The sequence below is a fragment of the Streptococcus suis YS56 genome, from assembly GCF_000440115.1.
In the GTDB taxonomy this organism is placed as follows: domain Bacteria; phylum Bacillota; class Bacilli; order Lactobacillales; family Streptococcaceae; genus Streptococcus; species Streptococcus suis_L.
In genome coordinates this window covers 1-57671 of record NZ_ALMY01000070.1, presented here as the reverse complement: position 1 = coordinate 57671, position 57671 = coordinate 1, and the positions used below count along the sequence as shown (strand labels likewise).

At 42.6% G+C, this 57671-nt stretch carries 58 protein-coding genes and 1 pseudogene (1 of these 59 running past the window's edge); 13 read left to right on the top strand and 46 right to left on the bottom strand.

What is annotated here, in order from left to right; genetic code table 11:
• The 8 genes from SST62_RS0108795 to truA form a co-directional block, all read right to left on the bottom strand.
• On the bottom strand, positions 1-410 hold the 5' end (the start) of the coding sequence (locus tag SST62_RS0108795) for an NADP-dependent oxidoreductase (protein WP_029187048.1). The gene continues 595 nt to the left of window position 1, outside the view; only the first 410 of its 1005 coding nucleotides appear in the window; its start codon is at positions 408-410; its stop codon lies off the left edge, out of view.
• 76 nt (positions 411-486) lie between these two features.
• Positions 487-915, bottom strand: coding sequence for an Rrf2 family transcriptional regulator (locus SST62_RS0108790; RefSeq protein WP_029187047.1), 429 nt, complete (start codon positions 913-915; stop codon positions 487-489).
• A 112-nt stretch (positions 916-1027) separates the two neighbouring features.
• Positions 1028-1966, bottom strand: coding sequence for an alpha/beta fold hydrolase (locus SST62_RS0108785; RefSeq protein WP_029187046.1), 939 nt, complete (start codon positions 1964-1966; stop codon positions 1028-1030).
• 176 nt (positions 1967-2142) lie between these two features.
• Positions 2143-2445 carry an ArsR/SmtB family transcription factor gene (locus SST62_RS0108780; RefSeq protein ID WP_029187045.1) on the bottom strand — a complete coding sequence of 101 codons (303 nt, stop codon included), beginning with the start codon at positions 2443-2445 and terminating at the stop codon, positions 2143-2145.
• A 98-nt stretch (positions 2446-2543) separates the two neighbouring features.
• Positions 2544-3107: a TIGR01440 family protein gene (locus tag SST62_RS0108775; protein WP_029171966.1), complete on the bottom strand. Its 564-nt coding sequence runs from the start codon at positions 3105-3107 to the stop codon at positions 2544-2546.
• Positions 3088-3573 (bottom strand): ECF transporter S component, encoded by a 486-nt coding sequence (locus SST62_RS0108770; protein WP_029187044.1) that lies wholly within the window; start codon positions 3571-3573, stop codon positions 3088-3090. The genes SST62_RS0108775 and SST62_RS0108770 overlap by 20 nt, the downstream gene beginning before the upstream one ends.
• Complete coding sequence (locus SST62_RS0108765; RefSeq protein WP_029187043.1) at positions 3563-4324, bottom strand: bifunctional hydroxymethylpyrimidine kinase/phosphomethylpyrimidine kinase; 762 nt, start codon at positions 4322-4324, stop codon at positions 3563-3565. Before SST62_RS0108765 ends, SST62_RS0108770 begins: the two co-directional genes overlap by 11 nt.
• Positions 4314-5063, bottom strand: coding sequence for a tRNA pseudouridine(38-40) synthase TruA (gene truA / locus SST62_RS0108760; RefSeq protein WP_029187042.1), 750 nt, complete (start codon positions 5061-5063; stop codon positions 4314-4316). The genes SST62_RS0108765 and truA overlap by 11 nt, the downstream gene beginning before the upstream one ends.
• 166 nt (positions 5064-5229) lie before the next feature.
• Here truA and SST62_RS0108755 point away from each other — a divergent pair, with 166 nt between their 5' ends.
• The 6 genes from SST62_RS0108755 to SST62_RS0108730 all read left to right on the top strand — a co-directional run bounded on the left by SST62_RS0108755 (position 5230) and on the right by SST62_RS0108730 (position 9579).
• Positions 5230-5685, top strand: coding sequence for a Fur family transcriptional regulator (locus SST62_RS0108755; RefSeq protein WP_014636557.1), 456 nt, complete (start codon positions 5230-5232; stop codon positions 5683-5685).
• A gap of 162 nt (positions 5686-5847) precedes the next feature.
• Complete coding sequence (locus SST62_RS0108750; protein ID WP_029187041.1) at positions 5848-7716, top strand: heavy metal translocating P-type ATPase; 1869 nt, start codon at positions 5848-5850, stop codon at positions 7714-7716.
• A gap of 131 nt (positions 7717-7847) precedes the next feature.
• Positions 7848-8372, top strand: a complete 525-nt coding sequence (locus SST62_RS0108745) for a hypothetical protein (RefSeq protein ID WP_029187040.1) — start codon at positions 7848-7850, stop codon at positions 8370-8372.
• A 1-nt stretch (position 8373) separates the two neighbouring features.
• Positions 8374-8589, top strand: coding sequence for a helix-turn-helix domain-containing protein (locus tag SST62_RS0108740; protein ID WP_015646430.1), 216 nt, complete (start codon positions 8374-8376; stop codon positions 8587-8589).
• A gap of 1 nt (position 8590) precedes the next feature.
• The gene (locus tag SST62_RS0108735; protein WP_029187039.1) at positions 8591-9097 is read left to right on the top strand and encodes a DUF2975 domain-containing protein; all 507 of its coding nucleotides are present in this window, start codon (positions 8591-8593) and stop codon (positions 9095-9097) included.
• An 11-nt stretch (positions 9098-9108) separates the two neighbouring features.
• Positions 9109-9579: a hypothetical protein gene (locus SST62_RS0108730; protein WP_029187038.1), complete on the top strand. Its 471-nt coding sequence runs from the start codon at positions 9109-9111 to the stop codon at positions 9577-9579.
• Positions 9580-9615: 36 nt separating this feature from the next.
• On the opposite strand, the gene SST62_RS0108725 is transcribed toward SST62_RS0108730, so the two are convergent.
• The 12 genes from SST62_RS0108725 to SST62_RS0108665 form a co-directional block, all read right to left on the bottom strand.
• On the bottom strand, positions 9616-10287 hold the full coding sequence (locus SST62_RS0108725; protein WP_029171960.1) for an amino acid ABC transporter permease: 672 nt from the start codon (positions 10285-10287) through the stop codon (positions 9616-9618).
• A 292-nt stretch (positions 10288-10579) separates the two neighbouring features.
• A complete protein-coding gene (locus tag SST62_RS0108720; protein ID WP_029187037.1) occupies positions 10580-11455 on the bottom strand; it encodes a transporter substrate-binding domain-containing protein in 876 nt (291 codons plus the stop codon).
• A gap of 123 nt (positions 11456-11578) precedes the next feature.
• Positions 11579-13027 (bottom strand): amidase, encoded by a 1449-nt coding sequence (locus tag SST62_RS0108715; protein ID WP_029187036.1) that lies wholly within the window; start codon positions 13025-13027, stop codon positions 11579-11581.
• 10 nt (positions 13028-13037) lie between these two features.
• Positions 13038-13865 (bottom strand): lipoate--protein ligase family protein, encoded by an 828-nt coding sequence (locus tag SST62_RS0108710; RefSeq protein ID WP_029187035.1) that lies wholly within the window; start codon positions 13863-13865, stop codon positions 13038-13040.
• Positions 13866-13993: 128 nt separating this feature from the next.
• A complete protein-coding gene (gene dnaJ, locus SST62_RS0108705; protein WP_029187034.1) occupies positions 13994-15130 on the bottom strand; it encodes a molecular chaperone DnaJ in 1137 nt (378 codons plus the stop codon).
• A 197-nt stretch (positions 15131-15327) separates the two neighbouring features.
• Entirely contained in the window at positions 15328-15960 is a 633-nt protein-coding gene (locus tag SST62_RS0108700; RefSeq protein WP_029187033.1) for a DJ-1/PfpI family protein, read from the bottom strand.
• Positions 15961-16171: 211 nt separating this feature from the next.
• Positions 16172-17995 carry a molecular chaperone DnaK gene (gene dnaK / locus SST62_RS0108690; protein WP_002943084.1) on the bottom strand — a complete coding sequence of 608 codons (1824 nt, stop codon included), beginning with the start codon at positions 17993-17995 and terminating at the stop codon, positions 16172-16174.
• A gap of 340 nt (positions 17996-18335) precedes the next feature.
• Positions 18336-18848, bottom strand: a complete 513-nt coding sequence (gene grpE, locus SST62_RS0108685; protein WP_029187032.1) for a nucleotide exchange factor GrpE — start codon at positions 18846-18848, stop codon at positions 18336-18338.
• 12 nt (positions 18849-18860) lie between these two features.
• Complete coding sequence (gene hrcA, locus SST62_RS0108680) at positions 18861-19895, bottom strand: heat-inducible transcriptional repressor HrcA (RefSeq protein WP_029187031.1); 1035 nt, start codon at positions 19893-19895, stop codon at positions 18861-18863.
• Positions 19896-20061: 166 nt separating this feature from the next.
• Positions 20062-20565 carry a DUF2812 domain-containing protein gene (locus SST62_RS0108675; protein ID WP_029187030.1) on the bottom strand — a complete coding sequence of 168 codons (504 nt, stop codon included), beginning with the start codon at positions 20563-20565 and terminating at the stop codon, positions 20062-20064.
• Entirely contained in the window at positions 20555-20878 is a 324-nt protein-coding gene (locus SST62_RS0108670) for a PadR family transcriptional regulator (RefSeq protein WP_029187029.1), read from the bottom strand. The genes SST62_RS0108675 and SST62_RS0108670 overlap by 11 nt, the downstream gene beginning before the upstream one ends.
• Before the next feature lie 107 nt (positions 20879-20985).
• Positions 20986-21681 carry a histidine phosphatase family protein gene (locus tag SST62_RS0108665; protein ID WP_029187028.1) on the bottom strand — a complete coding sequence of 232 codons (696 nt, stop codon included), beginning with the start codon at positions 21679-21681 and terminating at the stop codon, positions 20986-20988.
• 347 nt (positions 21682-22028) lie between these two features.
• Here SST62_RS0108665 and SST62_RS0108660 point away from each other — a divergent pair, with 347 nt between their 5' ends.
• The 4 genes from SST62_RS0108660 to SST62_RS0108645 all read left to right on the top strand — a co-directional run bounded on the left by SST62_RS0108660 (position 22029) and on the right by SST62_RS0108645 (position 25409).
• Complete coding sequence (locus SST62_RS0108660) at positions 22029-22643, top strand: TetR/AcrR family transcriptional regulator (protein WP_228376857.1); 615 nt, start codon at positions 22029-22031, stop codon at positions 22641-22643.
• Between the two features lie 114 nt (positions 22644-22757).
• Positions 22758-23699 carry an ABC transporter ATP-binding protein gene (locus SST62_RS0108655; protein WP_029187026.1) on the top strand — a complete coding sequence of 314 codons (942 nt, stop codon included), beginning with the start codon at positions 22758-22760 and terminating at the stop codon, positions 23697-23699.
• 14 nt (positions 23700-23713) lie between these two features.
• Positions 23714-24454 carry an ABC transporter permease gene (locus tag SST62_RS0108650; RefSeq protein WP_029187025.1) on the top strand — a complete coding sequence of 247 codons (741 nt, stop codon included), beginning with the start codon at positions 23714-23716 and terminating at the stop codon, positions 24452-24454.
• A gap of 1 nt (position 24455) precedes the next feature.
• Positions 24456-25409, top strand: coding sequence for an ABC transporter permease (locus SST62_RS0108645; RefSeq protein WP_029187024.1), 954 nt, complete (start codon positions 24456-24458; stop codon positions 25407-25409).
• Between the two features lie 523 nt (positions 25410-25932).
• On the opposite strand, the gene SST62_RS0108640 is transcribed toward SST62_RS0108645, so the two are convergent.
• The 14 genes from SST62_RS0108640 to adhE form a co-directional block, all read right to left on the bottom strand.
• On the bottom strand, positions 25933-27270 hold the full coding sequence (locus tag SST62_RS0108640) for a PFL family protein (RefSeq protein WP_029187023.1): 1338 nt from the start codon (positions 27268-27270) through the stop codon (positions 25933-25935).
• A gap of 11 nt (positions 27271-27281) precedes the next feature.
• The gene (locus SST62_RS0108635) at positions 27282-27548 is read right to left on the bottom strand and encodes an ACT domain-containing protein (RefSeq protein ID WP_024384707.1); all 267 of its coding nucleotides are present in this window, start codon (positions 27546-27548) and stop codon (positions 27282-27284) included.
• Positions 27549-27638: 90 nt separating this feature from the next.
• Positions 27639-28736 carry a type 2 isopentenyl-diphosphate Delta-isomerase gene (fni, locus tag SST62_RS0108630; RefSeq protein WP_029187022.1) on the bottom strand — a complete coding sequence of 366 codons (1098 nt, stop codon included), beginning with the start codon at positions 28734-28736 and terminating at the stop codon, positions 27639-27641.
• A gap of 10 nt (positions 28737-28746) precedes the next feature.
• Positions 28747-29826 (bottom strand): phosphomevalonate kinase, encoded by a 1080-nt coding sequence (locus SST62_RS0108625; RefSeq protein ID WP_029187021.1) that lies wholly within the window; start codon positions 29824-29826, stop codon positions 28747-28749.
• Position 29827: 1 nt separating this feature from the next.
• Positions 29828-30853: a diphosphomevalonate decarboxylase gene (gene mvaD / locus SST62_RS0108620; protein ID WP_029187020.1), complete on the bottom strand. Its 1026-nt coding sequence runs from the start codon at positions 30851-30853 to the stop codon at positions 29828-29830.
• A complete protein-coding gene (gene mvk, locus SST62_RS0108615) occupies positions 30846-31781 on the bottom strand; it encodes a mevalonate kinase (protein ID WP_029187019.1) in 936 nt (311 codons plus the stop codon). Before mvk ends, mvaD begins: the two co-directional genes overlap by 8 nt.
• Positions 31782-32028: 247 nt before the next feature.
• On the bottom strand, positions 32029-33306 hold the full coding sequence (locus SST62_RS0108610; protein WP_029187018.1) for an MATE family efflux transporter: 1278 nt from the start codon (positions 33304-33306) through the stop codon (positions 32029-32031).
• 5 nt (positions 33307-33311) lie between these two features.
• The gene (locus SST62_RS0108605; protein ID WP_029187017.1) at positions 33312-34739 is read right to left on the bottom strand and encodes an ABC transporter ATP-binding protein; all 1428 of its coding nucleotides are present in this window, start codon (positions 34737-34739) and stop codon (positions 33312-33314) included.
• A complete protein-coding gene (locus tag SST62_RS0108600; protein WP_029187016.1) occupies positions 34703-35362 on the bottom strand; it encodes an energy-coupling factor transporter transmembrane component T in 660 nt (219 codons plus the stop codon). Before SST62_RS0108600 ends, SST62_RS0108605 begins: the two co-directional genes overlap by 37 nt.
• Positions 35362-35952 carry an MptD family putative ECF transporter S component gene (locus SST62_RS0108595; RefSeq protein ID WP_029187015.1) on the bottom strand — a complete coding sequence of 197 codons (591 nt, stop codon included), beginning with the start codon at positions 35950-35952 and terminating at the stop codon, positions 35362-35364. The genes SST62_RS0108600 and SST62_RS0108595 overlap by 1 nt, the downstream gene beginning before the upstream one ends.
• Positions 35953-37614 carry an ABC transporter ATP-binding protein gene (locus SST62_RS0108590; RefSeq protein WP_029187014.1) on the bottom strand — a complete coding sequence of 554 codons (1662 nt, stop codon included), beginning with the start codon at positions 37612-37614 and terminating at the stop codon, positions 35953-35955.
• The gene (locus SST62_RS0108585) at positions 37607-39364 is read right to left on the bottom strand and encodes an ABC transporter ATP-binding protein/permease (protein WP_029187013.1); all 1758 of its coding nucleotides are present in this window, start codon (positions 39362-39364) and stop codon (positions 37607-37609) included. The genes SST62_RS0108590 and SST62_RS0108585 overlap by 8 nt, the downstream gene beginning before the upstream one ends.
• A gap of 126 nt (positions 39365-39490) precedes the next feature.
• Positions 39491-40975: a threonine synthase gene (gene thrC / locus SST62_RS0108580; protein WP_029187012.1), complete on the bottom strand. Its 1485-nt coding sequence runs from the start codon at positions 40973-40975 to the stop codon at positions 39491-39493.
• 418 nt (positions 40976-41393) lie between these two features.
• Positions 41394-44045, bottom strand: a complete 2652-nt coding sequence (adhE, locus tag SST62_RS0108575) for a bifunctional acetaldehyde-CoA/alcohol dehydrogenase (RefSeq protein WP_029187011.1) — start codon at positions 44043-44045, stop codon at positions 41394-41396.
• 437 nt (positions 44046-44482) lie between these two features.
• On the opposite strand from adhE, the gene adhP reads away from it, so the two are divergent.
• On the top strand, positions 44483-45508 hold the full coding sequence (adhP, locus tag SST62_RS0108570; RefSeq protein WP_029187010.1) for an alcohol dehydrogenase AdhP: 1026 nt from the start codon (positions 44483-44485) through the stop codon (positions 45506-45508).
• A gap of 81 nt (positions 45509-45589) precedes the next feature.
• On the opposite strand, the gene hisS is transcribed toward adhP, so the two are convergent.
• The gene (hisS, locus tag SST62_RS0108565) at positions 45590-46873 is read right to left on the bottom strand and encodes a histidine--tRNA ligase (protein WP_029187009.1); all 1284 of its coding nucleotides are present in this window, start codon (positions 46871-46873) and stop codon (positions 45590-45592) included.
• A gap of 273 nt (positions 46874-47146) precedes the next feature.
• Here hisS and rpmF point away from each other — a divergent pair, with 273 nt between their 5' ends.
• Positions 47147-47329 carry a 50S ribosomal protein L32 gene (gene rpmF, locus SST62_RS0108560; RefSeq protein ID WP_002937589.1) on the top strand — a complete coding sequence of 61 codons (183 nt, stop codon included), beginning with the start codon at positions 47147-47149 and terminating at the stop codon, positions 47327-47329.
• A 15-nt stretch (positions 47330-47344) separates the two neighbouring features.
• Positions 47345-47494 (top strand): 50S ribosomal protein L33, encoded by a 150-nt coding sequence (rpmG, locus tag SST62_RS0108555; protein ID WP_002262412.1) that lies wholly within the window; start codon positions 47345-47347, stop codon positions 47492-47494.
• 195 nt (positions 47495-47689) lie between these two features.
• Here the strand turns inward: rpmG and SST62_RS0108550 are convergent, their stop codons facing one another.
• The 11 genes and pseudogenes from SST62_RS0108550 to SST62_RS0108495 all read right to left on the bottom strand — a co-directional run.
• Positions 47690-48529 carry a metallophosphoesterase gene (locus SST62_RS0108550; protein WP_029187008.1) on the bottom strand — a complete coding sequence of 280 codons (840 nt, stop codon included), beginning with the start codon at positions 48527-48529 and terminating at the stop codon, positions 47690-47692.
• Positions 48530-48580: 51 nt separating this feature from the next.
• The gene (locus SST62_RS0108545; protein ID WP_029187007.1) at positions 48581-49474 is read right to left on the bottom strand and encodes an aldose 1-epimerase family protein; all 894 of its coding nucleotides are present in this window, start codon (positions 49472-49474) and stop codon (positions 48581-48583) included.
• A 64-nt stretch (positions 49475-49538) separates the two neighbouring features.
• Positions 49539-50945 (bottom strand): 6-phospho-beta-galactosidase, encoded by a 1407-nt coding sequence (gene lacG, locus SST62_RS0108540; protein WP_029187006.1) that lies wholly within the window; start codon positions 50943-50945, stop codon positions 49539-49541.
• A gap of 235 nt (positions 50946-51180) precedes the next feature.
• Positions 51181-52860 carry a lactose-specific PTS transporter subunit EIIC gene (locus SST62_RS0108535; RefSeq protein WP_029187005.1) on the bottom strand — a complete coding sequence of 560 codons (1680 nt, stop codon included), beginning with the start codon at positions 52858-52860 and terminating at the stop codon, positions 51181-51183.
• Entirely contained in the window at positions 52860-53177 is a 318-nt protein-coding gene (locus tag SST62_RS0108530; protein ID WP_003048451.1) for a PTS lactose/cellobiose transporter subunit IIA, read from the bottom strand. Before SST62_RS0108530 ends, SST62_RS0108535 begins: the two co-directional genes overlap by 1 nt.
• 130 nt (positions 53178-53307) lie before the next feature.
• The gene (locus tag SST62_RS0108525; protein WP_029187004.1) at positions 53308-54141 is read right to left on the bottom strand and encodes a PRD domain-containing protein; all 834 of its coding nucleotides are present in this window, start codon (positions 54139-54141) and stop codon (positions 53308-53310) included.
• A gap of 176 nt (positions 54142-54317) precedes the next feature.
• Positions 54318-55307, bottom strand: a complete 990-nt coding sequence (gene lacD / locus SST62_RS0108520) for a tagatose-bisphosphate aldolase (protein WP_029187003.1) — start codon at positions 55305-55307, stop codon at positions 54318-54320.
• A gap of 1 nt (position 55308) precedes the next feature.
• Positions 55309-56265, bottom strand: a complete 957-nt coding sequence (locus tag SST62_RS0108515) for a tagatose-6-phosphate kinase (protein WP_029187002.1) — start codon at positions 56263-56265, stop codon at positions 55309-55311.
• A 9-nt stretch (positions 56266-56274) separates the two neighbouring features.
• Positions 56275-56790 (bottom strand): galactose-6-phosphate isomerase subunit LacB, encoded by a 516-nt coding sequence (gene lacB, locus SST62_RS0108510; RefSeq protein WP_029172311.1) that lies wholly within the window; start codon positions 56788-56790, stop codon positions 56275-56277.
• Positions 56791-56816: 26 nt separating this feature from the next.
• The gene (gene lacA, locus SST62_RS0108505) at positions 56817-57239 is read right to left on the bottom strand and encodes a galactose-6-phosphate isomerase subunit LacA (protein ID WP_029180425.1); all 423 of its coding nucleotides are present in this window, start codon (positions 57237-57239) and stop codon (positions 56817-56819) included.
• 205 nt (positions 57240-57444) lie between these two features.
• A pseudogene (locus SST62_RS0108495) lies at positions 57445-57671 on the bottom strand (DeoR family transcriptional regulator); the annotation flags it as partial.

Genomic DNA, 57671 nt, shown 5'->3' with positions numbered 1-57671 from the left:
AGAGCTTGCATAATAGTCAAGGCCGTCAGAGGAACAGCTGCCGCTTCCACATCTGTCAGATAGGCAGGAACTTTGGCAAGAGCTGTAGCCTCAACCGCCACATACTCTGCAAAGGCACCGATGTTGTCGAGAGGAAGACGACCAAAGACACGGTCCCCAGCCTCAAACTTGGTCACACTTGAGCCGACCTCCTCAACCAAGCCAACGACCTCATTGCCCGCTGTTTGTGGTAATTTGTAAGGGACAATCATCTTGACATCTCCACGAGAAATCATGTTGTCTAGAGGATTGACACCTGCTGCGGTCACTTTGACAAGGACTTGATTGGGTTTGATTTGAGGTTTAGCAATGTCAGTTAGGTTAAGTACGATATTGTTTTTGTTATAAGATGTGTGTTGTGCTGCTTTCATGGTTTACTCCTTTTATTTTAAGACTTGTATCTGATACAAGTCTAAGTTGTGCTAAATAGAAACTGACTTGTGAAAGTCAGTTGGATTTTTTGGCCTCTTGATACAAGTTAGCAATGACCTGGACCAAGCTTTCTTGGGATAATCTATCCTGCAAATCCTGCTCAATGGTCGCAAAGATTGGCTGGACAGCTCCTGCAATGTGCCGACCAACTGGGCAGGATTGATTGGCGTGTTGGTGCTGTTGAAAGAGCTGGATATGCGTGACTTCCTGGGTGGCATAGTAGATGTCCAGGAGACTGATGTCCGCCGGATCCTTGCTCAACTCATAGCCAGCCTTGCCCTGCTGGGACTGGATGATGCCTGCATTCTTCAAGAGAGCGATGACCTTGCGGATATAACTGGCATTGGTACCGACGCTGGTTGCCAAGACCTGCGACGTCATGACATCACTACTCTCGCTAATCATGGTCAAAATATGCAGAGCTACTGAAAATTTGGTATCCATGGAAATCCTCCTTTTGAACTTGTATCAACCTCGAGAACAAGTTTGACATAAAGAAATCTACTTGGCAAGGATTTTGTTCAAAAAAATCACAACCGATTGGCTGTGATAGATTTTATAAATTCCGTTTGATAAAGCGATTGTTACTATCATTCATCACGCGAAGGGCTTTGTGTTCCACGGGATAGTGTCCACCGTTTGGCAACTGAACAACCTCCACTGGTACTTTTGAAATTTGATCCAAGACAGGACGACTCAACTCATACGGTGTCCATTTATCCGCATCTGGTTGCGTTAGTAAAATAGGAGAAACTGCGAAATCCTTAGGAGCAATCTCTGGAACGTAGTTCATGTACGATTGCAAGAAATTGATAGAAGCAAGATTGCCAGCAGATGTCTTATCTTTCATAAAGACTTTGAGCAAGTCCTTGTCATTGACAAGAGCTGACATTTTGGAAGCAAACCACATAGGTAGCTGAAGACGACCCAAGCCCAAAGCTTTTCCAAGTGTCAACATAGGAACACCAATTCGCCCCATGAGAATATGGCTGGTCGTTTGATCTCGGACAATTTGAGCTTTTTGATCCAAGAAGGTCATGCCAATAATCCCTTTTACCTTTGGATTGCGGGCAGCAACGTGATAGGTTTCCATTCCGCCAGCACTCAAGCCATACAAGAAAATCGGACGGTCATCTCGTGCCAACTCTCTGTCAATCAAGGCCGCTCCAATCTCTACCCAGTCATCATACGTGACACTCTTACGATCACGAACTTGGGAAACGCCATAAGTTGGCATATCAATCATAATGGTTTCATAGCCATTTTTTGATTGTGGACCACCGAGAATCATAGAAATTTGTCGGCCGTTTGTCCCCACACCATGAAAGGCAATGATTTTAGCTGGTGCAGCTGGATTCCTAAAAGTATCCAAGTGCAAGCGGTGACCTTTGTAGTTCCACCATTCTTCCTTAGGTTGGTAAGAAGCTGTAAACTGATAATCAGCTGGTAAAGTTTTCATAATTTCTTTCCAAGTTGTTTGTGTTGTATAGGTCATTTTTTTATCCTCTTTTTCGTTTCTATATTTTTAAACCTTTCGACATATGGGAGATAAGAAAATTTAATACTCAATGAAAATCAAAATTAGCCTAGGAAACGAAGCTGAAGATAGAACTGGAGTTCATCAAAGCAAGTTAACAACGGATAATTTTGATTTTCGAAGAGTATAAAGTCTTACTTTAAATCCTCCTCTATAGACCGCACCAGGTCATTCAAGATAACCAGTGCCTCTTCTAAGCACACACTGTAATAGCGTTCCTTCCCATCTTTTCGATAGGTGACAAGATCTGCTGAGTAGAGCAATTTCAGATGATGCGAGACTGTTGGACGAGAAAGTGACATATGGTCTGTCAACTGATTAACCGTCATCTCTCCCTTATCAAACAAGAGCATCAACATATCTTGCCGACTCTCATCTTGTAACATGGTAAAAGCTGGAATAGCCTTCCGCAAATACTGCATTGTTTTTTGACTCATTTTCCACCTCGTATTGAAATGTTTAAACGTATTATATTTTAAAGTTTTGTATTTGTCAACTACTTTGTTCAAAAAAAATCACAACCTTCTGGCTGTGACTAATTTTTCCGTATCTGATCTTCCTGATAGGCCGCACGAGCACCACCGATCAATTTTGGACGGCTGGCAAGGGCGGTGACATGGGCCTGGCCGATCTCACGCAAGCTTGGTCTAATTGGCACTTGGACGTGCTTGATATGCATACCAATCGCCGTATCACCGATGTCCACACCCGCCTGAGCCGTAATAAACTCCACTTCGACTGGATCCTTCATATACTTGAAGGCAGCCAACTGTCCAGAGCCTCCTGCATGAAGGGTGGGGAGGACATTGACTATTTCCAAATCTTTCTGGATAGCCAATTCCCGCTCCACTACCAAGGCACGATTGAGGTGCTCACAACCTTGGACAGCTAGGTAAATGCCCTTGGGAGTCAAAATATCCAGAATGGTTTCGACAACGGCTTCGCCAACCTCCAGACTGGAATTTTTGCCAATATGCCCTCCAATGACCTCACTAGAAGACAAACCCAGTACAAAAATCTGACCCTTTTGAAGATTGCTGAGTTCTAAAATCTCTTCGACAACTTGCTTAGTTTGGTCTTTAATTTCCTTTAATGACATGATTTACTGCACCAATTCTTTCTATTGCCTGAGCCAAGATATAACCTAGTACCAAACCAACTGTGTTTTGCAGGGTATTGCTCATCAGACTTGTAACAGCGTCAGCTACATTATACATGAAACTAGATGCCACAAAATAGCCACCAATCATGGAAAGACTGGCGAAAATGATGCCCAGAAAACGTTTCTTACCCGTCCATCCTGCAAAATAACCCTGAGCACCGTGGAAAAGCAAGCTAAAGAAAGCCCACTGGGGATAACCCAACAAGAAATCAATCAGAAGCCCTGACAGTCCGCCGACAATGGCTCCTTCTTTCTTGCCCAAGTAAAAGGCAGTAAAGAAAACTCCAACATCCAGCAAAGATGTAAAGCCATTTGGAGTTGGTACATGGATAAATGCTAGAACCAAGGTCAAAGCCGTTAGAATGGCCAGCAATACAAGTTCTTGCGTCTTTTTATTTCTCATACTGAATTACCCCGTATTGATCTGATTTTAAGATGGCTGCATGGACAAAGTCCTTGGATAATTTGACTGCCTCCAAAGAGTTCTGACCTAGCAAGAGCTGACTGGCAATGCTGGACGCAAAGGTACAGCCTGCCCCCACATTGTTTTCTGAAAGTAGGGGAGACTTGAGCACCACCACTTCCTTCCCGTCATAGTAAACATCGACAGCCTGTGAACCTCCCAAGCGATTGCCCCCCTTGATGACCACCGACTTGGCACCCAAATTATAAAGCGCCACCGCAGCCTGCTCCATCTCTTCCACCGTTTGGATGTCTTTTTGGAGCAATAGCTGAGCTTCTGCCAGATTTGGCGTGATGATGCTGACATAGGGAAGGAATTTCAAGAGTTCATCCCTCAGCTGGCTGACCTCGGTATCATGCGTTTCCTTGCAGACCAAGACCGGATCCAAAACCACTGGAATATCCTGATGGGCCTTGATAAATTCCAAGGCCTGCTCTGCTATTTCCACCGTCGGAAGCAAGCCAATCTTGATGGCTGAAAAGGGCACATCCTTCAAACTAGCCAGTTGCTGGGCAAACACCGCTCCATCTGTCGGAATGACCTCGAACCCTTTTTCCGTCATAGCCGTCAAGCAGGTCACCGCCACAAAACCATGCAGTCCATGGACTGTGTAGGTGGTCAGGTCTGCATGGAGGCCGCCACCGCTGAAAATATCATTGCCCGAAAGCGCCAAAATATACTTAGTCTTCATAGATAATCTCCTTTAGATAGAGCCCATTTCCTGCCGCAGTCGGACCTGCCAAACCACGATCTTTTTCTGCCAAAATCCGCTTAATCTGCCCCACAGGCATGCGACCATTACCAATTTTCAAGAGGGTACCGACCATATTCCGCACCTGCTTGTACAAAAAGCCATTGCCTGAAAAGGTAAAAATCAAGAACTGGCGTCGCTGGTCATACTCCATTGTCGCCGCCGTGATGGTCCGCACCTTGTCCTCGACTGAAGTCCCCGATGCTGTAAAGCCTGTGAAATCATGAGTCCCCACCAGATCCTGAATGGCTTCTTCTATCAAGCCCAAGTCCAAATCATAGGGATAGAAAGTCGCATAGTGCCGCATCATGGGATTCTTTGGCCGGCCAATGTCCACCAGAAATTCATAGGTCTTGCTGTGCTTGGCATAGCGGCAATGAAAATCACCCGCCACTTGCTCCACCTGGACCACATCAATATCTTCAGGGGTCTGGGTATCCAGGGCAAAGCGGAGCTTCTCAGTATCTCGACTGCCAGCCAAGTCAAAGTGTATAACCTGACCGTAGGCATGTACTCCTGCATCTGTCCGACCTGCACCATGAACGGTCACTGGCCGGCCACTATTCAATCTTACTAACGTTTTTTCGATTTCTTCCTGAACCGTACGAGCATGGGGCTGGCGCTGAAAACCAGAAAAATCATGTCCATCGTAGGAAATAATTGCCTTATATCTTGTCATGTTTTGATTGTAGCACAGGAAAAGTATGTAAACAAGTCACGAGACACCAAACTGTCCTATGACAGATTTCCTGTCTCAAAATTGACACAACCTCCCAAATACACTATAATGAAACTGAATATTGTATCTTAGAATTTTTATAAAATAATAACGAAAGGAGGAAACTATGGAACTCCATTCTCACCTCAATGCAGAAAACCAAACTGCTTTTGAACACGTCATCCAACATCTAAAAGAAAAGGGTGTACGCATTACCGAAACTAGAAAAGCAGTCGTTGCCTATATTATCGAAAGCGATGACCATCCTAGTGCTGAGATGATTTATCAAGATCTACTACCTAACTACCCCAACATGAGCCTGGCGACTGTTTACAACAACCTCAAACTTCTATTGGAAGAAGGGTTTGTGACTGAATTGAAACGGACCAATGATAATACAACTTATTACGACTTTATGGGGCACGAGCACCTCAATGTTATTTGTGAAGTCTGTGGAAAAATCACTGATTTCATGGATGTAGAAATCCCGAGCTTGAAGAAGGAAGCTCATACCCAAACTGGTTACAAAATTACAAAAGAGGTACTATCCATCTACGGCATTTGTCCTGATTGCCAGGGCTAAAAGACGAATATCAAAGCGGCTTTCTGTCGCTTTTTTATTTTTCCTTTGAATTATCAGAATAATCTTATTTAGAATTATTATAAATAACTTGACTTTCTTTTTATAATTGTTATAATTAACTTAGTTAAATGATAATAATTCTAAATAAGGAAACAACAAACTATGACACTCGTAACCAACCTTAAACAACACAGCCACATCATCACAACCGCTCTCTGCCTAGTATTTATACTAGTAGGAATTCTCCTGCTACAGACTGGACAGGGATGGGCACCCATCCTCTTCATTTCAGCCTTTGTTATCGGGGGCTACCAGTCTGCTAAAGAGGGGCTTGCCGAGCTCATTTTCGACAAACATCTGTCAGTTGATGTCTTGATGATTTTAGCTGCTATCGGTTCTGGAATTATCGGCTACTGGATGGAAGGGGCTCTACTCATCTTCATCTTCTCCCTTTCTTCTACTTTGGAAGAATTAGCCATGGAAAAAAGCAAGAATGCCATCGCAGCTTTGATGAACATGACCCCTCCAACTGCCCGTAAAGTCGAGGAAAATGGTGATATTACTGTCTTAGACACCGCAGCCATTCGCATCGGTGACCTCCTGCAAGTCCGCAAGGGCGATACGGTCCCACTGGATGCAACCCTCATCAGCCCACAATCGATTTTTGACGAATCCATGATTACAGGCGAGCCGCTTCCTGCGGAAAAAGCAGCTGGTGCGGCTGTTATCGGCGGTACTATCAACCAAGGACCAACGGTGACCGTTCAAGTTACAGCTGAAAAAGGCGATGCCCTCTTCGATAAAATCGTCCAAATGGTTGAAAATGCCCAAGAATCCAAATCAAAAACGGCGACTTTCATTGAAAATATGGAAGATACCTACGTCAAGGTTGTTTTGGTGGTGGTGCCGCTCTTCATTCTCTTTGCTCATTTTGCTCTGGGTTGGGACTGGTTGACTGCCTTCTACCGTGGCATGATTCTCTTGACCATTGCTTCTCCATGTGCGCTTGTGGCTTCTTCTTCACCGGCGACACTTTCTGCCATCAGCCGTGCGGCACGTAAGGGCATGATTATCAAGGGCGGTGACATTGCGGATAACATCGCCAATTTAGAGGCCATCGTCTTTGACAAGACAGGTACCCTGACCATTGGTAAACCTGAAGTTGTAGGAGCAACCTATCTTGGCGATGAAAAATTCATCAAGCAGGTTGTTCAGGCAGTTGAAAAACAATCAAGTCACCCAATCGCTCAAGCTCTCATGACCTATACGGCTGACAGCTCTGCTATTGCCCTCCAAAGCCTAGAAGACGTGACCGGTAAAGGCTTAGTGGCGAGCTATCAAGGCGACAGCTGGAAGATCGGTAAGGCGGGCTTTGTGGTGGATAGCTTGGTGAGTCCCTTGTCTGCTGACTTGCTAGCACAGATCGATGAGGCGGAGAGCACTGGGAAAACCCTGGTCTATGTCAGCCAAAATAATGTGCTGGCGGCGATCTTCATGGTGGAGGATAGTTTGAAGCCAGAGAGCAAGCAACTGATTGCCCAGTTGAAAGAGATGGGCGTGACGCCAATTCTCCTGACGGGCGACCAAGAAAAGACGGCTCGTTACGTGGCGAGTCAGGTCGGCATTGACCGTGTGATTGCCAACTGTCTGCCAACGGAAAAGGCTTCTGTTATCCAAGAACTGCAAACCGAGTTTACGTCTGTCGGTATGGTGGGCGACGGTATCAACGATGCTCCTGCCCTGGCTCAAGCCAATGTCAGCTATGCCATGGGAAGCGGAACGGATATCGCTATGGAGTCTGCCGACATCGTGCTCATGGAAGACCTGACACGGATTCCTTACTCCATTCGCCTCTCTAAGAAAATGCGGGGTATCATCAAGCAGAACATCATTTTTGCCCTGTCTGTCATTGCCCTTCTTATCATCTCTAACCTCTTCCAGTCTATCAACCTCCCGCTCGGTGTGGTTGGTCACGAAGGATCAACGATTTTGGTGATTTTGAATGGGTTGAGACTCTTGTATTTTAAATAACATCAAACCGCCAGCTACTTGGCGGTTTTCTTATTATTTTTTTAAAAAAACGCTTGCATTCCAAAAATTATTGTTTTATAATAATTTTGAAGATAATATTATCATAAAACAATAATAATCGGAGGTTTGCTATGAAAACGAATCTACTCAAAACAGCAGGATTGGTTGCTGCATGTGTTCGCTATTTCTTCTATTTTTTGATTGCTCTCTATGCCTTCTCTACATTGGCAGGTTTTAGCGGGGATTCTTTTGTAACACGTTCTTGGGAATACACCTTTAACAAACCCATTGACCAGATTGGTGTCTGGCTCATCCTTTTAACAAGTGGATTAATCTTAATTGTCTTAGCGGCTCTCAGTCACATTGCCCACTTGCTTCAAAAGTTATGTAAATTTCTTCTGGAAGAAGATTACTTCGCTTCAGCTAGCCTTGCCCTTTATCAGAAACTCTTCATCAGTTTGCTGGTCTTAACTGCTGGTCAATTTTGCCTAACCAGCTTGTTCGTCCTGATAAATGCTGCTGGACCAAACAACTTCCTCAATCTGCGTTGGTCAGATTTTATCCTCAATGCTCTCTTTATCTTCCTGACTTATTTTGTCTGGACCTTAGTACAAAAGGGGCAACAACTTGAAACCGAGAACAGCGAGTTTATCTGATATGGAAATGATTCGCGTAAACTTAGACAAGGTCCTCAAAGACCGACAAATGACTTCCAAGGACTTGGCGGAGCAAGTCGGCATTACCGAAGCCAACCTATCCATTCTCAAGACAGGCAAGGCAAAAGGCATTCGTTTCAATACCCTGATGAGCATCTGCCGAATCCTAGACTGCCAACCAGGGGATATTTTGGAATATGTGAGTGAGGGGAAATAGCATGAACAAAAAGATATTTTTCAACATCGTCATACAGTTGCTAACGTTTATTCGTTATGGATTGATTGCCTTAACAGGACTGATAATTTTGGCACTTCTTATTCTACTTATAGGTGGGAAACCTATTCAAAATAGTCTACAACTAACTGTCCCCTTGCCTATCATTGTTATTATTCTAATCATAAGTATCCTATTGGTAGCCTGCTTCATCTACCTAGCTACCATACTCAAAAAATTGATTATCAACTTTCAGAAAGGAATTATTTTCTCAACTGAAAATGTAGTCTATACAAAGATAATTTTAGGAACTCTGATCGCATGGACTAGCATACAATTTGCAAGTGCTTTTTTCCTATCTTACCTAGACTTAAAGAATGTAAGTGATTTATACGATTTTTCACTCAGTGATTACTTCATAAATGGTGTACTGATTATTATTGCATTACTAGCAAAAATGGTATTGGAAAAAGGTGTACTTTTACAAGCTGAAAACGATGAAATTATATAAAGGAGCCCATGATGAAAAAGTATATTTCCCTCATTGTACTCTGCATGATGATACCTTGCTTAAATGCTTGTCACTCTGTCACTTCAGAAGTTAATAAAGAAATGCAAAACGAGCTAACAGCAGCTTCCATCGAAACAGAAAAAGCTCTAAAAACAAACGAAAGTCTGGCTAAGATTGAGAACTTTCAGCAAATTGTCGAAATCGCGGCATCCAAAGGAGACTTCTCTCTTGAATCGCCTTTCTCTGGCAAAATCTATTTAATGGCAACAAAAGAAAATCTCGCGAAACTCTCAAAAGAAGAGTTTACTCTAAATGAACTTAGTTTCTCAACTATCGATACTGGTAGTAGCAATGATTTTAATATTCGCTATAAAAAACAGACTTACTTCACTGTTCAAAGCTTATCCGTGCAAGATCTGGAGGATTTCGAATACACCAAATCCTCTCCCACTTCCGCTATTCTTGTGTTCTATCCAAACTAGCAAAAATTCCTCGATTCAACTGAACCGAGGAATTTTTTAATAAGTCGCCAAGCGTTTTTCTAGTTGTAACTGACCAAATGCATAAAGGGTACAGATGACCCAATAAATAAGGGCAACACAGATATAAACTGTCATGTAGTCAGACTTGGCTCCGCCGACTATCTTGGCCTTATTGAAAATCTCTGGCACCGTAATCATAGCTGTCAGAGAGGTACTTTTGACCATGTCTAAGAGGACGTTGCTAAGGGGTGGAAGGGCAATGCGAAAGGCTTGAGGAATGATGATTTTTCGATAAATCACATTGGTCCGCAAACCCAGGGAACGTGCCGCTTCCCATTGCCCCTTATCAATGGCTGAAAGAGATGCACGAATAATTTCAGAAATGTAGGCACTGGACATGGAAGTAAAGGCGATGATAGAGGCTGTTATGGCATCTAACTGCAATCCCATAAAGGGCAGACCAAAATAGATGAAGAAAAGAAGAACCATGAGGGGAATACCACGCATGAGAGAAATATGGGCCATAGCCAACCAACGCAAGGGTCCAAACTTAGACATCCGCATGAGGGCTACAAAAAATCCACAGAAAGTCCCCAAGGCAAAACCAATTAGGGATAGGGATAGAGTGTAGGGAAGTCCCTCCAAAATCTGTGGAATAGCCTCTCTTGCAATATCTGCATTAAAAACTGCCTGCCAGTTAATATCCATATTTTCTCCTCTTTCCTAAAAACCAGATAGACCTTGCCAGTCTGTGACTGACAAAGTCTATACAAGATGCATTTATCGTCATTTAGTTTTTCTTTTATTACTTCGACGTAAGAGGAAACTCCGTTTCCTTATTTCCAACTTCAAACACTCCACTGGACTGTTTGAACTCGCCTTGCCTGATTTTGTAAAAGTGACTTGCTTTGCAAGTATTATCTCCAACCTCCGAAGGTTCCCCGAACCTTTGGAGCGAGTACTAAAAGTAAACTAAAAGACTATAATTTTATATTAATTCTTATTCAACTTCGATAACTGGCAATTTATCAGCATTTTCAACAGGGATTGTCAAATCTTGTCCTGCATAGTATTTCTCAGAAATTGCCTTCAAAGTTCCGTCAGCTTTCATTGCTTCAAGAGCTTGGTCAATTTTTTCTTTCAAGCTTGTGTCAGCCTTGCTCATGACAATACCTTGTTCAGTTGGATTGTATTTTGCATCACCCATCTTCACTTTGATGTCTGGGAAGTTAGCATTTGCCCATTTGATGGCCATGACTTGTGTGTAGTAGTCGTTTGGAATGAAGTCTGTACGACCTGTTGATACATCACGCAAATAGACATCGTTGGTCACATTGTCATAAATAACTGGCTCTGCACCTTGCTTCTCAGCAATTTTCATATACTGAGTACCAGCTCCACCACCTGCTTTTTTACCAGCCCAGTCACTTAAGTCTGCAGCTTCAATACCAGAAGATCCATCTTCACGAACGATGTAGCCGCCAACTGAATACTTGTAAGGGATAGAGAAGTTATACTTTTCCTTACGAGCTTCTGTCATGTCAAAGTTGTTCACAGAAATATCGACTTTCCCACTGTCAACAGCTGTAAAGGCTTCTGCCACACCGATTTCTTGGTATTCGATTTCCAATTTCAAACGTTTACCAATTTCATTGATCATGTCAATTTCATAACCGACCAATTCTTTAGCATCGTTGTAGTAAGAAGTTGGGAAGAGGGTACCTGGTGTTGCAACCTTCAAGACACCTGCTTCTTGTACTTTTTCCCATTGAGTTTGTTCAGCAGAAGAACTGCTAGTATTAGAACTTGAGCTAGAACATGCTGCCAAGGTCAAGGTAGAAACCAAGAGAGCTGAGGCCAAAACTTTTTTCAACATAAAACAATCTCCTTTGGAAGCGATGGCTTCCTTTTTACTTTTTCGGTGTTAACCCACCAACTTTTACAGGTTAACATTTTGGAAACGTTTTGGCAAATAATTGAACTGAAAAAATGAATTCCCTTACAAGTTGAGTAAATCTGCTGCCTCCATTTGGTCTGCCAACTGCAAGAGTAAATCCTCTCGTCCCTTGGCTGCTGTCAATTGGATGCCGATTGGCAAGCCGTCAGCCCGCACATAAGTTGGCAGACTAATCGAAGGTTGTCCTGTGATATTTGCTTGCTGGGTAAAGGGTGTCCAGGCCAGACTTTCTGCAAACATCTCCCAAATCAAACTCTGCTGCTCTGCCATTGCCAACTCCTGAATATACAACAAGCGGTCCAGCATCTCTTGCGAGTGAGTGAACTGGTCTAGCTTAGGAGCCACATCTGCCACGGTCGGCGTCAGAAAGAGGTCGTAGTGCTGGTGAAAGTCCGCCATACTGGCACTGTAGCGGTCCCAATCCTGCAGAACCTTGGAGTAGAGCTTGGCTGGAATGGTTTGTCCACTCTGGTAAATGGCCCAGGTCATGACTTCCATGTCATCAGGTGTCATGGGCCGACCCAACCCTACCTCTATCTCTTCAAACATCTGGGCTGTCTCGACGCTGTTCATCAGATAATAGGCCTGCATGACTTCGATACCGTCCAGGATAGGACTTGATAGCTCTGTGACTTGGTGTCCCAAGGCTTCCAGCTGAGGCAGAAGGGACAAGACAGCTTGTTTGGCATCAGCAGAAACCGAACTGCCAATTGGCGATTCTAGACCGTAGGCAATTTTCAGGGGCTTGTTCCTGGATGAAAAGAGAGACTGCTCAGGCAGAAGAGCCAAAGGAAAGGGAGCCTCGACTTGATAGGTCTGCAAGTGATAGAGGAGGCGTTTGGTATCGCGAACCGACTTGGTCAGAGCAAAGTTGCTGGAAGCTCCCTGCCAGCCACGATAGGAATGTGGTCCGACCGGAATACGGCCCCGACTGGGCTTTAGACCAATCAAACCGTTGAAAGAGGCGGGAATGCGAATAGACCCTCCACCATCCGAAGCAGCTGCCAAGGGAACCATGCTCGAAGCCACCGCTGCTGCTGCACCACCACTGGATCCACCTGCATTGCGACTCAGATTTAGGGGGAGCTTGACCGGCCCATGAAGGTTGGAGTCTGATATATTCTTAAAACCAAACTCTGGCGTATTGGTCCGCCCCAAGATGATAAAACCGAGATTCTTGAAAGCCTGCACCAGTCTGTCTGTGTGACCTGCACGGTAATCCTGAAATAGACGTGAGCCTGCTGTTGACAATTGCCCCGCTTCATTTTGCCCCAGATCCTTGAGCAAGAAAGGAACTCCAGCAAATGGCTTGCCCAGATAGTCTTCTTTCTCCGCTTCTTTCAAGGCTTCTTCATATTGCTTGCTGACAACCGCATTGAGGTCGGGATTGAGTTTTTCAATCCTGTCAATGGATTCTTGCACCAACTCCTTGGCAGAAACCTGTTTTTGATTGACAGCCTGGGCCATAGCTGTCGCATCTTTCCATTTCATAGATTTTCTCCTAAATTCCATATTTTTCCATAGACTGCTTGATGGTCTTTCCGAGCGCCATAAAATCAGCCATGTTGTCCGACGAGGGATAAAAGGTGGTCAGAAAAGATCCGTTTTCAATCAAGACACGCTCAATTCGTGTTTTCATATCCTCCACCGTCACATCCTGACCGACCAAGTCTGACAGATTGGCCATCGAATCCGGATTTACTTGCGGAAATCTGTCCGATACTTCTTGCGGAGCAAAACTGGCTGCATAAAAATCAGCCACCACTTGCCCTCGTTTGACTTGATTGCCTGACACACTGATATAGGCAGAAATAGCAATGGCCTCTTGGTAAATCCGCTGGGCCAATCCAGCAAACTTCTGCCCCTTGATGCTAAGGTCGTAGGTCCCAGGACAGTAGGAAGTTGCCACCTCACCACTGACCACCTCGAAGGGAAAATCCGAAAGCGCCTGAGCAATCAAATCCACCATGACCTGATAAGACTCCCGCAAATCAACCTTATGACCAGCAGGATTGGGCAAAATCAGAGTGACATTCAAAATCCCTTCATCCGCAACGACTGCCAAACCGCCCAAACTCCGAATGATAGGACTGTAGCCTGCCTGACCAATACTGGCTAAGCCCTTGTCCAGCTGGGCAACCTGACTGTCCATCATCCCCAGAATAACCGTTTGGTCCATGGGCCAAAAATGTAAAATCCCTGTATTGGACTGACGATTGACCTCGCGCAAAAAGACCTCGGTCCACACCAGTGGCCCCTGTTTCAAACCCGTCAAGCCAGACCGATCTTCGTATTTTTTTATGGTCTTATTCTCAACCCAAGATTTCATTCGTAAGCGTTCTCTTTCCTTTATTAAACTTATTTTATCACAAACTATTTGTATAGGAGAGTGAAAATGCTTCTGCGTTTTTTCTGAAAAAAGAAAAAGACTAGAAATTATCCAGTCTTCATCTCGATTTATAAATCCTCAAAGGCATCTTTTACCTTGTCAAAAAATCCTTTTTTATGGGGTTTGACATCAATATTTCCTGCTGCCGCGAATTCTTTAAGAGCTGCTTTTTGGCGATCATTCAAACCTGTCGGAGTGACGATATTGACCGTCACATATTGGTCACCGATGGCACCACCGCGGACACTTGGGGCACCTTTTCCTTTGAGTCGGAAGGTCTTACCAGTCTGGGTACCTTCAGGAATGACCATATCTACATCACCGTGAACCGTTGGCACATGAACTGTGTCACCAAGTGCTGCTTGGACAAAGTTGAGGTCTAATTTATAGTAAATGGTTGTCCCTTCACGTTCAAACTTGTCTGATGCCTGAACTTGAACTACAACGTAAAGATCTCCGTATGGGCCACCATTGAAACCAGCTTCACCTTGACCTGCCAAGCGAATACGTTGACCAGTTTCCACACCAGCTGGCACCTTAACCGTCACAGTATGGGCTTGTTTTTCATGACCAGTTCCATGACAGGTTGTACATGGGTCTTTGATTTGTTTTCCGCGACCATGACAGACATCACAGGTCATTTGACGGCGCATGGTTCCAAGTGGAGTTTGGGTGTCCACATTGATCACTCCAGAACCATGACAACGCCCACAGGTTACAGGACTAGTTCCAGGTTGGGCACCTGAACCTGTACAGGTTCGACAAGTTGCCTCACGGTTATAGGAAACTTCACGTTCCACACCAAAAATGGCTTCTTCAAACTTCAAGTTGACCGCATACTGCAAGTCATCCCCTTGACGAGGTGCATTAGGATTGCGCGTCGCACCACCTCCACCAAAGAAGCTAGAGAAAATGTCTTCAAAGCCACCGAAACCTGCTCCGTCGAAACCACCGAAGCCACCTGCTCCACCACCGAAGCCTCCATTGGCGCCCGCAGGACCATACTGGTCATAGGCAGACCGTTTTTGAGGGTCGCTCAGAGTCTCATAAGCCTCTTGGACCTCCTTGTATTTATCCTCCGCACCCGGATCCTTATTAATATCTGGATGGTATTTTTTTGAAAGCTTCCGATAAGCCTTCTTAATCTCGTCTGGCGAAGCATTCTTAGAAACACCAAGACGATCGTAAAATTCTGTGTTGTTCATAGTTTATGATACAAAAGGCGTTAAGAAAACCGTATGAAAATAGGAAACTGACGCAGTGTGTAAAACACACTAGGAAGTTTATCTTTTTCACTAGGTTTTTAGCCTGTGTTCGAATAAACGAACTTGTATTCCTTTCTTTGAAAATTAGAAAGTAGCCCGTGTTCAGTCGAGAACACTTTCCTTTCTATAAAAATTAGCTAAGGCATTTTTTCAAATGTCACTTTGAACTCTTCAAATTCTTTGTCAGATAGCTCAAAAATAAAATCTTCCTCAGAGTAATTGTCCAACTCTTTAAAACACCTACTTGCATCTTCAACCAAAGCAAGACTGGTCAAAACCTGACGAGAAAAGGCATTGACTGTAAAACCTGTTCCTGTAATGATATTGCCATCCTCACAGACTGGTAAGGGACGAAAATTTTCCCTAGGCAAAAAATCAAAATAGTCGATAAAATTTTGCCAAATACCACCTGTGTAAAGAGTCTGTTTCAACAATCCAGCCTTGGCAAGTAGGATAGGTGCTGAAGAAATTGCTGCAATTTTGATTGGCTTACCATCTAAACCTGCAAGAAATCGAATGAGGCATTCATCTCGTAAAGCCTGAGTAAAGTCAATCATCCCTGGGCAAAGAATACAATCATATTCCTCTATATTTACCTCTTCTAAGGTTTTATTGGCATAACAAGGTAGACCGTCCTCCGAATAAATCGTTTCCTTAGTGGAAGCAATAAAATCAATCTTTCTCCCAAAGTTCAACACCAATATGCTAGTCAACGGAGCTATCTCATAAAGAGAAAAATTAGGATAAAGCAAACAAGCAACTTTTTTCATGAAAAACCTCCTCATTAGCTATTTGCCCAAAAACAGAGGCTGGGTTGCAACCTCTGTGATTGGAAATTTTATTGACGAATGATTTCTATTCTCGAGAAGATGAGAACTGAGTTCGAGCTAAGAACTTCTGAAAAAAGATAACTTTCCTTAGAATGCAAGCATTCAGCGTCAAGTTCCTATTTTTCTGTCGTTCTTTTTACGCTCTCACATCTTATTTTTCAGTAAACTCGCCGTCTACGACATCATCGCCTGCGTTGTTAGCTGTTTGGGCACCTTCTTGTCCTGCGGCTGCTTGTTGTGCTGCTGCGGCTTGTTCATAGAGTTTCACTGCAAGAGCTTGGGCTTTTTCGTTGAGGTTTTCAAGTTTCGCTTTCATGTCGTCCAAGTTGTTAGCCTCTTGAGCTGCTTTCAACTCATCAAGAGCTGCTTGAGCTTGGTCGCGTTCTGCGTCGAAGCCTTTGCCTTCAGTTTCTTTCAGCGTTTTCTCAGTCGCAAAGATTGCTTGGTCCACATCGTTACGAAGGTCCACTTCTTCCTTACGTTTCTTATCTGCTTCCGCGTTTGCTTCTGCATCTTTCATCATGCGGTCGATTTCTTCATCTGTCAAACCTGAGTTAGACTGGATAACGATGGTTTGTTCTTTTTGTGTACCAAGGTCTTTGGCTTTTACAGAAACGATACCGTTCTTGTCGATGTCAAATGTTACTTCGATTTGTGGGATACCACGAGGTGCTGCAGGGATGTCTGTCAATTGGAAGCGACCAAGAGTCTTGTTGTCTGCTGCCATTGGACGCTCACCTTGAAGCACGTGGATATCAACAGCTGGCTGGTTATCTGCCGCAGTTGAGAAGACTTGTGACTTAGAAGTTGGGATGGTTGTGTTGCGGTCGATAAGTTTTGTAAATACGCCACCCATTGTTTCGATACCGAGTGACAATGGAGTTACGTCAAGGAGGACAACGTCTTTGACATCACCAGTGATGACACCACCTTGGATTGCCGCACCCATAGCAACAACTTCGTCAGGGTTCACAGATTTGTTAGGCTCTTTACCAGTTTCAGCTTTAACAGCTTCTACAACAGCTGGGATACGAGTTGAACCACCGACAAGGATGACTTCGTCAATTTCTGACAAGCTAAGGCCTGCATCTGAAAGAGCTTGACGAACAGGTACTTTTGTACGTTCTACAAGGTCGTAAGTCAATTCGTCGAATTTGGCACGTGTCAATGTCATTTCCAAGTGAAGCGGACCTGCTGCCCCTGCAGTGATGAACGGCAAGCTGATTTGAGTTGATGTTACACCTGAAAGGTCTTTCTTAGCTTTTTCAGCCGCATCTTTCAAACGTTGAAGGGCCATTTTGTCAGCTGACAAGTCGATGCCGTTTTCTTTCTTGAATTCTGCTACCATGTGGTCGATAATCTTTTGGTCAAAGTCGTCACCACCGAGCTTGTTGTCACCTGCTGTTGCAAGTACATCAAAGACACCGTCACCAAGTTCAAGGATAGATACGTCGAAAGTACCACCACCAAGGTCAAATACCAAGATTTTCTCGTCTTTGTCAGTTTTGTCCAAACCGTAAGCAAGGGCTGCTGCAGTTGGTTCGTTGACGATACGTTCTACTTCAAGACCTGCGATTTTACCAGCGTCTTTTGTTGCTTGACGTTGGGCATCGTTGAAGTAAGCAGGAACAGTGATAACGGCTTTGGTTACTTTTTCACCAAGGTATTCTTCAGCGTAGCCTTTCAAATATTGAAGGATCATAGCTGAAATTTCTTGTGGTGTGTATTCTTTGCCGTTTGCTGAAACTTTTTCAGAAGTTCCCATTTTTGATTTGATAGAAATGATTGTATCTGGGTTAGTTACCGCTTGGCGTTTTGCCGCATCACCAACGATGATTTCACCATTTTTGAAAGACACAACAGACGGAGTTGTGCGGTTTCCTTCTGGGTTTGCGATGATTTTTGATTCAGTTCCTTCAAGAACTGCAACTGCTGAGTTTGTTGTACCTAAGTCAATACCGATAATTTTGCTCATTATAAATACCTCTTTTTTAAGTTTTTTCTACTACATCATTAGTTAGGTTTTACCCTACATAATATTTTCGCCTAGTTTAACGACATTTCGGTCAGGTTTTCTTTTTTGGAAAATAGCAGAGCGACCTTAGTGTTTCAGTTTACTTTTATTACTAGCTTTAACAGTCTTTGAATAGACTGTTAAAGGTGGGGAATAAACGAATGAAATTCGTACTACTGCCGAAGACAGTACTGGAGTACGGCAAGGCGAGTTCAAATAATCTCTTTTATTTGAAGTTGGAAATAAGGAAACGGAGTTTCCTCTGCCGTCGAAGTAATTAAAGATAAACTGGAAGACTAAGTTATTCTGATACCACCACCATAGCAGGTCTCAACAGACGTTCATGCAACTTGTAGCCTTTTTGGAAGACTTGTGCGATGTGTTCTGCTGGGCAGTCGTCTGTGGCTGGGACGGTTTGAATGGCCATGTGAAGATTTGGGTCAAAGACATCTGTTGCGACTTCTTCTACCCCTTCTTCTTTGAGGGCTTGAATCAAGCTTTCCTGTACCATTTCCAAGCCTTTTTTGACATCTTCTGTCAGGCCTTCGACTTGAAGGGCACGCTCCAAGTTATCCAAGCTCGGCAAGATTTTCTTGGCCAAGTCTTGCGAACGGTAACGCTGAATGTTTTGGCGTTCCTCGTTGGCACGGCGTTGAATATTTTGCATTTCAGCGTGGGCACGGAGGTACTTGTTTTCAAATTCCTCTGCACGCTCATTTGCCAAATCCAATTCTGATTTTTCAGGAGCTTCGACAACTTCTTCTGTTGTTTCAACCTCTTCTACGATTTCTTCGTTTTTGATTTCTTCTGACAAAGCATTCTCCTTCTAATTTACCTCATAATGATTACTACTTAGATATCGGTAGTAATCGGTTAATTTCATAAATAGGACGCGGCTGATGATGTTAATCAAACTCATCTGCCTACGGTAGTCCATGTCAACAGGACCAAGCAAACTCATCTGGGCCATGCCCCGATAGGGGATTGGAAAGCGATGATGAATGACTGTCACATCCGCTAGGGCAGGATCCCTATGTTCCGCCACAGAAATGCTGGTCTGCTGGTTTGGCGCCAAGCCTTGCCGCAACTCTGGGGCTAATAGCTGTGGGCTATCCAAGAGCTGATAGGTGGCGAGATTGCCATAGGTCAGCGAAGCAACCTTTCCACTGATAAAGACTGGTTCTTGGAAGAGATTGGAAAAGATGTAATCCATCAGATCCAAGACATTGTCCGTCGTGGTAAAGTAACGTTGCACCACCTGGGGAATCTCCGTCCGCAGCTTGTAGTGGATTGCCAATACCGTCTGGTCAACGAAGCGTTCATCCACCAAGCGTTTGAGCACTTCCAAGTCCCTGGTCAAAAAGTTCTTGGGAATGGCAAACTGGACGGTAACAGGTTTGGACTGGTCCAAGGTCAAGACTGCTAGAGCATCGTGGCTACTAAGCTGCACGATGTCAAAGGAAGTCAACTGCTGACTGGTCGGCTCCACATCTAAGATGACCGAAGTGTAGCCTGTCAAATCCGCTAGGACTGTACTGGCCCGCTCCAAGATGTCTTCCAACTTGAAGGCTTCAAAATCGAAGGCCTTGACCACCTGATAAACATCTTCTTCATTGATGTTTTCCAAGTTAAGCGAGTGATTGACAAAGTATTGAAAACCAGCCCGACTGGGCATCCGACCGCTTGAAGTATGAGCTTTTTCTAGCAAGCCCAACTGCTCCAGCTTAGCCATATCATTGCGAATGGTCGCCGAACTAGAAGCAATCATCTCCTGTAAGGCTTTAGAACCAACTGGCTCATGATGGCGCGTAAACAATTCAACAATCAGATTCAAAATATCATTTTGACGTTGGGTAATCATCTCCGCTCCTTTCATGAACAGTGTTGATTTTTATATTTTTAGCACTCTATAACGATGAGTGCTAAACTTTATACTCCCATTATACGCCGAAAAAATGGATTGTCAAGAGAAAAAGACAAAAAATTAGCACTCTTTTACCTAGAGTGCTAAAAATCAGTCTGAGGACCTAGTTGTTTTTTACAAGTCGATAAAAACGGTATCCAATCAACAGCAAGAGAGGGATATAGATAGCGGAAAGAATAAGTGTAAGTACATAATGATGCTCATTCAGATTCACCCCTATCAAAATGAAATAAAGTCCTAAGGATAGTAAATAACGTCTTTGGATGATTGTTTTAACAAATTCCACTTTGCTTTCCCTATCGCCGTATATCTCAAGATCTCCCTTTACAGCTGCCTTCCTAAAAATAACGAAGTTTTGGCATGATGTGACAAATTCCCAACCATAGTCCTCGTACATGCGTAGATAGGATTCTCTATCCTTGTTTTTACTTTCTTTAAAATCAACTTGGTAGGCGACATCCTCTGGCTCACATTTTTCAAAATGATAAAACAAGCTCCAGCTAATTTTAACTAGCTTCCACCCCTTCTTATGCATTTCACTAAGGTAGCGTGCCTGTTGATTGAAATCTGTGATAAAAAATACTTTACATTCTGTCTTAGTTTCCATAACTTTCCCCCTTGCTATTTCGATAAAGGCGTTCGATTCGAGCCAATTCTATGCCTAGAATTTCTCGACCTGTTGCTGTTATTTTGTAAAACTTTCGCTTGTCTTCTTCTCTGACAAAGGCAATCAATCCGTCCTTCTCCATTTTCGACAGGGTGCCGTACATGGTTCCCGGGCTAATCACGACCTGACCTGCCGTGACTTCCTTGGTCTTCTGGGTAATATCGTAACCATGCCGTTCTTCCTGTAAATGAAAGAGAATATAGAAGGCTGTCTCTGTCATGGGAACATAGACGCGTTTTAACTTATCGTTCATAAAACTCCTTTCGCACTACGATACATCGAACTTCGATATACAAATTGTATCGCATCTCGATACATAAGTCAACAAAAAAATCAGAGAAAACTCCCTGATTTTATATCTTATTCCCCTTGGGCAATCAATTCTGCTCCGCGTTTGCGGTAGGATAGGTCGCCAACTGCTTCAATTAAAAGCTTGCCATTTTCGTATTTGAGGACGGTGATTGAGCCGTTATCGAGGAAGACATTGGCTCCACGCTCTGGCTCCAACAAATGAGCCAGGGTTGCAATGGTCATACCGTGACTGACCACAAGGGCATTGCCGCCACCTTGCTTTTCCAAGTCTTGGGCGATAGCCTCAAAGCCTGTCAAGATACGATTGCTCAAAACCTCCCATGATTCCGCCCATCCAGCGGTGTCTGCTTCTTGGATACCTGCTGCGATTTCCGCAAAGGACATGCCTGTCGCATCAACTGTCCCTTTCAAACGAGGCAGGACACCTTGAAAAAGCTCGGCATCATACATGCCCTCGAAACTACCAAAGCACCATTCACGGATACGCTTGTCTTGGTAATATGGGATTTTTCCCAAAATTCCCAACTCACGCTGGGCAATGGTCATGGTCTGAACGGTCCGCCCCAGGTCACTGGATACGGCTAGTTTAAATTCAAGACCCGCATCCTTGAGCCCCAAGCCCAGTTCACGAATTCCTTCCTCACCAGCCTTGGTCAGCGGTGTATCACACCAACCCTGCACGCGCCCGATGGTATTAAACATGGTTTTCCCATGTCGAGAAATATATAATCTTACATCTGCCATAGTGTTCTCCTTGTCTTTTCTTACTATTAATACCCTTCGAAAATCAAAAGCAAACGTTGTTGACTTGATTTGATGAACTCCAGTTCTATCTGCATCTGCGTCGCCTAGCCTGCTTTTGATTTTCATTGAGTATAAGTATAGCAAAAAACCGACTGCTTGTCGCAATCGGTTTGGAGAAAAATTGGAGTCCCATTTATTTTATTCTATTGAATTATGAGTTTATTATAATATATAAAGATGTCTTTTAGGTGAATTTTTGTTCATATATTCTAAATATCAATTCAAAATATGAGATAGGGTTCAGAAAAATGCTTGAAAACAAAATTTAAATGAGTTATAATTCATGTATGGAAATAAAAAATTATGTTGAGGTAACAACTATGGCAAAAGATGATAATAAACAAAAATTAATAAAGGCTACAGACGCTCTCTTAAAGGATAGAAGCATAACTTCTATTACAACAAAAGAGATTACAAAGGCTGCAGGAGTTTCTGTGGGAGTTTTTTATAATTATTTTAGTAGTAAGGAAGATGTCTTTAAAGAATTAATCAAGACATTTTTCAACTATTCTTTAAAGCAAATGGAAGTCTTACGAAAAGAAGTTACAGGAAAAAATATTCGTTCAGAAATTAAATTCAAAGAATTTCTAATTAATGGAATAGATAATAATTGGGAAAATCGTTTTTTAAATAGTGATATTCTGTTACTTTCAAGAAAAGATGAAGAGTTTCAAGAATTAATGATGTATTTTAATCAAAAAATGGTTTCCATTGTTGTAGAGATACTTACAGTTATTAATCCAGAACTACAAGAAAATCCACCTTTTCTAGAAGCAAAAATGATTATGAATTTAATTCAGAATTCCTACCCTAGCTTTTCAAAATTTGGTAGTGAGGATGAAAAAGAGAGGTATATAGAAAAATTAGTAAATATTATTTTTAGTATTAGTTTCAATGAGTAAGAATTAGTTCTGATAATTTTAAAATGGATGGTTTAGAAATTCAAACTGAATTGATAAGAAAACAAGGTATGTTTAATATTAAAAAGGAATTATTAAAGAATGAGGGAAGAAATAATGGAAAATCTTTTAGAAGTCAAAAAACTATCAAAAACGTATAAAAACGGAAGAAAAGCATTAGATAATTTAAATTTTAATGTTACAAAAGGTGAGATTCTTGGTTTCCTAGGACCAAATGGTGCGGGAAAAAGCACGACAATAAATATTTTATCTACCTTATTACAATCTGATGAAGGCGAAATAATATATTTTAATAATGAAAATTTGTCCATCAAGGATGTAAAGAAACAACTCGGAATTGTTCCCCAAGAATTAGCGATTTATGAAGATATCTCAGCCTCACAGAATGTCAAATTCTTTGCTTCTTTATATGGAGTTAAAAAAAGTGAAATCAATGAAAAAGTTGAAAATGCATTAAAAAAAGTAGGACTTGAAGACAGAAAAGATGATAAACCGTCAACTTTTTCTGGTGGTATGAAAAGACGTCTGAATATTGCATGTGCAATAGCACACAGCCCTAAATTGATTATTTTTGATGAACCAACTGTGGGTATTGATCCACAATCTAGGAATCATATTCTAGATTCAATTAAGAATTTAAGGGATGAGGGAGCTACTATCATTTACACAACTCATTATATGGAAGAAGTACAACAAATTTGTGACCGTGTCATTATCATGGATGGAGGGGTAGTACTTTTGAATGATTCACTTGATGATATTTTAGAACATTATAGTAATTCTAATTATCAAGTTAGAGTAGATCAGCAGTTCTCTCCAGCAGTGTTAGATGAAATTCGTGAATTAACAAATGTTGAAGAGGTGAATCAAAACGGTGAGTTTGAGATAATCTTTAGTATAGGTGAGGAGGCCATGCCGATTAATGCTGTACTGGAGGTTTTAATCAAGTTCAATCTAAATATTACTAGTATTACAATGGTCAAGAAAAATTTAGAAGATGTTTTCTTGCTACTAACTGGGAAAAAATTAAGAGATTAATAGTGGGGTCTGTAATGTTAACAATAATGAAACAAGATACGATAAATCTTTTAAAGAATAAACCAATCATGATGTATCTACTAATTTATCCGGTTGTCCTGATATTAGTAACAGGGTTTGTATTCGGTTCGATTTTTAGTGACGATATTTTAACATCATATGATTATTATGGTGTTACGATGATGATTTATTTATCAATGGCAACTGTAATTATATTACCCGAATTATTATTTGGAAGTAACGTGAAGTATGCAAATTACAGGATTGTATATTCGCCGATTCCACGTTACAAGATTTATTTATCCAAATTAATCGTTTCTATTTCTATTTCGTATTTTATACTAGCAATTTATATGCTTGTTTTTAATAGCACAGGGTTAGTAAACTATGGTAAAACTAATATCGCCTATAGTTTATTACTTGACTTAGCTTTGGTAACCTTTTCTATCACATTTGGAGGTGCTTTCTGTGTGTTACTAAAAAGCGAAGATATTGCAACAAAAATTTTAAATTTAGCTATTAATGTTTTAGCAATTCTATCTGGTTTATTCTTTCCGATGTATATATTTGGGAAAAAAGTTGCTAATTTGTCTACCTTATCTCCAATTTCAAAAGTGATGTCAACATTTTTTAGTATCATTTACGATAAAAATTATAGTTCATATTTTAATACGTTATCAATTTTGTTACTATGTTCAGTACTATTTTTAATTATCATTCACTTTAAATATCGGCCTGAAAATTTTGGAGAGTAAAATGAAATTTATTATCTTAAGAAATAACTTGCAACGTTTTTTGAAAGAAAAATCATATATTCTTATATCTTTTTTGCTAGTTTTTGTAACTATTGCAGCAACATCGTTTGTTGTAACAATGGAAAGCCAAAAGGTAAAAATCGGTGTAACAAAAACTGCAATTGAACTATTAGAAATGAGCAATACCAACATTTCTGTCGAGGAAGTAGAAAGGGACAAGGATTACTATGTTAATTTAATAACTGGTAAGTACGACGCATATATTAGTAAAGAGGATGGAAAATATAAAGTAACTACAGTAAGAAATTCAACTTTAGGCAAGAAATTAAGTCAGTATTTAAATAAAGGAAAATCATTAACTGCTTCTACTTCTAGCGGTAATAATCATTATAAAATTATTATTACTGTTATGGCTATGAGTTCTATGATACTATCATTAATACTGTATAGATTCTATTTTGATGATAGAAATGGTCTAGATAAACGAATCTATCTAAGCGGAGTATCAAACTTTTCTTATGTTCTACAGCAGGTAATGTTTAATTTTTTAATTTTATCTATTACGAATTTATTAAGCAGCTTAATTTTATTCCCATTGTTTGATCTTGATATATCGTGGAACTTAGTACTATATATCCTCCTAATTGAGGTATTTTCAGCAAACTTTGGAATGGTTTTATCCACCTGGACTAAAAAAAATCAAGGGGCGCTATTAATAGGAACAATGGTATCTGTTCTGACTATGCTTCTTTCGGGTGCATTATTCTCTGTAAAAAAAGGTTCTATACAAGATAAGATACATTATATTTTTCCTCAGTATTATATTTCAAATTTAGGAAAAAATATTGATGGCCACTCAACTAATTTGACTCAATCGATTACAGTCATTGTAGGATATACACTTTTGTTTTTCCTAATTGCAAATTATATGCAAAAACAAAAAGTAGGTGAATGATACATTTTAAATTGATAGTTCTCCCTTTTATCTGACTTTCGAGGAATAAACTAAATTCAATTTCTAGACTCAAATATCAAGAATCGCTTACCTGACAATATGCCCCCTCCCAATGTGAGTTTAACTACATCATCTTGTAAGTTATCTGAGACATTTGCCTCTATTCAAATAGGCTCCCTAAGCTTAGTGATGGTTTTACCCACCACTGTCTTAGAGAGCCTATTTTTCTTGCATTTCACTTTATAAAACGAGTACTAATAATCGGTCTTCTTTATTTATGACTTGTAACCTGCCAGGCATGACAAGCTGGACAAAGATAAGATCGCACTAGGTTTCTTTCTCCGATTTCCTTTTTTAATCGTTGGCATTTTATAACGAATAGTTCAGCTTTAATTCTATCAGGAAAACGAGCCCTCCCAGAATAATACTCCTTAAGCCGTTCTTTTTTTAAGTCTTCAAAGATTTCTGACGACGAGTTCTTGTCATTTCGACCTTCCATCTCAAATCGACCTAAACAATCAATTTAGTTCTTAAAACTATGAATCGGTGCTGGAATTTGTCCACCACGGTTGATAAAGTCAGCAGACGAAGCCCGATTGACCTTCATGACAGGGGCTGTTCCCAGAAGCCCGCCAAATTCAATCATATCCCCTTCTTTGCCAAGCGGAATAATACGGACCGCAGTGGTTTTCTGGTTGATAACTCCAATCGCCGCCTCATCCGCAATCATAGCCGCAATGGTTTCAGCTGGCGTTGTTTCTGGAATAGCAATCATGTCCAAACCAACAGAACAGATAGCCGTCATAGCTTCCAATTTTTCAAGGTTGAGCGAGCCATTTTGCACCGCAGCAATCATGCCCTCGTCCTCAGACACAGGGATAAAGGCACCTGACAAGCCACCTACTTGGTTGCAGGCCATGACCCCACCTTTTTTGACTGCGTCATTGAGCAAAGCCAGGGCAGCAGTCGTTCCGTGCGTACCTACGGTTTCTAAACCCATTTCCTCCAAGACCCGAGCTACTGAGTCTCCAACGGCTGGCGTCGGAGCAAGGGACAAGTCCACAATCCCGAACTTGACACCCAGGCGTTCGCTAGCCATATTGCCGACCAACTGCCCGATACGGGTAATCTTGAAGGCCGTCTTCTTAACGGTTTCAGCCACCACGTCAAAACTCTCACCACGCACTTTTTCAAGGGCACGCTTGACCACACCAGGACCAGACACGCCGACATTGATGACCACATCCGCCTCGCCGACACCATGGAAGGCACCCGCCATGAAAGGATTGTCCTCGACCGCATTAGCAAAGACCACCAGCTTGGCCGCCCCCATATCAGAAGCCTCCGCCGTCTCCTTGATGATCCGCCCCATATCCCGCACGGCAGTCATATTGATGCCCGTCTTGGTCGATCCGATGTTGACTGACGAGCAGACTTTTGTCGTTTGGGCCAATGCCTGCGGTATAGAGTTGATGAGGATTTCATCCCCTTTCTGGTAGCCCTTTTGAACCAGAGCTGAAAAGCCTCCGATAAAATCGATGCCAATCTCATGAGCCGCCTTGTCCAAGGCATGAGCCAAGGGAAGATAATCCGTGGCATCCGTCGCCGCACCAATCAAAGCAATAGGCGTTACCGACACCCGTTTGTTGACAATGGGAATGCCTAGCTCCGCCGCAATCTCATCACCGACCGCTACCAAGTTCTTGGCCTTGGTTACAATTTTGGTGTACACTTTTTCCGCAGCCTTATCGATGTCCGAGTCGATACAGTCCAAAAGGGAAATCCCCATGGTAATGGTCCGAATGTCGAAGTGCTGCTCCTCAATCATCTCAATGGTTTCTCTAACCTGTCTAATGTCCATGATTGTTCTCCTTACAAGTTGTGCATAGCATCAAAAATCGCCGCACTTTGAATGTTGATTTTCACGTTCAAACTTTGACCAAAGGCATCCAATTCTGAACGAAGTTGCGTGAAATCTTGCTTCTCATCTGATGACACCACCGCCATCATGGTAAAATACTCATCCAAAACAGTCTGGGAAATGTCATCAATATTCAAACCCAATTCCGCAATCTTAGTCGCAACACCTGCAACGATTCCTGACTTGTCTTTTCCGACAACTGTAACAATAGCTTTCATCTGAACACCTCTTCTAAATTTTCATTTATTTTAACATAAATATGCAGAAAAAGGTAGAAATCGTCTAGTTTCTACCTCTAACGTACGTATTTATTTTACCAATTGTGACCGACGGGCATAGGCTTTCCAGTCAATCCCACGCGCTTCGCACCAGTTTTGTACATTTGGAGCCAAGACCAAATCTTTCTGACGGAGTTCTGCGATGTTTTTAGCACCCAGCATGGTCATGATTTCAGCCATCTGCCATTGATAAGTCTTAATAGCCTGCAGGCCGTCATCAAAACGATGCCCCTTACCATCCTTGACATACTGAAGGAAATGATTGGACATACCAACAAGGTCTGCACCGAGGGCCAATGATTTGACAATATCTAGTGGCGTCTTAATACCACCAGATGCAATCAAACTTGGGCGAACTTCTTCAGGGACAGACATGGCTTCCACCAAGGATGTCACAGTTGACTGACCCCAACCCTCTAAGTAGGTATAATCATTGAAGGTCCGACGGGCATTTTCAATCTTGGCAAAATCCGTCCCCCCAGTCCCAGACACATCAATGGTCTTGACACCGACAGAAGCCAGCTGGGCCACTGTTTCACGACTCATACCAAAACCAACTTCCTTGACGATGACCGGTACTTCCATCTCCCTCACCAAGGTTTCAATATTCTTCAACCACATAGTAAAGTCACGGTCTCCCTCAGGCATGACAATCTCCTGGGGTGCATTGACATGGATTTGGATGGCATTGGCCTCCAACAAATCCACCGCCCGTTTGGCGTTCTCAACACTGTGGTGGGCACCTAGATTGGCAAAAATAATGCCATAAGGATTTTCCCGACGCATAACGGAGAAGGTTTCCGCAACAGACGGATCCTTGATCGCCGCACTAACCGAGCCTGAAGCCAGAGCAATCTTCCCAAAATGCCCCATAATTCCCAAGAGGCGATTGATTTCCCGCGTCTTCTTGCTTCCACCTGTCATGGCATTGATGAAGAAAGGAAAGGCAAAGTCCAAACCAGCTACACTGGTCGAAATATCCACTTCATCCACCTTGGTCTGAGGTAGGGAATGATGGACAAACAAGGTCTCCGTAAAGTCCTTGGCCGGTGTGGTACTGTATTGCTGGTTGGCCAAGCCAACGTGTTGATCCTTGCGGTCTAAACCAAATTCTCCTAGATAAAACATAGGGTTCTCCTTATTCTCTACTTGTGATCTTTAGTTGGAGTGGAAGAATGCCGGCTTGTTGCCAAGCCTTCTCAATCGCTACTTTTTGTTCCGTACTGTCTACCAAGCAAATGCCGCAGTCTCCACCGCCTGCACCAGATGATTTGGCCACCGCTCCATAAGTCTGGGCCAGGTCACAGAGTTGGCTCAGTTGAGGCGTTTCAATGACCAAGCCCATTCCTCTCGCAAAGTCTTGTAAGAGCTTGCGGTTCTGAGAAATGGCCTGTCTTACTGACGCTGAGTCATTTGTCTGACAAGCTACTATCAACCGCTCTACACAGGTCTTGGCGTCGGCTAGAAACTGGCTATGAATGTGCTCTTTTTCTGCCTGACTTTTTTGGCTTTCCATCTGGGAAACCAATCGATCTGTCGAAGCCGCCGACCCTGTCCAGCCAACCAAAAGGTCTAAACCTTCAGGTAGCTGGATAGAGCTGATGGACAAACCCTGCCAATCACTTTCTACCAGATCAAGCAGGGACAGCTCTGCCATTTTCCCTAAAAGCCAAGAACGGTCCAGGGAATGATAGGCGATCAAGCCACCAAAACTGGAAGCCGCCAAGTCACCAAAGGAACCCGTCATGCCTAGCTTGGTCTGGACCAGGGCTGCCAGCTTGTAGGTCAGCAGGGCATCTGGTCGGTGACCGTAGTAGGTTAGCAGGGCCTTGACCGTCGCAACCGTCACTGCCCCTGACGAGCCCAAGCCATACTTGGCACCTGAAGTCTGGTCATCCAGATCAGATTGGACCGCTAGGCTGTAGGTTGCTTGACAGGACTGACCTTTGGCTGTCAGATAGGCTTCTGTTACCTGCATGGCTGTTTCAATCAGAGCATAGGGATGGTCCCCTTGGATATGAACGGTACCTTCCTTACGCTCCCAGATCAGATAGAGGTCTGCTTGCTGGCTGGAATGAAGGAGGCCTCGGTCACTTGGTTCAATGGTGACAGTCAGGTATTGGTCAAGGGCCACAATCACTGCAGGATAGCCTGCCTCGACGACTGCATATTCCCCTGCTAGAAAGAGTTTTCCAGGTATCTTTACTTGTACTTTCATGCTACAAGCCCTTTTCAAACGCTGCTTGCGATACCTGCCACTCGTCTTCACTGAGGACGTAGGCCGCAGGACCAGGCTTGCTGGTAATGATTTTCTCTCTTGGGATGACTTTGGCCAATTCAGCTACTAGCTCGTCCATTTGACTTGCTCGGCAGAGGACCTTGACATTTGGTCCGGCATCCATGGTCATGTAGGCTGATAAGCCACTTGCCTCACGAACCTGACGGACTGCCTCTTGGGCCATTAGGCTATCGGCTGACCAGTAGGTAAAGGGCGGATTGGCAGAAAGCGTTGTTGCATGCATTTTCATACCATTGTGCTCTGTGATTTGACCAAGTTTTTCAAAATCACGGCTGGCAATGGCTGCCTTGATGTCCACCATGTCTTGTTTGGCGGTTTCTACCCAGGCGGAATAAAATGGTGAGGTGGCAACCGTGTGGTCCATTCCCTCTCGACTAGCAATCTTCTTCGGTCCAGTATTGACGGCTAAGACGACCATGGCAATATCCCAATCGGCATCGTCAATGGGATGGGCCATAGAATCTTCCGAACCCGTTCCCATATCCCACTCGACAAATCCACCGAATAGGCTGCGGGTACTGGAGCCAGAACCCCTGCGAGCAAGGGTTGATAGGGTGGCTGGTGACAAATCTAAATCCAAGGCAGTTGCGGTTGCAAGTGCAAGTGCTGCGAAGGCTGATGCTGAGCTGGCCAAGCCAGCTGCAGTCGGAACAAAATTTAGACTTTCCACTCGGGCAAATGCCCTTTCACCTATATATTCGCAAAACAAATCCAAAAATCGAGAAATTTTTAAAATTTCTTTTTCTTTTTGTAAGATTCCGTTGAGATAGAACTCATCCGCAGTTAATTCTGGGTCAAAAACGACCTTGGTATCGGTATAAAATGCGTCAAGGGTCAGGGATAGACTGGAATTCATAGGTAGGAATAATTCCTTATCACGTTTTCCCCAGTATTTAATCAAGGCAATATTGGTATGGGCACGGGCAATGCCTGTTTGTTTAGTCATTGGTTTCTCCTAAGTACTGTATCCAGGTTTGGCGGGCACCTGCTTGGTCAAGGATGTGTGCAAGATTTTGGGCATCCTGGGCTGTTCTGGCTAGGGCAATCATGCAGCCCCCTCGTCCGCCACCGGTTAATTTGGCTCCGAGGGCTCCATTTTCTTGGGCGAGGCTGACTAGCTTATCCAGTCTGGGGTCAGACACGCCTAATTTTTGCAGGAGGGCATGAGCTTGGTTCATTCTGCCACCTAGAAGCTCTGCATGGTCTGTGGCTAAATCTTCCTTGGCCTGTCGGGTCAAGTTGCCCAGTTCTTCTACTAGCTGGATAGCCTCTGGCTTTTTCTCCAACAAATCCGCCACGTCTGAAATGGCTTCTAAGGTGTTTCCCGTCACGCCTGTATCAGCCACTACCAAGTGGGCACGGAGTTTCAGCTCCAAGGGTTCGATGGGTTGGTGCTTGATAAAGAAGACGGGGGACTTGCCGCTGGTGGTCGCCGCATCAATGCCTGATGGATTGCCGTGAGCAATTTTTTCCGAAGACTGGACGATGTCCCAGAGTTCGCTGTCGGTCAGTTCTTTTTCATAGTAGGCAAAGAGGGCGCGTGCAACTGCAACTGCCACGGCTGCACTAGAGCCCATGCCGCGCTCGGCGGGAATAGTCGAACTGATCTCGATATGAATCGCTGGATCTGTCGGTGCACCAATACGATAGAGCGAAAAGCGGATGGCATGCTTGAGGCTTTCCCAGATTTTGGGCATCTTGTGAACCAGTCCTTCATAGAAGTCACAGGCTACACTAAGTGCCTGGCCTTGGGCAGTCACCTGGGCTGTAATTTCTACAGCAGAAAAAGGCATGGCAATTGCAGGCTGGCCATAGACCACCGCATGTTCTCCCATCAAAATGATTTTCCCATTTGCTTTTCCTACTACCGACATACTTTTCTCCTTATACAATCACTACCATTATACCATTTTTGTCCGAGAATAGAAGACACGAAAACAGCCGACCGCGGTCGACTGTTCTCTAGGAGATTATATGAAAAAGATATGCCAGCCGTTTGAGCTTTAGCTCTTACGGATGACGATACTGAATGAAATTCAGTAAAGTTGTTCGCTATTTCTAGCTTGAATATAGTATATAGCTACTAACTTAAAAGAAACTGAAAGTTTTCTTAGCCTTATCTTAAATTGATTCTTGTTTTGAATACCTATACTGAAAAAATAGCATCCCTGCTCGGAAGGCATTATCTAAAATCGTTGCAAGCCAAATGGCTGACAAACCGATTTTAAAAAATGTTACAAGTAAATAAGCTATGCCAATCCGCACTAGCCACATACCGATAGTTGTGGCATAAAAGGGTAATCTAGCATTTCCTAAACCTTGCCACAAGGCGGTTAAAATAAGAGTACCAGCTGTAAAGGGAACTCCCAACATGGCATAAAATAATACTGTTTGACCAGCTTGTGCTACTTGAATATCCTTAGTATAAAGACTGATTAGGAAAGGCCCCGCAAAATGAGTCACACCAGCTACCAAAAACATAAACAGCAAAGAAAGACTAAAGCTTGTTCGAAAAATATGTCGGACCATAGCCTTATCCTGTCTGTGTTTCGCTGTAAGGATGATTGTCGCGGTAGCAATCCCTAAAGCCGGCATATAATTAAACTGCGTCAGGGTTTCTCCAATCGCATTTCCAGCTACCGTCGCTGTTCCTAAGCTGGTAATCAAAGCTACGACTACCACATCTCCCACCCGCATCATCAACCGTTCACCAGTTGCTGGCAGGGCAAGTCTAAGCAGTTCTTTATCAAAGGACCAGGTCCATGGTTTTAAAGAAATTGGTAAGCGAGACCAAAGCAGGCTACAACCAATCAATCGCGATAATACCGTTCCAATCGCAACCCCTGCTACATCTGCATGAAGCACAAAGACTGCAAATGCTGAAAATAGTGCATTTAAAATGTTAGAAAGCAGGCTGATATACATAGGAAAACGTGGTTCCCCCAAGGTTCGTAAGATTGCACTCAAACTTGTCATAAGTCCCAAAAAAAGCGCTCCCCCACCAACCAATATCAAATAAAGACCTCCAGCCTGTACCACTTCTGACTCTGCTCCCAAGCTAGTAAGTACTATTGGACCTGCCAGAACTGAAAAAATCCCTAAAAGGAGACCGATAAAAACTGGAAACTTGACACTTTCACTAGCAGTTCCTCCAATGCCTTCTGAGTCCTCTTCACCCAAAGTCTGAGCCAAACGAGAAGACACCGCTGCTGCTAGGGCAATAAAAACCGCCTGATAGACGGCTAAAATATTATTAGCAAGGGAAACTCCAGACAAAGCTACGATGCCAATACTGGCTACTAGATAAGAGTCTACTACTCCCATTAACATCTGGAGAAGGTTTTCCCCCATGGCTGGAAAGGCAATGGTTAAAATTTCTTTATAGGTTTGTTTGTTCATAATCTCTATTTCAACTGTTTAATATCTACTATTTTATCACAAACAAGATTCAATAACTCTTCATCGTGAGAAATTAACAAAACCAACTTATTCTTCATTTTTAAGTCTACTAAAGCAGAAGCAACTTGTTGCATTCGTCTCAAATCCAAACCGCTCGTCGGTTCATCAAAAATGAAAATTTCCTTATCTGCCAGTAAGCTGGCCACTATCATCACGCGCTGTTGTTCACCACCCGATAAACTAACCGGATGCCTCTCCAACAACTCCGATAGACCAAAACGAGCTACCAAATGTTCATCGACAGCTCTATTTTTCCTTCCAAGAGTAAGTTCTCGCTTAACATTTTCCGCAAATAGTTGGAGTCGAACATCCTGCATAACAAAAGCTGTTTTTTCCAATCTCTGGCGACCAGACAAGGTTTGACCTTGCCAAGAAATCCTACTCTTCTTATCTTCCGCTAAACCGACCAGATAACGAGCAAGGCTTGTTTTTCCAGAACCATTCGATCCAACCAAACCCACCACCTGTCCTGGTGCCAAGCAAAGTTTTTCAATCTCATAGAGAGTATTCTCTTTCTGACTTACCGATAAATTTTCAACAAGTAAACCCTCTTTATCATTAACAAACTGGTCCGCCAGCTCCGCTATTGCCCGTCCATAAGGCTCCGAGTCATAACAACGCAGTCCCATATCCTGACGGCATTCTTCTGTCCGGCTTAAAAACTCATCTGCTAGATAATCCGTCACCACTTGCCCATCTTGAAAATATAAATAGCGATCTGCCAACTGACTGAGATAAGACAGTCTATGCTCGGCAATAATGATGGTCTTTCCTTGGCTTTTTAAAGTTTTCAAGATGTCCTGTACAATCGCAATCCCTTCCTGATCTAGGTTGGCAGTCGGCTCATCTAAAACCAAGACACCTGTCCCTTGCATAGCTGCAACGGCCAAGGCTAGACGTTGTTGCTGACCACCTGATAGACTGGAAATCGTTCGCTGGCTAAGAGAAGCCAAACCAAATAATTCCATAACCCAAGCCAGGCGATTCTCGATTTCTTCTCTTGACAAACCCTGATTTTCACAAGGGAAAACCAATTCCTGCAAGACCTGACTATGAAAAAATTGAGTAGACGGATGCTGAAAGACTGAAGCAATGTGCCGAGATGTTTCTTCCAGACTAGATTTTTGTAAATCCAAGTCCCCTAAGAAAATTTGTCCCGAAAGCTGAGCAGGATAATATTCTGGCGTCAAACCATTCAGTACCTTGAGAAAACTAGACTTCCCAGAGCCACTCTGCCCACATAAAACAACACACTGGCCTTCTGGAATGGTCAAATCCTCTATCTGCAAGGCTGGTTTATCTGCCCCTGAATAAGTTAATGCTACATTTTTTACCGTCACAGCCGGACGAGAATCAGAAAACCGAGACAACATAAGCAAAGACTCCAATCTAGCACGGTCCAAGACGACCGAATATATGCAGGTGATTTTGTAGATACAGCCAAACCTTTTGTCAGACTGGCTACTGTCAATTCCTGAGCTGTTCGCAAGAGAGACATCATCAAGGGAACCAAGAAAAACTCCATGTACTGGAGTGGCTTACAAACCACATCTCTCTTCCGTAAAAAAATTCCTCTAACCTTCAAAGAGGCACAAATCGTACGAGCATCCTGTTTAATGGCAGGTAGGAAACGAAACATTACTCCCAACGTCAAAAGAAATACCTCTGGCAGGTGCCATTTCCGTAAGCCATGAATGAGTTCGTAACCACTTGTCGTCATCAGCAATAGATGTCCTGCCAAAAGCGGAGGCCATGTATAGGTCAATACAAGCAACAAATGCGTCAGCCATGCTGGAAAAAATGTAATATAGGATAACAGACAAAAAATAGAATAGGCTATCGGACTCATTATAGCCATTTTCCGCTTTCCAGAAAACCAGAAAAGCAGGCTAAGGCCTAAGACCAGCACTGCATTTTCTAGTATTGTAAGACGCATCCCATAGGTAAAACTAGTGAAGATGACGAGAATAATTTTTGTACGAGCATCTAATTTCATCAGACCAAACCTGAACGGTCAAAGTAGCGTTTGACCATGTATTGTCCAAAAAGTCCGCTCAGACTAGCTGCCAAGATAATTGTAAAGGACAACCAGAGGACATTGGCAGGTGTAAAGTCCAGCATGACACGAGCTACATATTCAGCCGACTTACCACGGGCCAAGAGATTAGCCTCATAGGCATCTCGCATGAGCCACATGAGAATAATGGGCCCAAGATTGCCAAAAGAGAAGACCGCAAAACTCAGGAGGTTGCTCCATTTGTTCTTATAAGCACCGATCTTGGCCACCCAATCTCCCAGCAAGCCAAAGGTCAAACTGGGCAGAAAGGCCGCTGTCATATAGCCTGACAAGAAAAAGAAGCAGGCCATGACCGCACCGACCAAACTGATAGAGCCAAACTTGCCAACTTTGGCAATCAAGAGCATATAAACCGGACCAGCCAAGAGGGCCGCAAAAGCCGGGGCGTACATCATATTGCCTGACCGGTCAAAAAAGACACCAATCAAGGTCCCTAGACCCACACACAGAAAATACAAACCAGCAAAAGCCCCCGTCACCATGAGGTCCTTCATTTTTAATTGTTTCATTTATCGTTCCTTTACTAATTGTCCGTCTTCCAAGCGGAAGATTCTATCCGCACAAGCCATGGTTGAGCTTCTATGGGAAATCAAGAAGACCATGCCCTGACAGTGTGCCTTGACCATCTGTATAAAGCGAGCTTCATTGAGCGAATCCAAGTTGCTGGTCGGCTCATCAAAGATATAGCAGTCCGCATTTTTGAGCAGGGCCCGCATGAGTTCCAAGCGTTGTCCTTCTCCTGCTGAAAAGTCACTGGCTTCCACAAGCGTATCCAAACCCTGCGGTGCTGCCAAAATCCGTTCTTTCATGTGGCATTTTTCTGCCAAGTCCATAATGGTTTCGTCTGACACATCCGTCCGCCCCAAGACAAGATTTTCTCGAATGGTCTGGCGGAAGATTTGCGGTACCTGAGGTACGTAGGCAAAGGAGCCTTGTAAATGAGCCTTGTCTACCTTCCGACTATCCAAGCCAGACAGGCGGATTTGACCTTTCTGCCAGTCATACCACCGCATGATTAGTTTCATCAAGGTAGATTTTCCTGCACCGGACTCACCGACCAGACCAATGATGCCCCCCTGTTCAAACTGGACAGACAGATTGCGATAGAGCCCTGTTTCTCGGTCATCATAGTCGAAATCAACTTGCTCAATAGCAATATCCGTCACGCTGACCTCAACCAAGTCACCTGTTCGCTCTGCTTCTTTTTCATCCAAAAGAGCATAGATGTTCCGACCAGCATTCATAGCCCGCTTGAAACCAAGAGGCAGACGGCTGAGCTCCAAGAAGGGAGCAAAGGAGCTGGTAAAGGACACCAGGAGGGCCACACCAGTTGCCAAGTCCAAGCTCTGACTGCCGACCAAGTCAAAAGTCAGCCAGGCAAAGCCCATGATAGACAAGCCCACCACCAAGAAGGAAACGGCATACTGCATAAAGTTGGTCTGGGCAACCTTTCGCTCCTGCCCATTGACCTCTTGACTTTTCTGTGTCAGATTGGCAAATCGAGCATCTGTCTGTTGGAACTGCATCAGATCCTTCATGCTCTTAAGACTTTCAATAAAGTAGGAAACATAGCCCTTACGACTGGCATTTTGTTCCTTGAGCAAGGGTTGCAGCTGCTGAGCAAATTGATTTGGAATGGCAATAGCCAGAAGGGCATAGGTCACCAAGGCTAAAAGAGCCAAGCCCCAGCTGGATAGACCAAAATAAACCGTCAAGCCAAGAGCCACCAAAATCCCTGTACAAATCGGGGCAATGGTATGGGCAAAGAAAACCTCCAAAGCCTCGATGTCCTCCCCAATCATCTTGAGCAGACTACCACTGTCCTGCCTGTCCAATTTCCCAGGAGCCAGGGCCCGCAATTTTGCAAAAATCAGACGGCGGTAGGCAGCCAGGGTATGAAAGGCCACATAATGACCAAAGTAGTGCTCGCCATAACGGAAGGCACCGCGTAGAAGAGCCAGAATGACTAGGGCTACCAAAGTCCATAGCGGAGCGGGATTGCCAGCAAGGGCATCAAAAGCCAGATAGACCATGGTTACTGGAATCGCAATGGTCACCACCTGTCCCAAGACCGCAAAGCAGACCGCAACTGCAATCCGTGGCAAGAGGTGTTTCATCGAGCCCAAGAGTCTCGGAATCAGCACCCGTGTCGGCATTTCTTTCTTATCCATAAACGGCTTCCTCCAATTCTCTTTGTTGATTGACTAGCTGACGATAGGCCGAGCTAGTCTGATAAAGTGTAGCATGATTGCCTGTCACAGCCCCCTCCGCAGACAGGAAGAGAATATCATCTGCCTGTTCCACCTGCTTCATCTTATGGGTAATAATAATGACAATGGCATCCTTGGCCACCAAGTTAATCAAGTCGTAAATCAAACCTTCATTGTCCTGATCGACGCTAGAGGTCACCTCGTCAAAGATATAGAGCGAGCGTTTGGCCAAGACCGCACGGGCACAGATGACCTGCTGGCGTTGACCTGGTGACAAGAAAGCACCGTCATCGCCCACAATCGTGTCTAAACCGTCTGGTAGATGCTTAACAAACTGCAAGACCCCGTGCTGATCTGCCCAAGCCAAGATATCTTCCTTAGCAAAATCACCAGCCATGCGTAAATTCTCATAGATCGACTGGTTGAGTAAGGTTGACTGGCCCGACACATAGAGGACCTGCTCATTCAGAGACAACTGGCTGACAGTCGAAATCTCCTGCTCACCCAAGTAAATCGCTCCCTTATCCGCCCGCAAGCGTCGCAAGAGCAACTGGGCCAAGGTCGTTTTCCCCTGCCCTGACTCACCCGCCAAGGCATAGACCTTTCCAGCCGTCATGGTCATGGAAATATCATTCAAGACTGGCTTTTCTCCGTAGGCAAAGGCCAGATTTTCCAGTTTCAGCCTGTCAAAAGCGGGCACATGAGCAGCATCGATTTCCTGCTCCGCTGTCATGCTGTCCAAGAAACCAAAAATGCGATCCGCCATCTTGGTATTCATCATGACCAAGTGCATACCGTAGCCCTGCTCCCGTATGGGTGCAAAAAACTCTGTCGCAATGAGGATAAAGAAAAGCATACTAAAGAGGGAGAGATTGCCTGCCGCTAGGCTATTGACCGCCACAAAACCAGACAGACCAATCCCCAGATACATGACCGCATCCATGTAGCCCACCGCTTGCAGCTGGAAACTGAGCAACTCCATGGTCGCATCGCGGAAGTCCTCCGCCTGCTCATTGAAGCTCTTTTCATAAGCCGCGTCCGCCTGATAGGAATAGAGGGTATTGAGCCCCTTGAGGTCGTCCAAGAAAAGATTGCCCACATCCATGTAGGAGCCCCAGTAGCGATTCATGATCCGCTTGGACCGCTTCTGCATAGCGATAATGGAAATGGGAATCAAAGGCAAGGCTAAGATGAAAATTACCGCACCCAGCGGAAAAATCAGAAAGACCAGCAAGAGCACAGTCGCACAGTTGAACTGGGTCCGCAAGGAAGAAGCCATGTAGTAGGAATAGTAGGTATCCAGGCTGTCAATCCCCTGGGAAGCGATGTTAAAGACATCTGCCGCTGTCGCTTTTGACTCAAACTGACCATCCTTGGCCAAGAGGGCCTCAAAGAAGGACTGCTTGAGCGAATCCCGAGCAAACTGGGAGCCTAGGCCCTGCAAACGCTTGGCAATCAGGGCCACACCGTAACCAAAGGCATTGAGCCCCAGCAAGATAAGGACAAACTGTACTAAATCAACCTGCCCACCCTCATAGTAGGTCACAAAGCCCTTAGCAATCAAATAGAAGGAAATAATCCGCATCAAAAATTGCAGCCAGGATAGAAAGGCTGCCAAATAGACCAGCTTCATCTTGGGCTTGATACGTTCTTTGAGCCGCTTCAAGAGGGCTTTTTTCTTTTCACGAGAAATCTTTTCTTCTTGTGCCATAGTTCACCTCGCTCAAACATATTCCCATATAGTATATCATTCTTTGAATTGTCTGTAAATTTTAATTTTAATAATAATAAAAAACAAACTGCTCAAAATAAGCAGTTTGTCATCAGTCATTTTTTATTACACACCCAAATAACGCTCTACTTCAGCCTGCATATCTGCAGCTGCAACGACGGTATTGTGGCGGACAGGTGCTGTTTCCAAACCGTCCACAGCTGGTGGCAGGGCTACACCTGAAATCTCATGCAATTTTGCCAGGGCTTCGAAGTCAGTCAAGCCTGACTGGCCTGTCACCGCTTCAACCGCAACCACTGGGAACTTGTACGGACTTGCCGTAGAAGCAATCACTGTCGGAGTTTGGTCCCCTGTTTGCTCCACATACTGTTTATAGACAGCTGAGGCAACAGCCGTATGTGGATCTTCAATGTAGTCTGACTCGTCATAGACACGCTTGATTTCCGCAGCGGTTTCTTCTTCTGTCGCAAAGGCGGCAGCAAAGAGAGAGAGGATATCCGCGTCAGCTCCTTGAATGTCATACTGACCAGCTGTGTTCAAAGCTTCCATCAGCTCCGCTGTTTTTGCAGCGTCATTGCCAAAGAGGTGGAAAATCAACCGCTCCAAGTTAGAGGACACCAAGATGTCCATAGACGGACTGGTGGTCACGCGGAAGGTACGGTTCTTGTCGTAAACGCCAGTCGAGAAGAAGTCGGTCAAGACATTGTTGTCGTTGGACGCACAGATGAGCTTGCCAACTGGCAGACCGATCTGCTTAGCGTAGTAAGCCGCCAAGATGTTACCGAAGTTACCTGTCGGAACAGTGAAGTTGACCTTGTCGCCCGCCGCAATCTCGCCAGTCTTGACCAGCTGAGCATAGGCATAGACATAGTAAACAATCTGTGGCACCAAGCGGCCGATGTTCATGGAGTTGGCTGATGAAAACTGGAGTTTCTTAGCCGCCAACTTAGCACGAAGAGCCTCATCGTTGAACATGTACTTGACGTTGGTTTGGGCATCGTCAAAGTTTCCGTCAATAGCCACCACGTGGGTATTAGCCCCTGTCTGCGTGGTCATCTGCAATTCTTGGACCTTAGACACCCCGTCGCGTGGGTAGAAGACGATGATTTGCGTGCCAGGAACGTCTGCAAAACCAGCCATGGCTGCCTTTCCTGTGTCACCTGAAGTCGCGGTCAAGATGACAATCTCATTTTCCAAACCGTGCTTTTTAGCCGCCGTCGTCATCAAGTAAGGGAGGATGGACAGAGCCATATCCTTGAAGGCAATGGTTGAGCCTCGGAAGAGCTCCAAGTTGTACTGACCGTTGAGTTTAACAACTGGGGCAATAACTGACGTGTCAAACTTGCTGTCGTAGGCATTGTTAATACAGTAGTCCAGCTCGTCTGCCGTAAAATCATCCAAGAAAGCCGACAAAATGAGCTTAGCAACTTCTTGATAAGAAGCATCTTTAAGAACAGAAAAATCCAAGTCAACTGTTGGAATCGAAATCGGTGTAAACAAACCACCGTCAGTCGCCAAGCCTTGTAAAATCGCCTGACTAGCCGATACAGTATTTTTAGCATCGCGTGTTGATTGATAAACTAGTGTCATAATATTCCCCGTAAAAATCTATTTTTTCTATTCTACCATAAAACCCACCTAAATTGACAGAAAATTGGCAAGATATGATAAGAAAATACCAGCCTATCCCAAGATAGACTGGTATATATGAAAGTTTGGAGGCAATTTTCCTGTAAATCATATGTCGGTCAACTAACCGAGACAGGATTTACCATACGTTCCTAAACTTACTACTAAATTCATTCTAAGCCAAAAGCTATCTAGACAGATTGACGATGGCTAATCCTATTCAGTTTTAAAATCAGTTTTTCCTAAGAAAATCTAAGCGGCGAAGGCGAAGGCAGCCCAAACCACCAAGGGATGATTTTCTAAATGAGGCGAGGCAAAGCGACGCAGGCATAACTGAAGTTAGGCAAGGAGCTTTAACGACGAATCATGACGAAAATCATTACTTGATGCGACCTGGACGCTCTTTGTAACCATAGTAGGCATCTTCGATGATTTCTTGCATGTGGTCAACCATCGCCAAACGTGGGTTAGCTGGTGTACATTGGTCTTCGTAGGCAAGAAGAGCCAATTCGCGAGAGTGTTCTTTGAGTTCTTTCTCGTCGATACCTTGTGCTTTCAAGTTCATTTGGATACCGATGCGCTCACCGAGGTCATAAACAGCTTGTGCGTAGGCAGCAACTGCTTCTTCTGGTGTTGAGCATGGCAAACCGAGCATACGTGCGATGTCTTGGTATTTTTCATCCGCTTTGTAGTAGTTGTATTTAGGCCATGTCGCTGTCTTAGCTGGACGTGTACCGTTGTAGCGGATTACGTATGGAAGTAAGATAGCGTTTGTACGACCGTGAACTGTGTGGAAACGTCCACCAATCTTGTGGGCCATTGAGTGAGAAATACCTAGGAAGGCGTTGGCGAAGGCCATACCTGCAATGGTTGATGCGTTGTGCATTTTCTCACGTGAGTGGAAGTCCGCATTCTTCACTGAACTTTCAAGGTTTTCAAAAACAAGTTTAATAGCTTGGAGAGCTAAACCGTCCGTGAAGTCATTAGCTACTGTTGAAACATAGGCTTCCGTAGCGTGAGTCAATACGTCCATACCAGTATCGGCAGTAACGTGTGCTGGTACTGTCAATACAAGCGCAGGGTCAACGATTGCCACAGTTGGTGTCAATGAGTAGTCAGCAATTGGATATTTACGGTTATTTGCTTTGTCAGAGATAACGGCAAACGGTGTTACTTCTGAACCTGTACCTGATGTTGTTGGAATCGCAATAAACTTAGATTTTTTACCAAGCTCTGGGAACTTGAAGGCACGTTTACGGATGTCCATGAATTTCTGAACCAGGTCATGGAAGTCAACTGTTGGTTGCTCGTAGAAGAGCCACATAACTTTGGCAGCATCCATTGGTGAACCACCACCAAGGGCGATGATTGTATCAGGTTTGAAGGTACGCATCAATTCTGTACCCTTGTAAACTGTTGTGATATCTGGATCTGGTTCAACGTCTGAGAAGATTTGGTAAACCACTTTATTACGACGGAGATCCAACTGTTCGATGATACGATCCAAGAATCCAAGTTCTACCATGGCATGGTCAGTAACGATCATGACACGTTCAACGTCACGGCATTTTTGGAGATATTGGATAGAATCACGTTCGAAGTATGTTTTAGAAGGAACTTTAAACCACTGCATATTATTTCTACGTCTTCCTACTTTCTTGATGTTGAGCAAGTTCATAGCACTTACGTTATCACTGATTGAGTTGCGTCCGTAAGAACCACAACCAAGTGTCAATGATGGCAAGAAGGCATTGTAAACATCACCGATACCACCGAAAGTAGATGGAGAGTTCCAGATAACACGGATAGCACGCACGATTGTACCAAATTCTTTAGCTAGTTCAGCATCTTCTGTGTGAATGGCTGCAGAGTGACCTAGACCGTGGAATTCTACCATTTGACGAGCAGCTTCAAGACCTTCTTCACGGCCATCCACTTTCAAGACAGCGATAACTGGTGACAATTTTTCACGAGTCAATGGCTCTTTTTCACCGATTTCAGCAACTTCAGCTGCCAAGATGTTTGTACCTTCTGGTACTGAGAAACCAGCTTGTTCAGCAATCCATGCAGCTGGGCGACCAACGATATCTGCATTCAGTTTGCCTTCTGCACAGTTTTTGCTGTTAGCTTTCACACCGAAGCAGTATTCTTCAAGAAGAGCTTTTTCTTTCTTATTAACGAAGTAAGTTTTGTAAGATTTGAATTCTGCTACAAACTCATCGTAAACTTCTTTATCAATGATAACTGCTTGTTCTGACGCACAGACCATACCGTTGTCAAATGACTTAGACATCACGATGTCATGTGCCGCTTGGCGGATGTTAGCAGATTTTTCAATATAGGCTGGAACGTTACCCGCACCTACACCAAGAGCTGGTTTACCACAAGAGTAAGCCGCACGCACCATTGCGTTACCACCAGTCGCAAGGATTGTTGCAATTCCGTCATGATTCATCAACTCAGAAGTTGCTTCCATAGATGGTTTTGTTACCCACTGGATACAGTTTTCAGGGGCACCAGCTGCCACAGCTGCTTCATAGACAACACGAGCTGCATGAGCAGAAGATTCTTGTGCAGATGGGTGGAAGGCAAAGACAATTGGATTACGTGTCTTCAAGGCAATCAATGATTTAAAGATTGCTGTAGAAGTTGGGTTTGTTGTTGGAGTGATACCACAGATAACACCAACTGGCTCGGCAATCAAGGTCAAACCTGTCACTTCGTCTTCTTCAATGACACCAACTGTTTTTGTATGGCGCATATTGTTAACCACGTGCTCGCAGGCAAACAAGTTTTTCGTTGCCTTATCTTCGAATACACCACGTTGGGTTTCTTCAAAGGCATGCATTGCCAATTCACCGTGCTTGTCAAGAGCAGCTACCGAAGCCTTAGCTACAATGTAGTCTACTTCTTCTTGACCGAGTTTGCGGAACTCATCAAGAGCAACCAAACCTTTTTGAACAAGCTCATCAACGTGTTTGCGAGCTTCTACTAATTTTTCTTCTGGTGATACAACTTTTTTATCAGCCATTGTGTTCCTCCAAATTTCCTCGTCAACATTTTGTTAACTTTTTCACAATGTTATTCTACAACTTTTATTTTTATTTGTAAAGAGAAATTGTTAATTTTTTCACATTTTTTCTGTTTTGCTGTAGTAAGCGTTTACTTTTTCTTGTTTTCAGAAAATAGTCAGATTTATTTCAGCGAATTCACTGCCCACATCTTACAAAAACTACCTCCCTTTCATTTGGATTGAATCTATTTCTAGTTTATCAAGAAAACGTTTCCAAGTAAATAGATTTTACTGAAAATATTGTAGTAATTCCGTGATAGTTTTCATTTTCTTATTCATTTGGCTTTCTTTTACTACTCTTGCTTTTTTGTCATGTTTGTGATATCCTTAACATTATAAAAGTATATATTAACACATTTTAATTGACAAAAAATATTAAAACAGGAGGTCTGCTTATGAAGGCAGTCGTAGTAAATCCAGAATCTACTGGTGTTGTCGTTGTCGAAAAAGAACTTCGTCCACTTGAAGCTGGCGAGGCTTTGGTTCAGATTGAGTATTGCGGTGTTTGTCACACAGACTTACACGTTGCTCAAGGTGACTTTGGTAAGGTACCAGGCCGTGTACTTGGTCACGAAGGTATCGGAATCGTGACTGAAATTGCTCCAGATGTGACTAGCTTAAAAGTTGGCGATCGTGTGAGTGTTGCTTGGTTCTTCCAAGGTTGTGGCACTTGTGAATATTGTACAACTGGTCGCGAAACCCTTTGCCGTACTGTTAAAAATGCAGGCTACTCTGTTGACGGTGGTATGGCTGAGCAATGTATTGTAACAGCAGACTATGCAGTAAAAGTTCCAGAAGGTCTGGACCCTGCTCAAGCAAGCTCCATCACCTGTGCTGGCGTAACCTGCTACAAGGCTATCAAAGAAGCACACCTAGAACCAGGTCAATGGATTGTCATCTACGGTGCTGGTGGACTGGGCAACCTTGCAGTCCAATACGCTAAGAAAGTCTTTAATGCCCACGTTATTGCTGTCGATATTAACAATGACAAGCTAGAATTAGCCAAGGAAGTCGGTGCAGATGTCATCATCAATGGTCTTGAAGTGGAAGATGTGCCTGGCTACATCAAGGAAGTAACGGGTGGCGGTGCCCACTCAACTGTCGTAACGGCTGTTTCTAAGGTTGCCTTCAACCAGGCTATTGACAGCGTTCGTGCAGGTGGCTATGTCGTGGCTGTCGGACTCCCATCTGAATACATGGACCTCAGCATTGTCAAGACTGTGCTAGATGGTATCAAGGTAGTCGGCTCTCTGGTTGGTACTCGTAAAGACCTAGAAGAAGCCTTCCACTTCGGTGCTATGGGCTTGGTTGTTCCTGTCGTTCAAAAACGTCCTGTGGACGATGCCGAAGCAGTCTTTGATGAAATGGCTGCTGGTACCATCCAAGGTCGTATGGTATTAGATTTCTGTCACCATCACTAATTTGCTCTCCACTATTTTCAAGAAGTGATTTCCAAATCACTTCTTTTTTTGCTTTCTAAAATAAAAAAGAAGCAGCCTAGACTACTGCTTCTCCAATTCTTCTAAAATACTTGCAAAATCTGTTTTGAGTGCTTCCAAACTTGTTTCAACTTGGCTGCGAGTTTGGTTATTTTTCACCACAACCTGTCCAGATTCAATTTCGCTACCACCAAGGGTAATGATGGCCTTAGCTCCAAATACATCTGCTGACTTAAACTGGGCTTTGAGCTTGCGGTCCAGATAGTCCCGTTCTGCTCGGAAGCCCTGTTTGCGGATGGCTTGAACCAACTCAAGCGCTCCGCCATTGGCCTCCTGACCTAAAACTGCGATGTAGACATCTAACTGGGTGTCGAGAGGAAGCTCAATGCCTTGCTTTTCAAGGACGAGAATGAGGCGCTCAATCCCCATGCCAAAGCCGAAGGCCGGTGTTTCTGGACCACCGAAATAGGACACCAAACCATCATAACGACCGCCTGCACAGATGGTCAGATCGTTGCCACCTACCTCGGTCATAAACTCGAAAATAGTATGGTTATAGTAGTCCAAACCACGCACCATGTTGGTGTCGATGGTGTAAGCAATTCCTAGACTATCCAACATAGTCTTGACCGTTTCAAAGTGAGCTGTACTTTCTTCATCCAGATAGTCCAAGATGGACGGTGCATTTTCCACTGCGGCCTTGTCTTCTTTTTCCTTGGAATCCAACACACGCAAAGGATTTTCTTCTAGACGGCGCTGGCTATCTTTAGACAACTGTTCCTTGAGCGGCGTCAGATAGTCAATCAAAGCCTGACGGTAGGCTGCACGGCTCTCTGGATTGCCCAGACTGTTGAGGTGGAGGCGGATGTCCTTGATCCCCAACTCTTCAAAGAAGTGATAGGCCATAGCAATGGTTTCTACGTCTGTCGCTGGGTTATTGGAACCAAAGCACTCCACACCAATCTGGTGGAACTGACGGAGACGACCTGCCTGCGGACGCTCATAGCGGAACATTGGACCCATGTAATAGAACTTAGCTGGCTTTTGCACTTCTGGGGCAAAGAGCTTGTTTTCTACATAAGAACGAACAACCGGTGCCGTACCTTCTGGACGGAGGGTGATATGACGCTCTCCCTTGTCATAGAAATCGTACATCTCCTTGGTCACAATGTCTGTCGTATCGCCAACCGATCGGCTAATCACCTCATAATGCTCGAAGATTGGAGTGCGAATCTCAGCGTAATTGTACTGTTTGAAAATGCTGCGGGTAAAGTTTTCCACATACTGCCACTTGACCGTATCCTGTGGTAGTAAATCCTGGGTTCCTTTGGGTTTTTGAAGTTTCATAATAAAGTGTATAAAGCCAACTTATATCGCTCGAAGTTGTGCTTCTTCCTTTCCAAATTAAGTCATAAGGGCTCAAACTCTACCAGTCGAGCCTTGCAATCCTCCTTATTTTACCATAAATGCTCTGCTATTTTCCAAAAAAGTGAAAAAAATCTGTCAAGTAACTTTACTTTACAAAAAACTTTTGTTATACTGTTAAAGTTGACAAAAGTCATACACACTATTTTAGATGTAAAAAGGGCTATGCCCTGAATTTAATGGAGGAAGAAAGAAATGGCAGTACCTGCACGTCGCACTTCAAAAGCGAAGAAAAACAAACGTCGTACTCACTATAAAGTAGCAGCTCCAACTGTGAAATTTGATGAAACTACTGGAGATTACTCACGTTCTCACCGTGTATCTTTGAAAGGATACTACAAAGGACGTAAAATCGCTAAGGCTGCTTCAGCTGAATAATAGAAGGGAGATACCATGCGCGTAAATATTACACTTGAACACAAAGAATCTGGTGAGCGTTTGTACCTTACTTCAAAAAACAAACGTAACACTCCAGACCGTCTTCAATTGAAAAAATACTCACCAAAATTGCGTAAGCACGTGATTTTTACTGAGGTGAAATAGGGATTCACTACACGTCAATAGACGGTAGAAACCTTGATTTTATGCGATTCTTGAAATACTGAATTTCATTACATTGCAGTACAAATCAGTCGAATCACTACCTTTTTTGAAATAAGATTTTGATTCGGATAAGTAATAAACCCCACTGGCTAATAAAAGTCAGTGGGGTTTTTGAGTGATTGGGAAAGAGCAAAGTTACTGATTAACAAGATCTACAACGATAATTTCTGGGCGATTAAAAAATCTTGGTACTCGTGTAGATTCTTTGGCCAGACCCCTGCTTACAATAAAATGCGAGTTTTCAAATTCATATAAACCACCTGCATATTTCGGAAAAAATCCTTGATTAGGTGCAAATACACCATTAACCAAATAAGGTATTCTCCATTGTCCTCCATGTGCATGACCAGATAACACTAAATCAAATCCATACTTTTGATAAGTATCAACTAGTTCTGGGCGGTGCGCTAGTAAAATTTGAAAGTCAGTACTGATTTGCTTCCCTTTTATGTCTTCAAGTTGGTCTAGCAAATTCACACTAGTATCATACTTTTGAAAATATTCAGGATCGTCAATGCCTGAAATAGTGATTGACTGCCCCCTTATATCAACTCTACTAGTATTTCCAGATAATATGGCTACATTCTGTTGTCGCAGATGTTCTAGCATCTGGTCATATCGATTACTCCATATTTCATGATTACCTGACACATAGTAAGTATGATTAAATTTACTTAGCCCGCTCAATAGTTCTAGTGTTTTTCTGTCCGAAAGTTCATCATCAAAAATATCTCCACCTAATAAAATGATATCTGGGCTTTCTTTCTCTAATACTTCCAAGATTTGTATCTGATTTTTACCGTAATTTGATGAGTGTAAATCAGTAATTAGAGCAAGTCTGATCGGTTGAGATATTTTGTGACTAACAAGCCTGTAATGAGTTACCTGAAGCCTACTGTCAAAACCTAAAGCAAGAAAAATTAGGATACAAATAAGAATAAACCATCGTGGCTTAATATTTTTTAGTTTTTTCATTATATGAATTATTTTACCAAATTTCTGTAACGAGCAAACATTTTCAAAAGTTTAGTCGATAATAATATCAAAATATTTTGTATCAACTTCTTTTGGAGCGACGTAACTAATATTTCGTTTGGCATTGAATATGTCAGATTCTTCCAGTGATGTAGAGAGTCCGCTCCAAGGTTCTAAAGCGATAAAGGGACTCTGATTTGTAGTTGACCAAATCACTAAATATGGAAAATCATCAAATGCAATCGAAAGTTTTTTCTGATGATTTTTGGATTTCAAAGTTACCTTTCGTGATGCTAATTGATCCAATGTTATGGCATCGTGCTCAAACAGTTGATAGGACAAGTCCAAGATCTTTTGATTTTCCAAGAATGGACGACGATCTCGCAGATCAAGTAAGCCAGTTTCTGGAAAACTTCTAGGTACTGTACAAGATTCTACTTTTTCAAATTCTAAATAATAGTCTTCATAACTCTCACCATCCAACAAAGGACAATTAAAACCTGGATGACCCCCAATAAAGTAAGGTAGCTTTCTATGTCCTTCAAGATTTTTCACCCGATATTCAGTTCGGATTGTATTGCCAAGTAGTGAGTAGTTAATGGAAAGTTCAAATTCAAATGGGTAATTTTTTACGGTTTCCTCATTTGATGAAATAGAAAATTCCAAAGAATTTTCAGTTATTCTTACATTTTTGAACATCATTTTTCGCACAAGTCCATGCCTTGGAATTGTGCCTGTAAATGTCGGTCTTTCTGCAGGTTCATAGATAGCCCAATCATTTCGTAAACTTCCACAAATCGGAAATAGAACTGGTGCTTGACCGCTCCAATAGGCCGGATCTCCTTGCCAAAGATACTCGACACCATCAGTGTCTTTTATCGAAGTAATTTGCCCACCTAATTCAGAAAATTGTACTGTTAAGTTCTCATTTTTTAATTCGAACATAAAGACTGCCTCCCTTATATGAAAACAAGGATGCTAACTTGAGCTAGGCATCCTTGTATTATTTTTATTCAATAACCTGTGTTTCTGCTACTTTTTTATACCAATAAGCACTTTTCTTTGGATAGCGTTCTTGGGTTTCAAAGTCAACATAGAACAAACCATATCGTTTCTCGTATCCATTTGACCAAGAAAATACATCCATCAAGGACCAGATGAAATACCCTTTAACATTGGCACCATCTGAGATAGCATCTGAAATCACTTCTAAATGCTTTTTCACATAATCAATTCGACCATCGTCATAGACTGTACCATCTACAAATTCATCTTTATAGCCTAGACCATTTTCAGTGATGTAGATTTTCTTATAGTTTGGATAGTCATTTTTCACACGCATAATTTGGTCATAAAGACCTTGTGGATAGATAATCCAATCCCAGTCCGTTTTTGGAATATCAACTGGGGACTCTCTACGACCAACTCCTTTGATTTGATACTTAGAACTTCCCTTTTCACCTTTACCATTATGGATAATTTCCGTTTCTCCATCATGTGCTCTCATCCAATCACTCATATAGTAATTGATGCCCAAGAAGTCGTTCAAATCTTTTGCGGCATCTAAGGCAGCAAAGTCTTCATCACGAAGGTCTAATTCCCCACCATTTACTTTCAGAATATGGCGAACACCTTCAAGTGTTTTTTCAGAATAGTAACCCAAGTATGTTGCATCTAGGATAAATTTATTGTGAATAATATCTTCAAGTTCCGCTGCACGGACATCTTCTGGATTGGTTGGATCATAAGGATATTTCGTTGGCAATGCATGTACAACACCAATTTCTCCGCTATAACCAGCATCCTTATAGAGCTTAACCGCCTTGGCATGTGAAACCATCATATTGTGATGAGATTGGAATACTTTAGCTAAATCATACTGAATACCTGGTGGGAACTTCCCAACAAGATACTGACCGTCACCAATTGGGCCGATTTCATTAAAGGTTGTCCAGTAATTAACTTCAGGGAATTCTTTGAAGCAAAATGCTGCGTAATTGACAAAGTGTTCAATGTTATCTCGATTTAGAAAGTCACCATTAGAATGTAGTGTTTCTGGTGTATCAAAATGATGAAGCGTTACAAATGGTTCTACGTGACGTTTATGGCATTCCGCAAATAATTTATGGTAAAACTCTACTCCCTTTGGATTCACTTCTCCAAAGCCAGTTGGGAAGATACGAGACCACGCAATTGAAATGCGAATGCCGTTTACCCCAAATTGTTCACTTAGTTCTAAATCAACTGGATAACGATTATAAAAATCAGAAGCTGGTTCCGCAGTATACCAGTAATTATCTTCTAGATACTTATCCCATGCAACACGACCTTTTCCATCTGTCTTTGTGGCACCCTCTGCTTGATATGCAGCGGTTGCTCCACCAAATATAAAATCTTTCGGTAATGTTTTAACCATATGCCTACCTTCTTCTATCAAAAATAAATAAAGGGGGAGGAGTTGGAGATTTATTACTCCCACCCCCTTTGATTAAGAACCTGTATTCACAAGTGAAGTGCTTGTATGTAAGAGATAGTTTTTCGCTAATCAAGGCAGTTTTTTGAGGGAATACTGACTGTATTTTGAAAAAAACTAACGATGAGTAGCTGAAAAACTATCCTTAGATGGAAGTGCTGAACTGTGAATACAGGTTCTAGAACTGTTGTTTGACAAAGTCAAGAGCACCTTGACCATCACGAGTGAGTTTAATGTATTGAGCCCCTTCAGTTTTGGCGAGTTTAATACCCAATGCATCGGTTTCTTGCTTCATATCATCGTAGTTCGATGCTACTTGAGGTGCAAGGATAACTAATTGATATTCTGGTAAAATCTCACGGTGAGCACCATAGCTTCCTGCTGTCGCTGTGACTGGAACACCGTATTCTTTGGCGGCTTTAGTTAACGCGTTAGCAAGCAATCCACTTGTACCGCCTCCTGCACAAAGTACCAGAACGTTGGTTTGTTCAGAAATTTCGGTATTGACTGCAGCTTTTTCAAGGATAGCATCCGCCTTGGCAGTATTGAAGTTAGCTGCCACTTTCTCTTTCAAGCTATTTTCAACTTTTCCTGATTGTTCCTCAGCAAGAATTTGCTCATCATAAACTTTCAAGAATGGATAATAGATAAGTACATCGACAACGACCAACAAGACAGCTAGTGCAAAGGCAAGTGGAGCAAAGTTTGTTCCCATGACAATTCCCAACGGTCCTGGAGTTGTCCATGGCAAGTTGACGCTGAAACTGTTCATTTTTAGCGTATCAACAAAGAATTTGAAAATCCATACGTTAGCAATTGGAGCTAAAATAAATGGAACAAAGAATACTGGGTTAAGTACAAGTGGTGCACCAAACAAGATTGGTTCGTTTACGCCGAAGAAAGTTGGAACAACTGAAGCACGTCCGATTGCTTTGTTTCGTTTAGACTTAGTCAACCACATAAACATGAATGGTACAACCAAGGTAGCACCTGTACCACCCATTGTCACGATAAACATTTGAGTACCTGAAGTCAGGATTTTATCCGCGTGTTGACCCGCCTGCAAAAGCTGGAAGTTAGTTTCAATATTAGCATAAGTAATGGCTGCAATTGCTGGCTCAACAATTGATGGACCATGAATCCCTACAAACCAGAACAAGGCATAGGCACCAAAGATAATGGTAATACCTACATAACCATCTGCTGCCGTAAATAATGGCTCAAATAATTTTAGAATAGCCTCAGCAACGTTTGTTCCAACCAGTTGACGTGTCGCAAGATCAATTCCATACAAGACAAAGATTGACAATGCATATGGAATTACATCTTTAAATGCCTGAGATACGTTCGGTGGAACTTCGTCTGGCATACGAATGGTGACATTGTTTTTCACACAGACCTTATAGATATTAACCGTAATGAAGGCTGCTAGAAAGGCTGTCAAAAGTCCCTTAGTTCCCATGTAACCATTGGCAAACCCACCTTCAATACCATCAGAAGCCAGTAATAGGAAACCTGAAATTGAGGCAATCATGGTTGAAATGAAGTTGATTTGATTGGTTTTTGGCAATTGACGGTTAAAAGCATCTGTCAAAGATTTTGCGGTCGTTCCTGCAACTAGGACAGCTACAATCCCCATTGTGTAACCGTAAGGTTTCATGATAGCCGCCACTGCTTCATCAGACCAAGTAAAACCAAAGATATTAGGAACAAAAGCTACCAATAGAAAGATACTTGAGAATAAGATAACTGGCATGGCTGCGATAAAACCATCACGGATAGCCCTTAAATAAGGGTTTCTCGAAATCTTTTCAAAGAAAGGCTTCCCTTTCTCAATGAATTCAATCAATTTATTCATTACTTATCACCTCGTTTGTACAGTTCAATCATATGACTCATCATGTCTTTCAATAATAATGTTGTCATGAGATGGTCTTGACCATGCATGAGCGTCACACTAAAGGCTAAATCCTCACCAGCCGCTTCTTTTTGCAACAAGCTAGTCTGAGCATGATGGGCTTCAACAATACAAGCATTGGCGGCTTCAACTAGTTCCTCTGCTTTTGCATAATCACCTTTTTGAGCAGCAGCCAGTGCCTCCATCAAACGAGAACGAGCATCACCAGCGAACGCAACAATCTCAAAACCTAATAACGTAATTTCTTCTCTGTTCATAATATGAACCTCCTATTTTTTATGTACTCAATGGAAATTCAATTCAGACTAGGCGACGAAAACGCAGATAGAACTAAAGTTCATCAAGTTGAGGCAACAACGTCTGAATTGGATTTACGAAGAGTATGATTTACAATAACCGTTGAATATGTAGTACAATATAGAACCTTTCACTGTCATTTACAGGTTCATCAACCAATGATATGATCATCTCAAAAATCTGACTACCAATCAGGTAAGCTCTTGGATTCTGGAGCTTGATATACTGTTCTAAACTAGCAATCGATTCATTTGACTGATGGGACCTATCTAAGTAATTCAGAAAATAGGACAGATGAATCATAAAACGATCATAAAAATTGCTATTTTCTTTTGTGCGTTTAATCCCATTCTCCGTTAGAATTTGTTCAACATATGCTATAATTTTTTTGCTGATGTCCTGTTCTTCACTTGTGGGATGAATTGTTTCACCCTTTGCATTAATTAAGTGAAGTGCAATTCTACCAATCTCATCATTCGGAAAATCTTTTAGCAACTTTTCACGGAACATAGCTAAGGCTTCACGCGCCATTTTATATTCCAAGGGATATTCGGCTGAAATATTGGGTAGCTTACTTTCTTGATAAGTATTCTTTAAAACCGCCTGATAGGCACAATAGATATGATCTGTCAGTGTCACATAGAGATATTCTTGTACAGGGTAATGATAGGTTGCTACAAGATGATTGATAACCGTGTAGGTTGCTGAAATAAAATCTAAGGGAATGTCCTTTAATAAGGTTAGAAAATTTTCCTTGACCTCATCATTTTTTAGCGAAAAGATGTTTTCTATCTTATCCTTAACGATTAAATCCCCTTTCTTCTTTTGAAAGGTTATACCTAAGCCCATCACGACTGCCTGTTCCCCATGTTCATTTTTTACCAGAGCAGCGTTATTATTTAGTGACTGTATAATCCTAAACATATATTCCTCCTATATTTTTAAGCAAAAAAAGACTACAAACAAACCGAGAATATTCTACTCTCAAATCCATTTGTAGTCTTGCCTAATCGAATTAGTTACAATCCACTCTATTCTTGCTGATGAGATTATTATAGCATATTCTCAGAAAATGTAAACCCTTTCTTTAAGAAAAATGGTTATTTTTTATAAAATTTTTCTACCCAGGATGTTGCAGTTTGAGACAAGACTGCATCAAGTCCTTCAATATTTTCACGACCAATAGTTCGTAACCATTCACGTGCTGCTTCTTCTCCTTGTTCGATATAGACTGGCACAACACCAGCCCAAGTCGCACGACCGCAGAGAACACCGTTAAATTTAGCACCTGATTCATGTGCAAACACTAGAGTATCTTGGAAGAGTTTTGCAGAAACACCTGCACTTAGATAAATGTATGGCAAATGAGTTGATGCTTCTTGTTGACGGAAATATTCGGCTGCTTCTTCTTTTGTATAAACGATTTCCCCTGTTCCAAAGCCTTCTACAAAATTCATGTTCACAGGTACTTCTACCTTGAGAACATCTACTCCAAAGCGTTCGTCAGAAAATACTTTCATGGCTTCATTTACTTTTCTAGGTTTAACTTTAGCAAACTCAACACTAGCATTGTCTTCAATCGTTTCATCATAGCTCAAAATCTCCAAGAAGAATGGCAAACCTTCTGCCTGACATTCTGAACCTAGGCGTTCGATATAAGCATGTTTTTGAAGATTAACGTATGAATCACCATCAACGTCATAGTAAAGTAGAAACTTAATGGCATCCGCGCCCTCTTCTTTTAGTCGTTTTACAGACCATTCTACCAGGCAATCTGGCAAACGACTGGTAGAGCTGGTGTCATAGCCAGTTTTCTCATAAGCCAAAAGTAAACCACATTGTTCATTGCGGGCGCGTGAAGCTGGTAAACCAAATTCAGGATCTAAAAGAATAGAAGAAGAAAACTGTGTTAGTTCTTCAGAAACTAGAGTTTTTAGCTCTTCCATCTGCTCCACAGTAGGTTCTTCTGACTGATGTTTTGCCATCATTTTTTTCAAGGCTCCACGTTGGTCGAAGGCAAGAGCTGAAATAACTCCTGCTTCATTGCTTACTTTTTCCATATATTTTCTTTTTTCTGCTGTTACTACCATCTTAAACCTCCTCGACTTCAATTTGAGAATACAATACTTCTGAATGTTCTAAGTTGACATAACCTGTCTGTTCTTCCTGAGCATTTAACATGCCCAAAACATTTGCATTTTTTAGTAGTTCTACATCAGGTAATGCATGTTTCAAACTAGCTGCAATACCTGCAACAGTTGAATCACCCGAACCTACTGGATTGACGACATTTATTTTTGGAATTTTCACACGATAGAACTTGTCATTGTGCTTGGCAAAAGCCCCCTTTGCCCCCAAGGATACAACTATCCATTCAATTCCTTGGAATAATTGACCAGATAGAACTGCTTTCAATTCTTGAATATCATCTGTGACATTTTTGCCAATTAACTGTGATAACTCTTCTGTATTTGGCTTGATAACTGTCGGCTTCTGCTGGCTTTCTAAAACGTTTTTCAGGGCCTCACCAGAACAATCCAGAACAACAACCACACCACATTTTTTACAAAGTTCAATGACCTTAACATAGTAGTTGCTAGCAAGTCCCTTAGGTAAACTTCCTGAAATAACAACAACATCTACATTGTTCAGGATAATTTCATCTACATTGTTCAGGATAATTTCTAGATGTTCGATAAAATTCAAGGCTTCATGTTCTTGAATAGTTGGTCCTTGTTCTAAAATCTCCGTCTGTTTGCCATCATGAAGAACCGCAATACAGTTACGTGTTTCGTTCCCAATTTCCACAAAGGAATTTTTAATATCATTTCGAGTGAGTTGTTTCTTTACATAACTTCCAATCTCACCACCAATGAAACCAGTAGCCACAACATCTTCACCGATTTGTTTCAAAACTCGTGTCACATTGAGCCCCTTGCCTCCAGCTGTTTTTTGAACTTTTTCTACTCGATTGACCGTATCCAAATGAAAGGTATCCAATTGATAGGCAATATCAACCGACGGATTTAAAGTAATCGTCAAAATCATGTGAGCCTCCTAGTCGTGGTATTCTCCACGATCCCACTTTTCAAGAAATTCCGTAAAGAACTCTGGATTAGCCTGCTCTTGATTGAGCGTTTCAACTGCAGCAATCTTTTCGATCAAACGTTTGTTTTCTTCAGTTGGTTTGTATTCTGCTTTAATGAAGGCTTCAATGATGTCGCACATAAGCAACTCACCCGTAATTTTGCCACCAAAACCAATGACGTTGGCATTTAACTCCTCCTTAGCGTAAAGTGCGGAGGTCATATCACGAACCAAAGCTGATCGAATACCAGGAACCTTATTTACAGCATTGTTGATTCCAACACCTGTTCCACAAATACAAATTCCCAAATCTGCTTGTCCGCTTGCAACAGCTTCACCAACTTTTTTACCAAAGATTGGGTAATGAGTACGAACATTGTCATAAGTCCCAAAGTCCAATACTTCATATCCTTGATTTTTCAAATAATCTACCACAGCGATTTTTTCATAGGTTACAATGTGGTCACAACCGATTGCAATTTTCATCTCTTATTCTCCTTTGTTTACAACAATTAGCACATTTTATTTAGCATATCCACACGAATTTGGTGACGGCCGCCATCATACTCACCTTCAACAAATCCTTTAACGATATTTTTAGCAATTCCTTCTCCTACAATCTCACTACCGATTGTAATAATACGCGAATTGTTGTGTCCTCTTGTCATATAGGCAGAACGTTCGTCTGAAACTTCTGCAGCGATCATGCCTTTGACTTTAGTTGCGGTCATAAATGGACCAACACCATAAGCATCAATCACAATACCAAGATTTCCTTCCTCTTGATTGACTGCTGCAACTACCGCCAAAGTAGTATCAACAAAATCACTTCCATCACTGACATCTTTAAAGTCATATGATTTTTCTTGTAAATAATCTTTAATAAGGTCTTTTAGTTTTGAGCCCGCTGGATCAGCACCGATAATGATTGTCATAACCTATCTCCTAACAAAAATAGAAAGTTGTAGCCATATGTGGCAGAAAATCTTTGTTTTGCAAAACTTAGAAAAAGCTTTTTCGCTTTTTATGTTTAAATTATACAACCAAACGAACACAAAGTCAACATATTTTGTTTTATTTTTGTTTATTTTTTTCGTGTACAAACAAAAAACCAACATTTTGCTGTTGGTTTTGATAACTTTATGATTTTGTTGAAATAATTTCAATGTGGTTGTGTAATAATTGGTAATTTTCATCCTTTGCATTCATATCTGTCACTAGAGCAGTTACATCATTCAAATCACAAAAGGAAGTAAAATCATCTTTTCCAATTTTCGAGGCATCTAGCAGTAGATATTTTTCTAAAGAATGTTTAATGGCAATGTTTTGCGTATAGGCTTCGGCTAGGGTAGAGGTCATGACATCCG

Bases quoted from the DNA above. Each gene is read 5' to 3' on its own strand.
- SST62_RS0108790 (WP_029187047.1), bottom strand. From the start codon at position 915: ATGGATACCAAATTTTCAGTAGCTCTGCATATTTTGACCATGATTAGC.
- SST62_RS0108785 (WP_029187046.1), bottom strand. From the start codon at position 1,966: ATGACCTATACAACACAAACAACTTGGAAAGAAATTATGAAAACTTTA.
- SST62_RS0108780 (WP_029187045.1), bottom strand. From the start codon at position 2,445: ATGAGTCAAAAAACAATGCAGTATTTGCGGAAGGCTATTCCAGCTTTT.
- SST62_RS0108775 (WP_029171966.1), bottom strand. From the start codon at position 3,107: ATGTCATTAAAGGAAATTAAAGACCAAACTAAGCAAGTTGTCGAAGAG.
- SST62_RS0108770 (WP_029187044.1), bottom strand. From the start codon at position 3,573: ATGAGAAATAAAAAGACGCAAGAACTTGTATTGCTGGCCATTCTAACG.
- SST62_RS0108765 (WP_029187043.1), bottom strand. From the start codon at position 4,324: ATGAAGACTAAGTATATTTTGGCGCTTTCGGGCAATGATATTTTCAGC.
- truA (WP_029187042.1), bottom strand. From the start codon at position 5,063: ATGACAAGATATAAGGCAATTATTTCCTACGATGGACATGATTTTTCT.
- SST62_RS0108755 (WP_014636557.1), top strand. From the start codon at position 5,230: ATGGAACTCCATTCTCACCTCAATGCAGAAAACCAAACTGCTTTTGAA.
- SST62_RS0108750 (WP_029187041.1), top strand. From the start codon at position 5,848: ATGACACTCGTAACCAACCTTAAACAACACAGCCACATCATCACAACC.
- SST62_RS0108745 (WP_029187040.1), top strand. From the start codon at position 7,848: ATGAAAACGAATCTACTCAAAACAGCAGGATTGGTTGCTGCATGTGTT.
- SST62_RS0108740 (WP_015646430.1), top strand. From the start codon at position 8,374: ATGGAAATGATTCGCGTAAACTTAGACAAGGTCCTCAAAGACCGACAA.
- SST62_RS0108735 (WP_029187039.1), top strand. From the start codon at position 8,591: ATGAACAAAAAGATATTTTTCAACATCGTCATACAGTTGCTAACGTTT.
- SST62_RS0108730 (WP_029187038.1), top strand. From the start codon at position 9,109: ATGAAAAAGTATATTTCCCTCATTGTACTCTGCATGATGATACCTTGC.
- SST62_RS0108725 (WP_029171960.1), bottom strand. From the start codon at position 10,287: ATGGATATTAACTGGCAGGCAGTTTTTAATGCAGATATTGCAAGAGAG.
- SST62_RS0108720 (WP_029187037.1), bottom strand. From the start codon at position 11,455: ATGTTGAAAAAAGTTTTGGCCTCAGCTCTCTTGGTTTCTACCTTGACC.
- SST62_RS0108715 (WP_029187036.1), bottom strand. From the start codon at position 13,027: ATGAAATGGAAAGATGCGACAGCTATGGCCCAGGCTGTCAATCAAAAA.
- SST62_RS0108710 (WP_029187035.1), bottom strand. From the start codon at position 13,865: ATGAAATCTTGGGTTGAGAATAAGACCATAAAAAAATACGAAGATCGG.
- dnaJ (WP_029187034.1), bottom strand. From the start codon at position 15,130: ATGAACAACACAGAATTTTACGATCGTCTTGGTGTTTCTAAGAATGCT.
- SST62_RS0108700 (WP_029187033.1), bottom strand. From the start codon at position 15,960: ATGAAAAAAGTTGCTTGTTTGCTTTATCCTAATTTTTCTCTTTATGAG.
- dnaK (WP_002943084.1), bottom strand. From the start codon at position 17,995: ATGAGCAAAATTATCGGTATTGACTTAGGTACAACAAACTCAGCAGTT.
- hrcA (WP_029187031.1), bottom strand. From the start codon at position 19,895: ATGATTACCCAACGTCAAAATGATATTTTGAATCTGATTGTTGAATTG.
- SST62_RS0108675 (WP_029187030.1), bottom strand. From the start codon at position 20,565: ATGGAAACTAAGACAGAATGTAAAGTATTTTTTATCACAGATTTCAAT.
- SST62_RS0108670 (WP_029187029.1), bottom strand. From the start codon at position 20,878: ATGAACGATAAGTTAAAACGCGTCTATGTTCCCATGACAGAGACAGCC.
- SST62_RS0108665 (WP_029187028.1), bottom strand. From the start codon at position 21,681: ATGGCAGATGTAAGATTATATATTTCTCGACATGGGAAAACCATGTTT.
- SST62_RS0108660 (WP_228376857.1), top strand. From the start codon at position 22,029: ATGGAAATAAAAAATTATGTTGAGGTAACAACTATGGCAAAAGATGAT.
- SST62_RS0108655 (WP_029187026.1), top strand. From the start codon at position 22,758: ATGGAAAATCTTTTAGAAGTCAAAAAACTATCAAAAACGTATAAAAAC.
- SST62_RS0108650 (WP_029187025.1), top strand. From the start codon at position 23,714: ATGTTAACAATAATGAAACAAGATACGATAAATCTTTTAAAGAATAAA.
- SST62_RS0108645 (WP_029187024.1), top strand. From the start codon at position 24,456: ATGAAATTTATTATCTTAAGAAATAACTTGCAACGTTTTTTGAAAGAA.
- SST62_RS0108640 (WP_029187023.1), bottom strand. From the start codon at position 27,270: ATGGACATTAGACAGGTTAGAGAAACCATTGAGATGATTGAGGAGCAG.
- SST62_RS0108635 (WP_024384707.1), bottom strand. From the start codon at position 27,548: ATGAAAGCTATTGTTACAGTTGTCGGAAAAGACAAGTCAGGAATCGTT.
- fni (WP_029187022.1), bottom strand. From the start codon at position 28,736: ATGTTTTATCTAGGAGAATTTGGTTTAGACCGCAAGGATCAACACGTT.
- SST62_RS0108625 (WP_029187021.1), bottom strand. From the start codon at position 29,826: ATGAAAGTACAAGTAAAGATACCTGGAAAACTCTTTCTAGCAGGGGAA.
- mvaD (WP_029187020.1), bottom strand. From the start codon at position 30,853: ATGACTAAACAAACAGGCATTGCCCGTGCCCATACCAATATTGCCTTG.
- mvk (WP_029187019.1), bottom strand. From the start codon at position 31,781: ATGTCGGTAGTAGGAAAAGCAAATGGGAAAATCATTTTGATGGGAGAA.
- SST62_RS0108610 (WP_029187018.1), bottom strand. From the start codon at position 33,306: ATGAACAAACAAACCTATAAAGAAATTTTAACCATTGCCTTTCCAGCC.
- SST62_RS0108605 (WP_029187017.1), bottom strand. From the start codon at position 34,739: ATGTTGTCTCGGTTTTCTGATTCTCGTCCGGCTGTGACGGTAAAAAAT.
- SST62_RS0108600 (WP_029187016.1), bottom strand. From the start codon at position 35,362: ATGAAATTAGATGCTCGTACAAAAATTATTCTCGTCATCTTCACTAGT.
- SST62_RS0108595 (WP_029187015.1), bottom strand. From the start codon at position 35,952: ATGAAACAATTAAAAATGAAGGACCTCATGGTGACGGGGGCTTTTGCT.
- SST62_RS0108590 (WP_029187014.1), bottom strand. From the start codon at position 37,614: ATGGATAAGAAAGAAATGCCGACACGGGTGCTGATTCCGAGACTCTTG.
- SST62_RS0108585 (WP_029187013.1), bottom strand. From the start codon at position 39,364: ATGGCACAAGAAGAAAAGATTTCTCGTGAAAAGAAAAAAGCCCTCTTG.
- thrC (WP_029187012.1), bottom strand. From the start codon at position 40,975: ATGACACTAGTTTATCAATCAACACGCGATGCTAAAAATACTGTATCG.
- adhE (WP_029187011.1), bottom strand. From the start codon at position 44,045: ATGGCTGATAAAAAAGTTGTATCACCAGAAGAAAAATTAGTAGAAGCT.
- adhP (WP_029187010.1), top strand. From the start codon at position 44,483: ATGAAGGCAGTCGTAGTAAATCCAGAATCTACTGGTGTTGTCGTTGTC.
- hisS (WP_029187009.1), bottom strand. From the start codon at position 46,873: ATGAAACTTCAAAAACCCAAAGGAACCCAGGATTTACTACCACAGGAT.
- rpmF (WP_002937589.1), top strand. From the start codon at position 47,147: ATGGCAGTACCTGCACGTCGCACTTCAAAAGCGAAGAAAAACAAACGT.
- rpmG (WP_002262412.1), top strand. From the start codon at position 47,345: ATGCGCGTAAATATTACACTTGAACACAAAGAATCTGGTGAGCGTTTG.
- SST62_RS0108550 (WP_029187008.1), bottom strand. From the start codon at position 48,529: ATGAAAAAACTAAAAAATATTAAGCCACGATGGTTTATTCTTATTTGT.
- SST62_RS0108545 (WP_029187007.1), bottom strand. From the start codon at position 49,474: ATGTTCGAATTAAAAAATGAGAACTTAACAGTACAATTTTCTGAATTA.
- lacG (WP_029187006.1), bottom strand. From the start codon at position 50,945: ATGGTTAAAACATTACCGAAAGATTTTATATTTGGTGGAGCAACCGCT.
- SST62_RS0108535 (WP_029187005.1), bottom strand. From the start codon at position 52,860: ATGAATAAATTGATTGAATTCATTGAGAAAGGGAAGCCTTTCTTTGAA.
- SST62_RS0108530 (WP_003048451.1), bottom strand. From the start codon at position 53,177: ATGAACAGAGAAGAAATTACGTTATTAGGTTTTGAGATTGTTGCGTTC.
- SST62_RS0108525 (WP_029187004.1), bottom strand. From the start codon at position 54,141: ATGTTTAGGATTATACAGTCACTAAATAATAACGCTGCTCTGGTAAAA.
- lacD (WP_029187003.1), bottom strand. From the start codon at position 55,307: ATGGTAGTAACAGCAGAAAAAAGAAAATATATGGAAAAAGTAAGCAAT.
- SST62_RS0108515 (WP_029187002.1), bottom strand. From the start codon at position 56,265: ATGATTTTGACGATTACTTTAAATCCGTCGGTTGATATTGCCTATCAA.
- lacB (WP_029172311.1), bottom strand. From the start codon at position 56,790: ATGAAAATTGCAATCGGTTGTGACCACATTGTAACCTATGAAAAAATC.
- lacA (WP_029180425.1), bottom strand. From the start codon at position 57,239: ATGACAATCATTATCGGTGCTGATCCAGCGGGCTCAAAACTAAAAGAC.